This window comes from Actinomadura alba (assembly GCF_014323705.1).
Classification (GTDB): Bacteria; Actinomycetota; Actinomycetes; order Streptosporangiales; family Streptosporangiaceae; genus Actinomadura_C; species Actinomadura_C alba.
On record NZ_JABVEC010000038.1, the window covers coordinates 1 to 56,991 of the forward strand.

Annotated in this window: 54 protein-coding genes and 1 pseudogene; 21 read left to right on the plus strand and 34 right to left on the minus strand. The window is 69.0% G+C overall.

All coding sequences use genetic code 11. From position 1 onward, the window contains the following. From HKK74_RS32605 to HKK74_RS32615, 3 genes are all read left to right on the plus strand, one after another. The coding region (locus tag HKK74_RS32605; protein WP_222723014.1) for an ABC transporter permease at positions 1-1,788 on the plus strand (1,788 nt) is incomplete at its 5' end. Between the two features lie 24 nt (positions 1,789-1,812). Further along, positions 1,813-2,970 (plus strand): ABC transporter ATP-binding protein, encoded by a 1,158-nt coding sequence (locus HKK74_RS41680; RefSeq protein ID WP_187247251.1) that lies wholly within the window; start codon positions 1,813-1,815, stop codon positions 2,968-2,970. A 9-nt stretch (positions 2,971-2,979) separates the two neighbouring features. Then, positions 2,980-4,278, plus strand: a complete 1,299-nt coding sequence (locus tag HKK74_RS32615) for an MFS transporter (RefSeq protein WP_187247252.1) — start codon at positions 2,980-2,982, stop codon at positions 4,276-4,278. Between the two features lie 99 nt (positions 4,279-4,377). On the opposite strand, the gene HKK74_RS32620 is transcribed toward HKK74_RS32615, so the two are convergent. The 11 genes from HKK74_RS32620 to HKK74_RS32670 form a co-directional block, all read right to left on the minus strand. Beyond that, a complete protein-coding gene (locus HKK74_RS32620; protein ID WP_187247253.1) occupies positions 4,378-6,141 on the minus strand; it encodes a thiamine pyrophosphate-binding protein in 1,764 nt (587 codons plus the stop codon). Positions 6,142-6,205: 64 nt separating this feature from the next. Beyond that, on the minus strand, positions 6,206-7,723 hold the full coding sequence (locus HKK74_RS32625) for an aldehyde dehydrogenase family protein (RefSeq protein WP_187247254.1): 1,518 nt from the start codon (positions 7,721-7,723) through the stop codon (positions 6,206-6,208). Then, positions 7,720-9,606: a thiamine pyrophosphate-binding protein gene (locus tag HKK74_RS32630; protein ID WP_187247255.1), complete on the minus strand. Its 1,887-nt coding sequence runs from the start codon at positions 9,604-9,606 to the stop codon at positions 7,720-7,722. The genes HKK74_RS32625 and HKK74_RS32630 overlap by 4 nt, the downstream gene beginning before the upstream one ends. Further along, entirely contained in the window at positions 9,603-10,508 is a 906-nt protein-coding gene (locus HKK74_RS32635; RefSeq protein ID WP_187247256.1) for an AAA family ATPase, read from the minus strand. The genes HKK74_RS32630 and HKK74_RS32635 overlap by 4 nt, the downstream gene beginning before the upstream one ends. A 12-nt stretch (positions 10,509-10,520) precedes the next feature. Then, positions 10,521-11,588 carry a cupin domain-containing protein gene (locus HKK74_RS32640; RefSeq protein WP_187247257.1) on the minus strand — a complete coding sequence of 356 codons (1,068 nt, stop codon included), beginning with the start codon at positions 11,586-11,588 and terminating at the stop codon, positions 10,521-10,523. Positions 11,589-11,679: 91 nt separating this feature from the next. Further along, positions 11,680-12,219 (minus strand): methyltransferase family protein, encoded by a 540-nt coding sequence (locus HKK74_RS32645; RefSeq protein WP_187247258.1) that lies wholly within the window; start codon positions 12,217-12,219, stop codon positions 11,680-11,682. A 372-nt stretch (positions 12,220-12,591) separates the two neighbouring features. After that, entirely contained in the window at positions 12,592-13,113 is a 522-nt protein-coding gene (locus HKK74_RS32650; RefSeq protein WP_187247259.1) for a nuclear transport factor 2 family protein, read from the minus strand. Positions 13,114-13,242: 129 nt separating this feature from the next. Continuing rightward, entirely contained in the window at positions 13,243-13,842 is a 600-nt protein-coding gene (locus HKK74_RS32655) for a cadmium resistance transporter (protein ID WP_187247260.1), read from the minus strand. Positions 13,843-13,971: 129 nt separating this feature from the next. Continuing rightward, positions 13,972-15,360: a sensor histidine kinase gene (locus HKK74_RS32660; RefSeq protein WP_312882011.1), complete on the minus strand. Its 1,389-nt coding sequence runs from the start codon at positions 15,358-15,360 to the stop codon at positions 13,972-13,974. Between the two features lie 168 nt (positions 15,361-15,528). Continuing rightward, positions 15,529-16,185, minus strand: coding sequence for a response regulator (locus HKK74_RS32665; protein WP_425544354.1), 657 nt, complete (start codon positions 16,183-16,185; stop codon positions 15,529-15,531). Continuing rightward, complete coding sequence (locus HKK74_RS32670; RefSeq protein WP_222723016.1) at positions 16,182-17,402, minus strand: sensor histidine kinase; 1,221 nt, start codon at positions 17,400-17,402, stop codon at positions 16,182-16,184. The genes HKK74_RS32665 and HKK74_RS32670 overlap by 4 nt, the downstream gene beginning before the upstream one ends. A 169-nt stretch (positions 17,403-17,571) precedes the next feature. Between HKK74_RS32670 and HKK74_RS32675 the strand changes: the two genes are divergently transcribed. From HKK74_RS32675 to HKK74_RS32695, 5 genes are all read left to right on the plus strand, one after another. Next, entirely contained in the window at positions 17,572-18,108 is a 537-nt protein-coding gene (locus HKK74_RS32675; protein ID WP_187247261.1) for a YceI family protein, read from the plus strand. Then, positions 18,101-19,063: an ABC transporter ATP-binding protein gene (locus HKK74_RS32680; RefSeq protein WP_187247262.1), complete on the plus strand. Its 963-nt coding sequence runs from the start codon at positions 18,101-18,103 to the stop codon at positions 19,061-19,063. The genes HKK74_RS32675 and HKK74_RS32680 overlap by 8 nt, the downstream gene beginning before the upstream one ends. Next, positions 19,060-19,848, plus strand: coding sequence for an ABC transporter permease (locus HKK74_RS32685; RefSeq protein WP_222723017.1), 789 nt, complete (start codon positions 19,060-19,062; stop codon positions 19,846-19,848). Before HKK74_RS32680 ends, HKK74_RS32685 begins: the two co-directional genes overlap by 4 nt. A gap of 86 nt (positions 19,849-19,934) precedes the next feature. Then, positions 19,935-20,759 (plus strand): SAM-dependent methyltransferase, encoded by an 825-nt coding sequence (locus tag HKK74_RS32690; protein WP_187247263.1) that lies wholly within the window; start codon positions 19,935-19,937, stop codon positions 20,757-20,759. 189 nt (positions 20,760-20,948) lie between these two features. After that, entirely contained in the window at positions 20,949-22,160 is a 1,212-nt protein-coding gene (locus HKK74_RS32695; RefSeq protein WP_187247264.1) for a hypothetical protein, read from the plus strand. 64 nt (positions 22,161-22,224) lie between these two features. Here the strand turns inward: HKK74_RS32695 and HKK74_RS32700 are convergent, their stop codons facing one another. The 3 genes from HKK74_RS32700 to HKK74_RS32710 all read right to left on the minus strand — a co-directional run bounded on the left by HKK74_RS32700 (position 22,225) and on the right by HKK74_RS32710 (position 24,896). Further along, positions 22,225-23,211, minus strand: coding sequence for an NAD(P)-dependent alcohol dehydrogenase (locus HKK74_RS32700; RefSeq protein ID WP_187247265.1), 987 nt, complete (start codon positions 23,209-23,211; stop codon positions 22,225-22,227). Between the two features lie 308 nt (positions 23,212-23,519). Beyond that, positions 23,520-24,218 (minus strand): TetR/AcrR family transcriptional regulator C-terminal domain-containing protein, encoded by a 699-nt coding sequence (locus HKK74_RS32705; protein WP_222723018.1) that lies wholly within the window; start codon positions 24,216-24,218, stop codon positions 23,520-23,522. 99 nt (positions 24,219-24,317) lie between these two features. After that, positions 24,318-24,896: a helix-turn-helix domain-containing protein gene (locus tag HKK74_RS32710; RefSeq protein WP_187247266.1), complete on the minus strand. Its 579-nt coding sequence runs from the start codon at positions 24,894-24,896 to the stop codon at positions 24,318-24,320. A gap of 45 nt (positions 24,897-24,941) precedes the next feature. On the opposite strand from HKK74_RS32710, the gene HKK74_RS32715 reads away from it, so the two are divergent. Together HKK74_RS32715 and HKK74_RS32720 are read left to right on the plus strand one after the other, a co-directional pair. Next, positions 24,942-25,466 (plus strand): GNAT family N-acetyltransferase, encoded by a 525-nt coding sequence (locus HKK74_RS32715; protein WP_187247267.1) that lies wholly within the window; start codon positions 24,942-24,944, stop codon positions 25,464-25,466. Continuing rightward, positions 25,463-26,737, plus strand: coding sequence for an MFS transporter (locus tag HKK74_RS32720; RefSeq protein ID WP_187247268.1), 1,275 nt, complete (start codon positions 25,463-25,465; stop codon positions 26,735-26,737). The genes HKK74_RS32715 and HKK74_RS32720 overlap by 4 nt, the downstream gene beginning before the upstream one ends. 691 nt (positions 26,738-27,428) lie before the next feature. Here HKK74_RS32720 and HKK74_RS32725 read toward each other — a convergent pair. The 3 genes from HKK74_RS32725 to HKK74_RS32735 all read right to left on the minus strand — a co-directional run bounded on the left by HKK74_RS32725 (position 27,429) and on the right by HKK74_RS32735 (position 30,473). After that, complete coding sequence (locus tag HKK74_RS32725) at positions 27,429-28,247, minus strand: M23 family metallopeptidase (RefSeq protein ID WP_187247269.1); 819 nt, start codon at positions 28,245-28,247, stop codon at positions 27,429-27,431. Between the two features lie 310 nt (positions 28,248-28,557). After that, the gene (locus HKK74_RS42045; RefSeq protein WP_187247312.1) at positions 28,558-28,680 is read right to left on the minus strand and encodes a BTAD domain-containing putative transcriptional regulator; all 123 of its coding nucleotides are present in this window, start codon (positions 28,678-28,680) and stop codon (positions 28,558-28,560) included. A gap of 14 nt (positions 28,681-28,694) precedes the next feature. Beyond that, a complete protein-coding gene (locus HKK74_RS32735; RefSeq protein WP_187247270.1) occupies positions 28,695-30,473 on the minus strand; it encodes an LTA synthase family protein in 1,779 nt (592 codons plus the stop codon). Between the two features lie 242 nt (positions 30,474-30,715). On the opposite strand from HKK74_RS32735, the gene HKK74_RS32740 reads away from it, so the two are divergent. After that, entirely contained in the window at positions 30,716-31,435 is a 720-nt protein-coding gene (locus HKK74_RS32740; RefSeq protein ID WP_187247271.1) for a creatininase family protein, read from the plus strand. On the opposite strand, the gene ribA is transcribed toward HKK74_RS32740, so the two are convergent. Genes ribA through HKK74_RS32770 form a run of 6 tightly spaced genes read right to left on the minus strand, consistent with a single transcriptional unit; the run spans position 31,321 to position 36,490 of the window. Continuing rightward, entirely contained in the window at positions 31,321-32,079 is a 759-nt protein-coding gene (gene ribA / locus HKK74_RS32745) for a GTP cyclohydrolase II (protein ID WP_187247272.1), read from the minus strand. The genes HKK74_RS32740 and ribA overlap by 115 nt on opposite strands. A gap of 15 nt (positions 32,080-32,094) precedes the next feature. After that, complete coding sequence (locus HKK74_RS32750; protein ID WP_187247273.1) at positions 32,095-33,153, minus strand: lysylphosphatidylglycerol synthase transmembrane domain-containing protein; 1,059 nt, start codon at positions 33,151-33,153, stop codon at positions 32,095-32,097. Positions 33,154-33,156: 3 nt separating this feature from the next. Further along, on the minus strand, positions 33,157-33,984 hold the full coding sequence (locus HKK74_RS32755) for a class I SAM-dependent methyltransferase (protein WP_187247274.1): 828 nt from the start codon (positions 33,982-33,984) through the stop codon (positions 33,157-33,159). Next, positions 33,981-35,078 carry a glycosyltransferase family 4 protein gene (locus HKK74_RS32760; RefSeq protein ID WP_187247275.1) on the minus strand — a complete coding sequence of 366 codons (1,098 nt, stop codon included), beginning with the start codon at positions 35,076-35,078 and terminating at the stop codon, positions 33,981-33,983. The genes HKK74_RS32755 and HKK74_RS32760 overlap by 4 nt, the downstream gene beginning before the upstream one ends. Beyond that, the gene (locus HKK74_RS32765) at positions 35,075-35,473 is read right to left on the minus strand and encodes a 6-pyruvoyl trahydropterin synthase family protein (protein ID WP_187247276.1); all 399 of its coding nucleotides are present in this window, start codon (positions 35,471-35,473) and stop codon (positions 35,075-35,077) included. The genes HKK74_RS32760 and HKK74_RS32765 overlap by 4 nt, the downstream gene beginning before the upstream one ends. Positions 35,474-35,512: 39 nt before the next feature. Further along, positions 35,513-36,490: a zinc-dependent alcohol dehydrogenase gene (locus tag HKK74_RS32770; protein ID WP_187247277.1), complete on the minus strand. Its 978-nt coding sequence runs from the start codon at positions 36,488-36,490 to the stop codon at positions 35,513-35,515. 218 nt (positions 36,491-36,708) lie between these two features. On the opposite strand from HKK74_RS32770, the gene HKK74_RS32775 reads away from it, so the two are divergent. Further along, a complete protein-coding gene (locus HKK74_RS32775; protein WP_312882017.1) occupies positions 36,709-37,605 on the plus strand; it encodes a CDP-alcohol phosphatidyltransferase family protein in 897 nt (298 codons plus the stop codon). A 20-nt stretch (positions 37,606-37,625) separates the two neighbouring features. On the opposite strand, the pseudogene acnA reads toward HKK74_RS32775, so the two are convergent. Then, positions 37,626-37,979: pseudogene (acnA, locus tag HKK74_RS40485) on the minus strand (aconitate hydratase); the annotation flags it as partial. Between the two features lie 519 nt (positions 37,980-38,498). Between acnA and HKK74_RS32785 the strand changes: the two are divergent. From HKK74_RS32785 to HKK74_RS32800, 4 genes are all read left to right on the plus strand, one after another. Continuing rightward, positions 38,499-39,224, plus strand: a complete 726-nt coding sequence (locus HKK74_RS32785) for a GntR family transcriptional regulator (RefSeq protein ID WP_187247278.1) — start codon at positions 38,499-38,501, stop codon at positions 39,222-39,224. A gap of 17 nt (positions 39,225-39,241) precedes the next feature. Beyond that, the gene (locus HKK74_RS32790) at positions 39,242-40,411 is read left to right on the plus strand and encodes an MFS transporter (protein ID WP_187247279.1); all 1,170 of its coding nucleotides are present in this window, start codon (positions 39,242-39,244) and stop codon (positions 40,409-40,411) included. A gap of 138 nt (positions 40,412-40,549) precedes the next feature. Beyond that, positions 40,550-40,837: a helix-turn-helix transcriptional regulator gene (locus HKK74_RS32795; protein WP_187247280.1), complete on the plus strand. Its 288-nt coding sequence runs from the start codon at positions 40,550-40,552 to the stop codon at positions 40,835-40,837. Beyond that, complete coding sequence (locus tag HKK74_RS32800) at positions 40,837-41,418, plus strand: hypothetical protein (RefSeq protein ID WP_187247281.1); 582 nt, start codon at positions 40,837-40,839, stop codon at positions 41,416-41,418. Before HKK74_RS32795 ends, HKK74_RS32800 begins: the two co-directional genes overlap by 1 nt. Positions 41,419-41,567: 149 nt before the next feature. On the opposite strand, the gene HKK74_RS32805 is transcribed toward HKK74_RS32800, so the two are convergent. Both HKK74_RS32805 and HKK74_RS32810 read right to left on the minus strand, forming a co-directional pair. Next, on the minus strand, positions 41,568-41,840 hold the full coding sequence (locus tag HKK74_RS32805) for a hypothetical protein (RefSeq protein WP_187247282.1): 273 nt from the start codon (positions 41,838-41,840) through the stop codon (positions 41,568-41,570). 533 nt (positions 41,841-42,373) lie between these two features. Beyond that, entirely contained in the window at positions 42,374-42,667 is a 294-nt protein-coding gene (locus HKK74_RS32810) for a hypothetical protein (protein WP_187247283.1), read from the minus strand. 85 nt (positions 42,668-42,752) lie between these two features. Here HKK74_RS32810 and HKK74_RS40490 point away from each other — a divergent pair, with 85 nt between their 5' ends. Together HKK74_RS40490 and HKK74_RS32825 are read left to right on the plus strand one after the other, a co-directional pair. Continuing rightward, on the plus strand, positions 42,753-43,697 hold the full coding sequence (locus HKK74_RS40490) for a metalloregulator ArsR/SmtB family transcription factor (RefSeq protein WP_312882019.1): 945 nt from the start codon (positions 42,753-42,755) through the stop codon (positions 43,695-43,697). Then, positions 43,698-44,141, plus strand: coding sequence for an SRPBCC family protein (locus HKK74_RS32825; RefSeq protein WP_187247284.1), 444 nt, complete (start codon positions 43,698-43,700; stop codon positions 44,139-44,141). It abuts the gene before it with no gap. 292 nt (positions 44,142-44,433) lie between these two features. Here HKK74_RS32825 and HKK74_RS32830 read toward each other — a convergent pair whose 3' ends face one another. Continuing rightward, positions 44,434-45,636, minus strand: coding sequence for a cysteine desulfurase family protein (locus HKK74_RS32830; RefSeq protein ID WP_222723021.1), 1,203 nt, complete (start codon positions 45,634-45,636; stop codon positions 44,434-44,436). 163 nt (positions 45,637-45,799) lie between these two features. Continuing rightward, positions 45,800-46,870 carry a selenide, water dikinase SelD gene (gene selD, locus HKK74_RS32835; RefSeq protein ID WP_187247285.1) on the minus strand — a complete coding sequence of 357 codons (1,071 nt, stop codon included), beginning with the start codon at positions 46,868-46,870 and terminating at the stop codon, positions 45,800-45,802. 607 nt (positions 46,871-47,477) lie between these two features. On the opposite strand from selD, the gene senA reads away from it, so the two are divergent. Continuing rightward, a complete protein-coding gene (gene senA / locus HKK74_RS32840) occupies positions 47,478-48,767 on the plus strand; it encodes a selenoneine synthase SenA (protein WP_187247286.1) in 1,290 nt (429 codons plus the stop codon). Next, positions 48,764-49,726, plus strand: a complete 963-nt coding sequence (gene senB, locus HKK74_RS32845; protein ID WP_187247287.1) for a selenoneine biosynthesis selenosugar synthase SenB — start codon at positions 48,764-48,766, stop codon at positions 49,724-49,726. The genes senA and senB overlap by 4 nt, the downstream gene beginning before the upstream one ends. Positions 49,727-49,860: 134 nt before the next feature. Here senB and HKK74_RS32850 read toward each other — a convergent pair whose 3' ends face one another. The 6 genes from HKK74_RS32850 to HKK74_RS32870 all read right to left on the minus strand — a co-directional run bounded on the left by HKK74_RS32850 (position 49,861) and on the right by HKK74_RS32870 (position 55,364). Continuing rightward, the gene (locus HKK74_RS32850) at positions 49,861-51,066 is read right to left on the minus strand and encodes a ferritin-like domain-containing protein (protein WP_187247288.1); all 1,206 of its coding nucleotides are present in this window, start codon (positions 51,064-51,066) and stop codon (positions 49,861-49,863) included. Further along, positions 51,063-51,389 (minus strand): substrate-binding domain-containing protein, encoded by a 327-nt coding sequence (locus HKK74_RS39400; protein ID WP_222723022.1) that lies wholly within the window; start codon positions 51,387-51,389, stop codon positions 51,063-51,065. Before HKK74_RS39400 ends, HKK74_RS32850 begins: the two co-directional genes overlap by 4 nt. Before the next feature lie 23 nt (positions 51,390-51,412). Continuing rightward, positions 51,413-51,913 carry a phosphate/phosphite/phosphonate ABC transporter substrate-binding protein gene (locus HKK74_RS39405; protein ID WP_222723023.1) on the minus strand — a complete coding sequence of 167 codons (501 nt, stop codon included), beginning with the start codon at positions 51,911-51,913 and terminating at the stop codon, positions 51,413-51,415. Positions 51,914-51,922: 9 nt separating this feature from the next. Next, entirely contained in the window at positions 51,923-53,074 is a 1,152-nt protein-coding gene (locus tag HKK74_RS32860) for an acyl-CoA dehydrogenase family protein (RefSeq protein WP_187247289.1), read from the minus strand. Positions 53,075-53,578: 504 nt separating this feature from the next. Next, a complete protein-coding gene (locus HKK74_RS32865) occupies positions 53,579-54,406 on the minus strand; it encodes a class I SAM-dependent methyltransferase (protein ID WP_187247290.1) in 828 nt (275 codons plus the stop codon). A gap of 523 nt (positions 54,407-54,929) precedes the next feature. Continuing rightward, entirely contained in the window at positions 54,930-55,364 is a 435-nt protein-coding gene (locus HKK74_RS32870) for an SRPBCC family protein (protein ID WP_187247291.1), read from the minus strand. Between the two features lie 425 nt (positions 55,365-55,789). On the opposite strand from HKK74_RS32870, the gene HKK74_RS32875 reads away from it, so the two are divergent. Then, a complete protein-coding gene (locus HKK74_RS32875) occupies positions 55,790-56,269 on the plus strand; it encodes a VOC family protein (RefSeq protein ID WP_187247292.1) in 480 nt (159 codons plus the stop codon). The last annotated feature ends 722 nt before the right edge of the window (positions 56,270-56,991 follow it).

The following is a 56,991-nucleotide window of genomic DNA, read 5'->3' on the forward strand; positions in this document are numbered from 1 at the left end:
GGCGGCGCCGCGCGCCTGCACCCGATACACCGCACAGCGGTCCGGAAGTGGGGTGAGGGCATGACCACGGCATCGACTGCCGTGCCGGCCACCGACGCGGCGGCCGGCCGACGGCGCCGGTGGTGGCCGAAACCGAAACTGATCATCATCGTCGCCGTGGCCTGTGTGATCGGCTACCTGGCGCTGGTGCCGCTCTACTACCTGCTCTGGGGGACCTTCTTCGACGCCCAGGGCTTCACCCTGGACGGCTTCTCGCGTGCGTACGGCGACGACGAGATCGGCGCGCTGGTCGTGAACTCGCTGTGGTTCGCGATCGGGTCGGCCGTGCTGTCGCTGGTCGTCGGCACCGCCCTGGCCTACTTCAACGTCCGTACGAACGTTCCGTTCAAGGCGTTGTTCTTCGCCGCGTCGATCATTCCGTTGATCATCCCGGGCATCCTCTACACGATCTCGTGGATCTTCCTCGCCAGCCCGGACATCGGCCTGCTCAACAAGCTGCTGGAGCCGGTCTTCGGCCCGGGCGTCCTCGACGTCTTCACGGTCTGGGGGATGATCTGGGTCGAGGGCCTGCACCTGTCGCCGATCGTGTTCCTGCTCATGGTGGCGGCGTTCCGGTCGATGGACCCCTCGCTGGAGGAGTCCGCGCTGATGTGCGGGGCGAGCCGGTGGCGGGTCTTCCTGAAGATCACGGTGCCGCTGACCCGCCCGGCCATCGTCGCGGCCGTGCTGATCATGGTCGTCCGCAGCCTGGAGAGCTTCGAGGTCCCGGCGCTGCTCGGCCTGCAGAACGGGATCTACGTCTTCACCAGCCGCATCTACTTCGTCCTGCGAACCTATCCGCCGGACCTCGGCGCGGCCGGCTCGCTGGCGGTGGGCCTCCTGGTGCTCGCGATGATCGGTGTCGCGATCTCCAACATCGTCGGCAGGTCCGGGAAGAGCTTCCAGACCGTGACCGGCAAGGGCTTCCGGCCCCGTCCGATGGAGCTCGGCAAATGGCGGCCGGTCATCGGGGTCGCCATCGTCCTGTACTTCTTCTGCACGGTGGTCGGGCCGCTGCTCGTCCTTCTCTACACGTCGTTCCTGCCCTACTATCAGCCGCCGTCGCTCGCCGCGATCAAGTCGATGACCCTGGACAACTACCGCGAGCTGCTGGAGATGTCCCAGGCGATGACCGCGCTGAAGAACTCTCTCTTCCTCGGCATCGGCTCGGCCACCCTCGTCATGGCGGGGATGGCGATCGCCGCCTGGATCGTCGTCCGCTCCCGGATCCCCGGACGGCAGCTCGTCGACCAGTTCGCGTTCGTGCCGCTGGTGATCCCCGGGCTCGTCCTCGGGCTCGCGCTCTCGTTCGTCTACCTGCGCAGCCCGATTCCGATCTACGGGACGATCTTCATCCTGCTGATCGCCTACTGCACGCGGTACATGCCGTACGGCATGCGCTACGCGGTCACGTCGATGCACCAGATCTCCTCGGAGCTCGAGGAGTCCGCGCAGGTCAGTGGTGCCAGCTGGTGGCAGACGTTCCGGCGGGTGCTGCTGCCGCTGCTGTCACCGGGCCTCATGGCCGGATGGATCTACATTCTCGTCGTCTCGTTCCGGGAGCTGTCCAGCTCGATCCTGCTCTACAGCCCGGGCAACGAGGTCCTCTCCATCCTCATCTTCGAGCAGTACGAGAACGGCCAGTTCACCGTGTTGTCGGCGCTCGGCGTCGTCATGGTGCTCACCCTCGTCGTCCTCGTCAGCATCGCCTACAAGCTCGGCGCCAAGGTCGGGCTGCGGCAAGACTGAGCCAACGCCCAATCAGGAGGACAAGTGCTCCGCATAGACAACCTCGTCAAGACCTTCGACGGCGAGCGCCGCCGGCGCCACGCGCGCGGGTCGAAGACCGACAAGACCGAACCGGCCAGGGTGTTCGCCGTCAGCGACATCAGCTTCAACGTCGAGAACGGCGAGCTGTTCACCCTGCTCGGCCCGTCCGGCTGCGGCAAGACCACCACCCTTCGCTCGATCGCCGGCCTCGAGCGTCCCGACTCGGGGACCATCGAGGTGGGGGACCGGGTCCTGTTCTCCGGCGGTGCGGGGCGCAAACCGGTGAACGTCCCCGCCAACGAGCGGGGGCTGGGCATGGTCTTCCAGTCCTACGCCATCTGGCCGCACATGTCGGTGTTCGACAACGTCGCCTTCCCCCTGCAGGTGAAGAGCCGTAACGAACGGCTCGGCAAGAAACAGATCGCCGAACGGGTGATGCGCGTCCTGGACACCATGGAGCTGGCCGAGCTCGCCGACCGGCAGGCGACCAAGCTCTCCGGCGGGCAGCAGCAGCGGCTCGCCCTCGCCCGCGCGCTGGTCATCGAGCCCCCGCTGCTGCTGCTGGACGAGCCGCTGTCCAACCTCGACGCGAAGCTCCGCGAGTCCCTGCGTTACGAGCTCAAGCGGCTGCAGCGCGACCTCGGGATCACCTCGGTGTACGTCACGCATGACCAGACCGAGGCGCTGGTGCTCAGCACCTCGATCGCCGTCATGAAGAGCGGCGACGTCATGCAGCTCGGGCGTCCCAGGGAGATCTACGAGAACCCGAACTGCCGGTTCGTCGCCGAGTTCATCGGCACGTCGAACTTCATCGCGGGCAACGTGGTGTCCAAGGAGGGCGACCGTTACACCGTCAACACGGCGGACGGGTTGCTCGTACTCGACGCGGCCGCCGCGATCCCGATCGGCGGCGACGTCATCGTCTCGATCCGCCCTGAGGCCGTGGAGGTCAGCACGGGCTCCCGCGCGGGCGAGGTGCCGAACGAGTGGACGGGCACCGTGACGACCCGCGCGTTCCTCGGGGAGTCCGTCGACCATGTCGTCAGCGTCGGCCGCCACGAGATCCGCGCCCGGGGCAACCCGGCGGTGTCGATCAAGCCGGGGACCGAGGTCTACCTGCGCCTGGATCCCGGCAAGCTGGCTCTGGTACCGGTCGACTGAGGGGGGCGGATGAGCCTGCCCGCGGTCCTGCGCGACCGCGACTTCGGTCTCTACTGGGCCGGGGTCGTCTTCTCGCAGATCGGCACCCGCGGTACCGTGGCCGCCAACCTCTTTCACCTGTACCAGCTCACCGGCTCGATCGCCTACACGGGGCTGGTCGGGGCGGCCCAGGCGGTCGCGCTGCTGGTGCTCAGCCCGCTGGGCGGGGCACTCGCCGACCGGGTCGACCGGCGCCGGCTGCTCCAGGCGGCGCAGGCGGTGGCGCTGCTCGTGGCGGCGACGCTCGCCTGGCTGACGCTGACCGGCAACGCGCGTGCGTGGCACGTGGTCGTGTCCGTGGTGCTCACCACCGCCGCGGCCACGTTCGACCAGCCCGCCCGGCAGGCGCTCATCCCGGCGCTGGTGCCCAAGGGGCAGATCGCCCAGGCGATCGCCCTGCTCAACCCGTCACGGGAACTCGCGATCCTGGTCGGGCCGCTGATGGCCGGCGTGCTGATCACGCTCGCCGGCCCCGGCCTGATGTACGCCGTCGACGCGGTGACGTACGGGCTGCTCGTGGCGGTGCTCGCCATGCTCAGGGTGCCGGCGCTGCGCCCGCCGGAGGAGCGGCGGTCCGTGCTGGGGTCGATCGTCGAGGGAGCGCGGTACATCTCGCGCCGCCCGCTGATCTACAACCTGATGGCGCTGGACATCTCTGCGACGGTGTTCAGCGCCTACCGCGTTCTGTTGCCCGCGCTCGCGGTCGACGTGCTGAAGGTCGGCTCGACCGGGTACGGCGTGCTGTCGAGCGCACCGTCGGCCGGGGCGCTGCTCGCCACCTACTCCGTGTTCCGCACCGTCGAGCGCAGCCGCCGGCAGGGCCGGGTGCTCCTGTGGTCGACCGTGTTGTACGGGGTGGCCGCTCTGCTCCTGGCCCAGTCCCCGGTGTTCGTACTGGCGGTCCTCGCCGCCGGGCTGCTCGGCGCCTTCGACGCGATGGCGACCACGATCCGCCATGCCGCCGTACAGATCGACACCCCGGACGAACTGCGCGGGCGGGTCACCGCCTTCTACCAGATGTCATCTCGTGGCGGACCGGCCGTCGGCGACGTGGTCGTCGGCGCGTTCGCCGCGGTGGTGGGGCCGATGACGGCGCTCACCGTCGGAGCGCTGGGCCCGATCGTCGTGGGGGGCTCGTTCCTGCTGCGCGGCAACGTCGTTCGCGGCTACACCGGCGGGGTGGAGGAGGACGCCGATCCCGGCGCGCCTCCCAAGGCCGCGGGCCCGTCGTCCCCCGAGGTGACCGCCCGGCGGGGAAAGGACGGCTGACGCCCGCGCCGGCGGGCCGCGAGGGAGCGGCCGCCGGCGCGGACGTGCGCGAGGTGCCCGAGGTGCCCTGCGCGAGGTGCGCGAGGTGCGCGGACACCGCTATTTCGGCCGGCACACCACGTCGACCAGGGCCGGGCGGCCGGTCGCGAGTACGTGGTCCGCGGCCCGGCGCACCGCCTCCCGTACCCGCTGCGGGTCGGTCACCGGGCCTTCGGCCCACCAGTCGAAGCCACGGGCGATGGCCGCGAAGTCCGGCGCCGGCTCGTCGATCGCCATCCCGACGCTCGCCCGCTCCAGCGGGGTGCCCCGCTGCCGCGCCAGCCGTTCCTGATGCTCCCAGTCGTTGTAGTAGGCGCGATTGTTGAACATCACGACGAGCAGCGGCAGCTCGTACCGGCTCGCCACCCAGAGAGCGCCGACGTCGAACATCAGGTCGCCGTCGGGCTGCAGGTCCACCACGAGCCGGCCGGAGCCCTTGTGCGCGAGCGCCACCCCCAGCGAGATGCCGATCTGGGTCGCCGTGCCGAGCTGGCGGCCCGGGTGACGATGCGGGCGATCGAAGTCCCAGGTGCGCAGCGCCCACTCCGCGGCGGTGCCCGCTGTGAGCACCCAATCGTGGTCGCGGACGACCTCCCACACCTCGGCGGCGAGCCGGGAGGTCGACACGGGCGACAGGTCGGCCATCTCGTCGGCCGTGCGCCGCCAGCCGTCCCAGGTCGAGCGGTGCGTCGCGCGCAACCACTCCCGCCAGTGCTCCCGGTCCTCCCGGCGGTCGTGCGGCTCGTCGGCGAGGACGCGCCGGCACTCCTCCAGCAGCATGGGCAGGGCCACCTCGGTGTCCGCGGTGACCTGCAGGTCGGTCGCCGTGAGCTCGGCGTAGTCCTCACTCCAGGAGGAGATCCCGACATCGTTGAAACCGAGGTCCAGCACGGCGCACCCGGCGGCCAGCCGGGAGGTCATCCGCCGGGTCGTCGACTCCAGGCGCTGGGTCGCCTTGCCCATGTCCTTCACGTCGACGAAGAGCACGCAGTCCGCGTTCTCGATCGCCTCCGATCCGGTCACGTTGAGTTCGTGACGGTTCGGGAAGTTCAGCCGCCAGTGCGTGTCGACCGCTCCGACGCCGACCTCCTCGGCCAGCCGCACGAGGACGTCGAACGAGCCGGGGTGACGCCCGGGGTAGCCGAGGACCATCACCGGACGCCGCGCGGCGCAGAGCCGTTCGGCCAGCGTCCGCAGCGCGCCCGGTTCCGGCGCGTGCGGTGACGGTACGGCGGCGAGGCGGGGAACGTCGTCGACGGGTACGGGATCGGTGATCCGATCCTCCTGCAGCCCGGCGTCGAGCGCGACGTAGACCGGACCGCGTGGCTGCGCCATCGCGATCCGGTGGGCGCGCGAGAGGACCGTGGGCACCGAGGCCAGCGAGCGGGGCTCGTGATCCCATTTCGTATAAGCGCGCACCGCTTCGCCCTGGACGTTCGCTGAGTGGATCCAGTCGATGTTCGGTCGCCGCCGGGCGTGGTCGGCGGGACCGGATCCGCCGAGGACGAGGACCGGCGTCCGGTCGATGTAGGCGTAGTAGACCCCCATCGTGCCGTGCAGCAGCCCGACCAGGTCGTGCAGGATCACCGCCATCGGCTCGCCGGTCGCCTTGGCGTAGCCATGTGCGACGCCCATGGCGATCTTCTCGTGCGGGCATTCGATCATGGTGATCTCGTCGCCGCCGTAGTTCACCAGCGAGTCGTGCAGACCGCGAAAGGACGAGCCCGGATTGAGGGCCACGTACTTCAGTCCGAGCCGGCGCAGGACGTCGACCATGACGTCGGACCCCCACACCGGCTCGTCGTAGGGCGCGAAGTTCGTCACCAGAGCACCTCCATGTTCCGGGCGCGGGGCGTCGTACGGCCCGGCGCCGTCCGCCCGCGCGGGTTCAGCACAGGGTCACCGCGACGGTCTTCTCGCGGGTGAAGGACAGCAGGTCCTCGAGGCAGTTCTCCTTGCCGAGACCGCTGCTCTTCCAGCCGCCGAAGGGCGTTCCCGCGGGGCGGCGGCCCGTGCCGTTGACGTAGACGTAGCCGGCCTCGAGCGCGGCGGCGGTCCGGTGCGCCGCGGTCACGTCCCGGGTCCACACGTTGGCCGTCAGGCCGAGCGGTGTCGCGTTGGCGCGGCGTACGACCTCGTCGACGTCACGCCAGGTGAGCACCGACATGACCGGGCCGAAGACCTCCTCGCGCACCACCGTCATGCCGTCGTCGAGGCCGGTCAGCACGGTCGGCTCGACGAAGAAGCCCCGGGCCCTCCCGGCCGGGCGGCCGCCGCCGTACGCGACCGTCGCCCCCTCCCGGCGGGCGGTGTCGAGGTGGCCAAGAACGCGTTCGTAGTGCGCGCGGAACGCGAGCGGTCCGACCTCGGTGCGATCGTCCATCGGGTCGCCGACCCGAAGCTCGGACAGGCGGCCGACGAGCTCTTCGAGGAACCGGTCCGCGATCTCGGCGTGCACGAAGATCCGGGAGGTGGACCCGCAGGACTGCCCGGTACAGCGGGCGATGTTCATCCCGGTGACGGCGGCGCGCGCCGCCGCGGCCACGTCGACGTCGGGGAAGACGATGATCGGGTTCTTGCCGCCGAGTTCGAGCGTGACGTGCTTGACGGCGTCGGCGGCGCCGCGGAGCACGGCGCGACCGGAGGGGACCGATCCGGTGAACGCGACACGGTGCACCTCGGGGTGGGCCACCAGTGCCGCACCGGCGGTGGGACCACGGCCGGTGACGACGTTGAGCACCCCGGCGGGCAGCACGTCGGCCCCGATGCGGGCCAGCTCGAGGGCCGACAGCGACGTCTGCTCACCGGGCTTGAGTACGACGGTGTTCCCGGCGGCCAGCGGGGCCGCGATCTTGCCGGCGGCGAACTTGAACGGGTGGTTGAACGGCACGATCCGGCCCACCACGCCGTACGGCTCGCGGGTGGTGTAGACGACGGTGTCCGGGGCCGGCGGGGCGGTGCTGCCGCGCGTCTCCGAGGCGATGCCCGCGTAGTAGAGGATCTGGGAGACGGCTCCCGTGAGGTCGCCGCGCATCCCCGCCAAGGGCAGGCCGGCATCGCGGACGTCCAGCCGCGCCAGGTCCTCCGCCTCGGCCTCGACCCGGGCCGCGAGTTCCCGCAGCAGCGCCGCGCGCCGGGCCCAGCCGAGGTCGCGCCACGCTCCGCGCGCCTCCTGTGCCGCCGCCACGGCGGCGGCCACGTCCTCGGAGTCGCCGTCCGGGAAGGTGGCGATGAGCTCCTCGCTGGTGGGATCGACCGCCTCGATGCGGCCGCCGGCCGCGGCGTCGACCCAGGACCCGCCGATGTGCATCATCCGGTGCCGTACGGGGTGCCGGCCGGCGGCCTCGCCCGTCCCGACCTCTCCGCTCATCTCAGCGTCTCCCTCGCTCTTCACCCGGCTGCTCATCTCGGTGCCACCCTCGCGTGGACGACCGCGGTCGCCCCGTCCCGCGCGGCGTGAACGGCGCGGCGCAACGCCGGGCCCAGATCGTCGGGAGCCTCGACCGGCCCTTCGGCCCAGCAGCCGTAGGACCGGGCCAGCGTGGCGATGTCGACGGCCGGATCGGCGATGCGCATGCCGATCCAGCGGTTCTCGACCGGCCGGCCGCGCTCGCGCGCCACCTGCGCCTGATGCGGCTCGTCGTTGTAGAACGAGCCGTTGTCGTTGACGACGATCAGGGCCGGCACCTGGTAGTGAGCGGCGGTCCAGAGCGCGCCGGAGGCCATCAGCAGGTCCCCGTCCCCGATGATCCCGACGCCGAGCCGGCCGCCGTCCCGGGCGGCCAGCGCACCGCCGACCAGGGCACCCGGCCCGTAGCCGACGCCGCCGCCACCGGAGTGCCCGAGGTAGTGGCCGGCCCCGGCCAGCTGCCACAGACCCTCGGGCCAGGTCCGGGTGTTGCGCAGGCAGAGCAGGTGATCGACCTCCCGTACGGCTTCCCACGTCTCGGCCACCAGACGGGCCGGCGAGATCGGACGGTCGGCGAAGCGCGCGGCGGCGCGGTCGCGCTGCCGCCGCCGCAGGCCCGCGGCGCGGGCGACGACGGCGTCGCGGCGGGCCGCCGCCGCGCGCCGGTCGACCCGGTCGGCCAGCGCGTCGTGCAGCAGCCGCAGGCCGAGCAGCGGGTCGCTGAGCAACTGGACGTCGCGGGGGAGCGGCGCGGCGAACGCGTTGCTCCACGAGCGAAGGCCCAGGTCCCCATGGGAGAGATCGATGACGACCGGGCCATCGGCAACGCCCGCCGGAGCCCGCTGTCGCGGCGCGCCGGCCGGTCCGCGGCCGTCCCCGGAACCGGCGGGCCCTTGGCCGCTGCCGGAAGCGGCACGCCCGCGGCCGTCCCCGGCAGCGGGACGCAGCACGGCGGCGAGGTCGACCACGTCGACGGCGAGCACGACGTCCGCCTCGTCGATGACGCTCCGGTCGCCGGTGCAGTTCTGCGGATGGGCGGTCGGCAGCGCCGACCAGTTCCGGTCGTCGTGGTAGGCGGCACCGAGCACCTCGACCAGCGCCGCGAGGGGCGCCGTCGTGGCCGGGTCGAGGGCGACGCGGCCAGCCAGGACGACCGGGCGCTTGGCCTCGGCGAGCACCGTCGCGGCGTGTTCCAGCACGGCGGGGTCGGGGCCGAAGGCGGGAGCCGGTGCGAACCGGGACAGGTCGGGTGGCGGTACCGGCCGGTCGAGCCGTTCCTCCTGTACACCGGCGTCGAGCGAGACGTACGCCGGCCCGCGCGGGGCGGACAGCGCCCGCTGCCGGGCACGCACGATGTCGGCCGCGAACGCGGCCGGGGTGGCGGGCTCGGCGTCCCAGACCACGAAGTCACGTACCGACTGGGCCTGGGTCGTCGCGGAGTGGATCCAGTCCACCGGTCGGCGCCGAGCCGGGTCGGCCGGGCCGCTCCCGCCGAGCAGCAGCAACGGCGCCCGGTCGCACCACGCGTTGTAGACGGCCATCGAGGCGTGCATGAGCCCGACCAGGTCGTGCACGGCCGCCACGCCGAGCCGCCCGGTCGCCTTGGCCCAGCCGTGCGCGACCGCGACCGCGATCTCCTCGTGCAGGCACAGCAGGAGCTGCGGTCCGTCGTTGCGACCGTGGTTGACGATCGAGTCGTGCAGTCCACGGAACGAGGAGCCCGGATTCATCGGCAGGTACGGCACGTCGAGCGCGTGCAGCACGTCGACGACCACGTCGCTGCCCCACGCGGCGGGCTCGCGCCCCCCGGGGAGCCCGGCGGGCCGCTCCACCGCGCGGTGGCCGGCGGCGGCCGGCCCACGTTCGAGCTCCGCCGTCATCGCGCACCCACCGGTGCAGCGAACCCGGCAGCCTCGTCCACCGCGGCGAACAGATCCTCGGCCGTGAGCCGCGTGGGGTCCTCGGCCAGCACGGGGCACCGCGCCACGGCGGCGAGGATCACCTTCCGGGCCCGGCGGCCGTCGAAATCCGCGCACCGGCCGGCGAGTTCCGCGTGCAGTACGCCGTCCTCGGCGAGGGGCCGCACCGCCGGCCACAGTGTGGCGAGCTCGGTCAGCGACGACCCGATGATCCTGGCGAGAACCTCCTCACCCGGCAGGCCGAGTTCGAGCACGAGGTCCGCTCGGGACAGGAACGCCTCGTCCACGGCGGCGGTGAAGTTGGTGGTCGCCAGCAGCAGGACGTGCGGGCAGGCGGCACGCAGCGCGTCGAGGCCGGCGAGCACGGCGTCGGTGGCCCGGTGCACGTCCACCGGGTTGGTCTCGAACGACGCCGTGGCACGGCGCACGGCGAGCGCCTCGACCTCGTCGACGATGACGACGGTGTGCGGCCGGCGCGCGGCGAGTTCGGGCAGCGTCTCGGTGAACAGCCGGCGTACGGCGCGCTGGCTCTCTCCGAGCATCTCGCTCGGGAAGGCGTGCGGGTCGACCTCGGCGAGCGTCGTCGCCCCCCGCCCTGCGACCGCCGTCGCGGCGGCCTGGGCGAGGCCCTGGCACAGGGTGGTCTTGCCGGTGCCCGGCGGCCCGGAGAGCACGACCAGGCCGTGCGGCGGGCCCGACAGCGACCGCAGCGCCCGGCCGTGCCGGAGCACGAGGACCGCCGTGCCGAGCAGGCGTTCCTTCGTGCCCGGCGGCACGATGATCGAGTCCCAGGGCCCGTCGTGATGGCCGGCGGGCAGGACGTGGATGCCGCTGATCCCCTCCGGCAGGTGTGTCACGGTCACTCCGGTCACCCGTCAGGGCCAGGTCGGGCGCCTGAGCGCCGGCCACTGGACGGTCGTCGGATCTTCGGCCTGCTTGTCGCGGATGTGCGGGGGCGGCTCCTCGAAGAGCACCAGGGGGTCGCACAGCGCTCGCATGGTCTCGAGCAGGCTGTCGAACATGTGGATCCGCACGACCTTGGCGGTCTTCTCCGGGTCGTCGTTGAAGTGCCGGTGCCAGAGGAAGTGGTCGACGACGATCAGATCGCCCTTCTTCCAGGGGTGCACCGTGCCGCCCTCGGGCTCGGTGCCCAGGTAGGTGTGGCCGGACCCCTCCACCACGTAGAGCCAGGCCTCGCCGGGATGCCGGTGCATCGACTGGCCCCGGCCGGGGGCGATCTCGAACATGGCCATCGTGATGCCGGACGCCTGGTAGCCGATGGCGCGGTCGAGCAGGAAGGTGGTCCGGGTGCCCCGGGGCGTGTTGACCAGCTCGAGGTCGTCCCAGCTGGTGTGCAGCCGTCCCGCGCGCCGTGACCGCTGCTCGCGGCCGAGGCGGCGGACCCTGCGGGCGTACGGGTCGTCACCGTCGAGGTGCTGCGTGTACGCCGGGCGGCCGGGGAGTTCGGAGTGGGGTGTGTCGCCGGCGTCCTCGAGGACGGACATGCCCATCGTCTCGAGCATCGGCTCGCTGGAGAAGGTCAGGTAGCGCGCGGTCTCGGTGCCCTCGTTGCCGGAGCGGTGCCAGGCCCAGGCCGGGAGGTGCAGCGCGTCGCCGGGGCCCCACTCGATCCGCTGCCCGTCGATCTCGGTCCAGCCCCAGCCCGCGACGACGAACACCATCGCGTCCCACGAGTGCCGGTGGACGGTCGTCGTCGTTCCCGGATCGAACTCGTGCACAAGGGCGTCCATGGTGCGGGTGGGACGGTCGCCGTCGGCTCCGACGTAGACCCCGACGCGGCCGCCGCGCTCGGTCGGGTGTGTCGTGACGTCCTCGAGGGCCACGATGTCCCGGTGGTTCCGGCGCCAGTCCTCGATGAACTTGGCGCGCCTGCTCTTCTGGACCTGGTAGTGGCTGACGCCTGTGGTCGTCCGGGTCGTCACGAGCATACCTCCAATGGACTTACCATTAGACATACCTTGTCAGATAGAGGTGGGCCGCACAAGAGCACGGCTGCCCGCGCCCACCGCCGGGCTACGCATCCTCGCCGCAGGTGCCAGGTCGGGGAGCGGGCGGCCGGTCGTCCCGCACCGGACCGCCTTCCGGCCGGCCGTGCCGGTCACCAGTGGGCGGCCGGGGGACCCACCGCGGCGTCCGCGCGCAGTAGTCGTCATAGGCCGGGCCGAACTGCTCGCGCAGCCGCTTCTCGTCCTGGCGGACCCGGTCGGCGAACCACCTCAGGTGCCAGCCCAGCAGGCCGGCCGCCACCGGTGACCCGGACGAGAGCGCGAGCCCGGTCAGGAAGACGAGGTGCCCTCCGTACATCGGGTTGCGCGTCCAGCGGTACGGCCCGTCCTCGACGAGACGCTCCGGCATCCCCTGGGACATGCCGGGCGGCCCGCCCGACCTCGGCAGTCGGTACGCTCCGGCGAGCCGGTAGGCGGCGTAACCGGCGGCCATCAAGGGCAGGCCGCTGCCACGTACGCGCCGGCGGCTCAGGGCCTGCTCGACGCCCACCACCAGCGGCCAGATCACGAACGTCCGGGTGGACGTGGACGACAAGGACATCCGCATGTGGGTCTCCGGAAAGGCTGAGACGGCGGTCCCCCCCCCGCGGGGCGAGTGAGGGACACCGCGAACCTGGCGATGTCGTAGATCAGCTTCTCCGGGTACATCGCGCTGATCTGTCCGCCCGGCTCGGGCAGTGAATCCATGACGCTCACCGACAACCCACGGAAGCCGGCGCAGTGGGCGCCGTAGAGCCCTACCGGGCCCGGCACCAATGATCAGCACATCGGCATTGGGTGCCTGCCGCAGTTGCGCGTCCATGCACTCCCTCGCGGATCTAGAGCATCATGGTTAATGGTATAATCTTTTTACCAAGAACCGCAATGGCGTGCCGGTCGTACCGCTTCGCCGTCATCGGCAGGCCACCCGCCGGGGACCTCAACTCCCGGTCGGCGGGACGTTCCCCCAGTACTCGTGCAGCGCGCTGATCCGCTCGCCGCTCACCTCCACGATGATCGTCTCCCAGTTCAGGTATCCGGCCGTCGACGGCGAGCCACCACGGGACTCGTACTCGTAAAGAACCCGGCGGCCCATGGTCGTCACGCCCGTGCGCTCGCCGATCACGCGGTTGCCGTTGTCGGCGTGGAACCTCGCCCATTCCGCGACCGCCCGCCGCCCGGCCTCGCCCTCGTGACGCCCTCGCCACTCGCCTTCGGGGAACCAGAAGGAGAAGCGCGGGGTCAGGACGGCCAGGAACGGATCCCACTCGCCGGTGCGCCACCCGTGGTCGAAGCGGTCCATGGCTCGGTCGGCCGTCCTCCGCACACCGCCGGAGCCGGTCGCCGAGGCGTGCCCCGGGGTGGCGAGCACGGCGGCACCGGCCAGGCCGCCGACGGCGGCACCGAGCAGCGCCCGCCGCGACCCGGCGTCGGGCCGGCGCGCGGCAGGACGATCGGTCATCAGTGGTTTCGCTCTGTAGATCATGAGACCCGAATAGACCATGAGAGACCGAAAGACCGGATAAGCGACGAGGACCGTCGACGGGCACCCCCGGGCACGTCGTTCGGATGCCTCGCCGCCGGTGGTCGGCTACCCGCCGAAGGCGCCGCCTTCGACGAGGATGAGCAGGCCGATGGCGATCAGCACCAGCGGCAGCAGGACGTGCCCCCATCGGCTCAGCGCCTCGGCGATGATCGGACGGGTGGCGAAGAACCGTCCGGCGAGGCACCAGACCGCCACCAGCGCGAGGAAGACCACGGCGTACACGCTCATCGCACCGGCGCCGGCGGCGGCGAAGACCGGTACGTAGACACCGATGTTGTCGCCGCCATTGGCGAAGGTGACCGCGGCGACCTCCAGCAGGCGCGGTCCGCTCCGGCGGGTCCGGTCCGGGTCGTCGTCGCCGCTCCGGCGGGTCTTCCACGCCTGCCAGGCGGCCTTCAACCCAAGGGCGAGTGGGAGCAGGCCGAGGTAGGGGACGGCGGGCTCAGGCAGGAAGGTGGCACCGTACGCGGCGGGTACGGCGACCGCCAGGATCCCGGCGAAGCCGAGGTACTGCCCGGCCGTGATCCGGACGGCTGAACCGCGGTGCCCCGCGCCCTGGGCGAAGAACAGCGAAAGGATGAGGATGTCGTCGATGTTGGTGACGGCGAACAGCCCGGCCGCCTGCCCGATGATGCCCAGGTTCACGAAGGGGTGATCTTCCTCTCGGGGGTGAGGAGCCGGAACGCGTGACTCCCTTCCTACCGTGGGCCCGTGCGGGGGTGATGCCGCTCATGGCCTGGTCTCTTCTCAGTGGGGGGGCAGGCGTCCGGGCGATCAGGGGCTCTGTGGCGCGGTGTCGGTGCCGGTCGCGGACGGCGGCGGTGGCTCCCATCGGGGCAGCCGCAGGATGAAGCGGGCTCCGCGCTCGCTGTCCTCGACGGTCAGGGTGCCGCCGTGCACCTCGGCGATCTGGCGGGCGATCGCGAGTCCCAGCCCGCTGCCGCCGGCGTCTCGGTCGCGGGCGGTGTCCAGCCGGACGAAGCGCGTGAAGACCACCTCGCGCGCCTCGGCGGGGATTCCGGCGCCGTCGTCGGTCACCTCCACGACCGCTTCGCAACCATCGCCTCGCACGGTGATCGTGATCTGTGAGGTGGCATGGCGTTCGGCGTTGTCCACCAGGTTGGAGAGCAGGCGGGTGATCTGTGTCCGGTCGAACCGTGCGAGTACGCCCGGCTGGAGGTTCCTGACGACCTCCACCGCGTGGGTACGGCGGTTCAGTTCGGTCTCCACTATCCCGGTCAGGTCGGTCGGGTCGCGGGGGAGGGCCGCTCCCGCGTCCAGGCGGGCGAGGAGCAGCAGGTCGGTCACGAGTTCCTGCAGGCGATCGGTGGCGGCGAGCACGGCCTGCCCGATCTGCGGCCAGTCGGTGTCGTCGGGGTACATCAGCGCCTCCTCCATCTGGGCGCGGATGGCGGTGAGCGGGCTGCGGACCTCGTGTGAGGCGTCGGAGGTGAAACGTCGTAGTTGCGAGTAGGCGGCCTCGAGCCGGGCGAGGGTGCTGTTCACGCTCGTGGCCAGGACCCCGATCTCGTCCTGGCTCCCGGGCACCGGGACCCGCCGGTGGATGTCGCTGGCCGTGATCTCGTCCATCTCGGCCCGGATTGCCTCGACCGGCGCCAGGGTCCGGCCGACCGCCCGGTAGACGCCCATGGTCATCATCGCGGTGATCAGCAGGGCAACGGCCACCAAGAAGATCACAAGGGGACCGTCGGCGTACCAGGGGACCACGGGAAGCGCGATGTAGACCGTCCAGTTCCCGTCGGGCTGGTACATCTTGTAGGCCACGACCGTTCTGCAGTCCCGGAGACCGATGGGGGGACACAGCGTCCGCTCGGCGCGGACCCGGTCGCCGGTCGGCTGGAAGGCGGCCATCGGCGGCTTGCCGGTGATCTGCGGGGTCGCCGTGACGACCTGTCCTCGCGGGTTCAGGACCTGGATCGCCTCGTCCCCGTTCGGGGCGAGTTTGATCGGGAACGAGCGTTGCTCGATGTGGTTCCGCATTCGGTCGACGGCCTCGGTGACCAGTCGCTGCCTGTCGTGGGTCTCCCTGTAATGGACGTCGACCACCACCAGCACACCGATGATGGTGCAGACCAGCGCGGCGAAGATGCCGGTCACCAGCGTGATCCGGACCCGTAGAGACGATCGAATGGAGACGGGCACCCGACCCCCTGAGGGTGAAGTGATCATCTCTTTAAAGCATGGACCCGAACCAGCCCCCACCAATCCCACAATGGGGCAAAAATCCGTCGTTCTCGCATTAACTCGCTCGCACGTGCCGCGGCACGTGCGCGCTCTCTGGGCATCGCCGTTAGCTCGAACGGCGATGAACTAGGAACCGACGACGCCCGCGTCGTGCGCGATCAGCCCGGCCTGGGTGCGATTCACGCAGCCCAGCTTGTCCAGCATCCGCGACACATAGCCCTTGATCGTGGCTTCCGACAGGTAAAGTCGCGCCGCGATCTGCGCGTTCGACAGGCCCTCGCCGACGCCGGTGAGCACCTCGACCTCCCGCTCGGTCAGCGACGCGACGAGCTTCCGCGCGCGGTCGCGAGCCGGCAGGCTGTCGGTCGATGCCGCGATCAGCCGGCGGGCGGCGACGGGCGACAGCACGGTGTTCCCCTCGGCGGCCACCTGCACGAGACCGATCAGATCCTCCGGTGGGGTGGACTTGACCAGGAACCCGGCCGCGCCGGCCCGCAGCGCTCGCAGCACGTACTGATCGGCGTCGAACGTCGTGAGCACCACGACGACCGGTGGGTCGGCGAGCTCACTGATGCGCTCGATCGCGGTGAGCCCGTCCATTCTCGGCATTCGCAGGTCCATGAGCACCACGTCCGGCCGGCAGCGCACGACCGCGTCGACGCCGGCGGCCCCGTCGTACGCCTGGCCGACGACCTCGATGTCGGCGGCCGAACCCAGAATCGTACGCAGATGCGCGCACACCATCGGCTCGTCGTCCACGACGACCACCCGCACCACGGTCACGCCACCGATTCCGCGGTGGGCACGTAGGCGGGCAGCGTCGCCTCGACGCGGAATCCGCCGTCCGGCGCGCGCCCGGCGCGCAGTGTGCCGTGCACGAGCTCGATGCGCTGCCGGAGGTTGACGATGCCCAGGCCGGAGCCGGTGTCGGCCAGGCCGCTGGGTCGGCCCGTCGGCGGCGTGTTGCGGATCGTGAGCCGTACCTGCGTCTTGTCGTAATGGACCCGCACGGTCACCCGCGCGCCGGGCGCGTGCTTGCGCACGTTCGTCAGCGCCTCTCGTACGATGCGGTACGCCGTGCGCCCGACCAGCGGTGAGGCGAGCGCCGGGTCACCGTCCTCGACCAGTTCGGCCGGTGTCCCCACCGCGGTCGACTCCGCTATCAGCGTGGCGAGACCCGATACCGAAGGCGTCTCATCTCCCTCCGGCACCGTGCGCAGGATGCCGACCAGGTCCCGCAGCTCCTCCAGCGCCTGGCAGCCCGCAGCCCGCAGTTCCTCCGCCGCCTGCCGGGTCGCCTCATCGGGCGCGGTCACCCGCATCGCGCCGGCCTGCAAGACCATCAGGCTCACCCGGTGGGTCACGATGTCGTGCATCTCGCCGGCCAGCCGCGCCCGTTCGTCGGCACGGGCCTGCTCGGCGAGCAGGAAGCGTTCGCGCTCGGCCCGCTCGACGCGTTCGGTCAGCATCCGCACCATCCGCCTGCGGGCGTCGCAGTACAGGGCCAGGAGCGGCCCGAGGGTCGTGCGGGACAGCCCGATCGTGATGATCATGAGTGACGGCTGCCACGGGCGCGCGACGATGATCGCCAAGACGGCGATGGCGATGTACGCCGTCCGCCGGTTCCTCCGGTAGAAGATCGGCCCGTACGCCGCCAGCGCCGTCGCGAAGGGTGCCCACACATTGCCGGCATGCGCGGGCGTCAGCGCGCCCGCCGGCCAGATCAACAGCGTCACCGCGAGCGTGAACGCGCCCAGGACGGCGACGACCGTCAGCGGTGCCCGGCGGCGGGCGGCCAAGGAGAGACAGGCGGCCGCCTGCACGCCCAGCATGACCCAGGCGAGCGTGCCGGGGTGGGCCGGCCACCACGTCGCACCGGCCAGCGTCGCCGCGGTATCGATCACCACGAAGAAGATCGCGATCGCCACGTCCATCGCGAACCAATGCCGACGATGCCACGGCCCGTCGGTCGTGCCGCACACGGCCGGTCCGTCAGTCATGGCGCATACGGTATGTCATCCTCGCGCGCGCAGGGCGTGCGCGAAACGTTCGGCCGGGGCGACAACCTACGAAAGTCGTATGCCCGGGCGTTACGGGCATCCCATCGTCGTTTCAGGACCAGACCGCTCGCCCTGCCGGACTGCACCCCGGTGACCGTGCAATGGGTGCATGCGAACGAACCGAGATCATGCTGAGACGGCACCCCGGCTGGGCCGTTACGAGGTCGACGCCGGCCACTCGACCGTCACGTTCCGGACCCGGCACCTGTACGGCCTCGCGCCGGTTCGCGGCACCTTCGCGATCCGGACCGGGACGATCGACATCACCGAGCCGCTCGCCGACTCGGGCGTCCACGTGGAGATCGAGACGGCGAGCTTCCACACCGGAAATCGGCAGCGGGACGCCCAGGTGCGCTCGGCGCGCTTCCTCGATGCCGGCCGGTACCCCGTCATGACCTTCGTTTCCGGACGCCTGGACGGTTCCACCCTCACCGGCACGTTGACCGTACGCGATGTCGCCCGGCCGGTCAGCCTGTCGATCGAGAGCTCCGTCGTGGCGCCGCGGTCGTTCACTTTGCGCGCCACGACGCGCATCGACCGGACCGAGTTCGGGGTGACCGCGTCCCGCGGGCTGACCGGACGTTACCTCGACGTGTCACTGGAGGTCCGATGCGTGAGCGACGTCGGCGGGCTCACGCATGCCTGACGCGGTCGTGGTGGAGGGGCTGAGCAAGAGGTACGGCGCGGTGGAGGCCGTGCGCGGGGTGAGCTTCACCGTCGGGCACGGAGAGATTTTCGCGTTGCTCGGTCCGAACGGCGCCGGCAAGACCACCACGCTGGAGATCCTCGAGGGGTTCCGCACGCGTGACGCCGGACGGGTCGAGGTGCTCGGCCGCGACCCCGGCGACCGGGCGGAGGGGCGGGCGCTGCGCGAGCGGATCGGGCTGGTGCTGCAGGACATCGCGGTCGAACCGTATCTGACGGTGCGCGAGACGATCGCACGCGATGCGGGCTACTACCCGTCGCCCCGGGACGTCGACGAGGTCATCCGCTTGGTCGGCCTCGCAGGGCAGGAGAGGCGGAAGGTCAAGGCCTTGTCCGGCGGTCAGAAGCGGCGCCTGGACCTGGCGCTGGGGGTGATAGGTGACCCGAGCCTGCTGTTCCTCGACGAGCCGACGACCGGGTTCGACCCAAGCGCGCGCCGCAGCGCGTGGCAGAACGTGCGCGACCTGCGCGACGCGGGGACCACCATCGTGCTCACCACGCACTACATGGACGAAGCGCAGGCGCTGGCCGACCGGGTGGCGGTGATCTCCGACGGCGAGATCGTGGCCGAGGGGACACCGTCCACCATCGGCGGACGCGACATCGCCCGGGCCCGGATCCGGTTCGCCCTGCCGGACGGCTGCTCGGTCGCCGAACTGCCGGTTGCCGGACTGCCGGTCGATGCCGTGCCGGCCGAGGCCGTGCCGGGCGACGGTCTGGTGACCGTGGAGACGAGAAAGCCGACGGAAGCGCTGCACGAGCTGACCGGCTGGGCCCTGCGGCACGGCATGGTGCTCGACCGGCTCACGGTCGACCGGCCGAGCCTCGAGGACGTCTACCTGCGCCTGACCGAGCACGGCGCACCGGAACACAACACGCGAAGGAGTACGCGGTGAGCACCGCCACCCACCGGGCCTGGCACCGTGACCTCGCCCTGTTGTGGCACCAGATCCGGTACGAGCAGCTGTCGTTCTGGCGCAACCCGCAGAGCGCGTTCTTCACGTTCGTGTTCCCGGTCGTGATCATCACGATCTTCGGTGCGATGTTCGCCGGAGGTGATGAGGACTCGTACTTCTACGGCCTGTCGGCCCTGGAGTACTACGTGCCCACGATCGCAGCCGTGTCCGTGCTGGGCTCCTGTTACAGCCAGCTCGCGATCGTGCTCGCGATGCGGCGTCAGAACGGGATCCTCAAGCGGGTGCGGGCGACGCCGCTGCCGGCATGGATGTACTTCCTCGGGCTTCTGGCGCACTGCGTGGTGGTCAGTGTCGTGGACGTCGCCCTCATCGTCGGTGTCGGCGGCCTCTTCGGAGTGCCATTCCCCTCTCCCGCCCAGCTGCCCGCGATCGCCGTGACCCTTGTGCTCGGAGCGGCCGCTTTCTGCGCGCTGGGCGTCGCGGTGGCCTCCCTGATCCGCAATTCCGAGGCCGCGCCATCGGTCGTACAGGTCATCCTGTTCCCGCTCGTTTTCATCTCCGGCACGTACTTCCCGATTCACTCCGGCGTGCTGAACCGCATCTCCGGCGCGCTTCCGGTACGGCCGTTTAACGAGGCCCTTCTCGGGCCCTTCGCCCAGCACACCGGTTTCGACTGGCGCAACCTCGGTGTGCTGCTCGCCTGGGGGGCTGTCGGGGCAATGGTCGCCGTGCGTCGGTTCCGCTGGGATCCCCGACCGGAATGAGAAGTTCCGACTCGGCCCCGCCGTTCCGGGAGGCACTCTAAGATCACCCGTGTGACGTCCGGTACGGCTGTGACAAGGGGACCGAGATGACAGATGATCTTCAGCGTTCTGTGTCGGCCGGGCAGAGGTCTCCCGCGATCGATGTCGAGACTCCGCACGCGGCGCGGATCTGGAATTACTGGATGGGCGGTAAGGACAACTACGCCGCTGATCGTGCGGCCGGGGATGCTGTGGCGCAGGTGTATCCGGAAATCGTGACGATGGCGCGGGAGTCGCGTCATTTTCTGATCCGGGCTGTGCGGTATCTGGCGGCCGAGGCAGGGGTCCGGCAGTTCCTGGACATCGGCACCGGTCTGCCGACGATGCAGAACACCCATGAGGTCGCCCAGCAGGTCGCACCGGACTCCAAGATCGTTTATGTCGACAACGATCCGCTGGTGCTGTTGCACGCTCGTGCTCTGCTGGTCAATACCACCCCTGAGGGGGTGACCACTTATGTGGACGCCGACTACCACGATCCAGAGCAGATCGTCGCCGACGCGGCGAACGTGCTGAACCTGAACCTGCCGGTCGCGGTCATGTTCATGGGCGTGCTCGGCTACGAGCCCGATTTCGAGCGGATCCGCTCGATTCTGGGCACCGTGATGGCCGCGGTCCCCTCCGGCAGCCACCTGGTGGCCTGGGACGGCACCGACACCGGCGAGGCCGTGGTCGAGGGCGGTGAGAAGCTCGTGGAGAGCGGCGGCGTCCCCTACGTGCTCCGCAGCCCCGAACAGCTCGCCCGGTTCTTCGACGGCCTCGAGATGGTCGAGCCCGGCCTGGTGCCCATCCCCGAGTGGCGGCGCGAGATCGCCGGCATCGGTGCGGCGGAGCGCTTGGACGCCTACGGCGCCGTCGCCCGCAAACCCTGAGACGCCGTCAAGTTGGCGGAGCTCCGGGAGCGGCTCGTCGCGGCGGCCCGCGAGATGGCGGACCGGCTGCGGTGATCACTTGTGTGGTGCCCACCCCGCCGGTGTGAGCGTCACATTCCCTGGCCGGAAGCTGACAGCGTGTCCTGCCCTCTGGCCACAGGCCCCGTACCGGTGGAACCTCGGAACGTGATGAGCAGCGAGCGCGAGCCGGACCGGGCGCAGGCGGTGGCGGTCGATTTCCAGCCGGTGAAGTTCACCTCGTCCTGGCGCGAGGAGGCACTGGCCCGGATCTGTGAGTTGCGCGCTCTGACCGGCTCCTTGCGGTTCCGTGAGGGACTGGACGCCGAGGCCGCCAAGCTCCTCACCGATGCCGAGACCGAACTCGCGCACGCGCACCAAGCCGCGCAACGGCGGCGGATCGGCGGGGCGCTGACCGGCGCCGCGGTGCAGCGGGTGCACGCTCATCTCGACGCGGCCGAGGTGCTCGTGCTGCGGGCGGCTCCGCTCGGGTACGTACGTGGCCAGACGGCGGCCCTCGTCGTCTACATCCGACGTCACCTGCTGCCCAGCGATCCGCGCTGCCAAAGCGCGGAAAAGGTGCTCGAGGCGGAGGGCATCGGCGTGCGGGCGACCGACGTCCCCGCCGGCGGGGACGCGACGCCCCGTACCGCCGTCGGCACCCGACGCGGGCGCGGTTCCGCGGCCGCCGCCCCGGCCGGCGCCCGGCAGATGTCGCCGGTCGACCGGGAACGGCTGGTCGCCGCGGTGCAGGGCTCGATGGCCGAGGCCCGCAACGAGCAGATGCGGGTGCGGAGCTTCCGCAACCTCCTGCTGATCTTCGCGGGCGTGCTCCTCGTGCTGGCGACGGGTGTCTGCGTGATCGGAGTGGCGGCGCCGGAGAAGCTCCCGGTGTGCTTCCATCCGGTGCAGGTCGCACAGTCCCAGGCCCAAACGCGAAGGATCGTCTGCCCTACGCGGGAGTCCGCGCTCCCGGCGCAGGCGGACGTCGATGACGTGGTCGCCGACACGGTGGACCCATGGGACGTCCCGCTGATCGAGTTCCTCGGACTCCTCGCCGCGGCCGTCGCCACGGCCACCGCGCTCCGCAAGGTCCGCGGCACGAGCACGCCGTACAGCCTGCCCGCCGCGCTCGCACTTCTGAAGCTGCCGCTCGGGGCGCTGACCGCGCTGCTCGGCCTGATCCTGATGCGCGGCAACTTCGTCCCGGGGCTGAGCGCGCTCGACAGCTCGGCCCAGATCATCGGCTGGGCCGTGGTCTTCGGGTACGCACAGCAGGCGTTCACACAGGTCGTCGACCGCAAAGCACAGGACCTGCTGGAGGACGTCGGTGGTGCCGAGCAGCGAGAGAAACCGGCGGCCGCCGCGCCGCAACGCCAATGACCCGGCATCCGGCCCGGCGCCACGTCGACCGCGCCACGGGAGTCCTCGAGGCGTTGGCACGGTCTCAGACCGTGATGACGACCTTTCCCGGGACGTGACCCGCTTCCTGGTATTCGACGGCCGCCGGGATCTCGTCGAATGCGAAACGCCGGTCGATGACCGGAGTGATCCTGCCGTCCTCAATGAGCCGCGTCAGCGTCATCAGGTTCTGTTTTTTCTCCTTGCATCGGACCACGTCCGCCATGGCCAGTCTCTGGGACACGAACGGCGACGCCGCGAGCGACGCGAACACGTGACCTGCGGGTTGTAGCCATCGACCGGCCGGCCCACCGACGGCGACGTAGGTCCCTTTGCGTGTCAGCACCCGCCGGCATGCCGATCCCGATCGGCTTCCCGCGACGTCGAGCAGAAGTTCGTAGCGCCGGCCATTCCGCGTGAAGTCCGCTGTGGTGTAGTCGATGACCTCGGTTGCGCCGAGCGATCGGACCAGGTCCACGTTGCGCGTGCTGCAGACGCCGGTGACCTCCGCGCCGAACGCCCGGGCGATCTGGACGGCGAACGTACCCACGCCTCCCGAAGCCCCGTTGATGAGGACCTTCTGCCCCGGCTGGATTCGTCCCTGGTCGCGCAGGCCCAGCAGGGCGGTGTTGGCCGCCAGCGGTACCGCCGCCGCCTGCTCGAACGAGAGGTTCTTCGGTTTCGGTGCCAGTTCGTCTTCCCCGACGCACACGTACTCGGCGAATCCGCCGTGCTCGAGTTGCGCGAACACCTCGTCGCCGGGACGGAACCCCGTCACGTTCTTGCCGACCGCCTCCACCTCACCCGCCATGTCGGAGCCCAGGATGCCGAACCTCGGCTTGCGCAGCCCGGGGCCGCCCGGCATCAGCCGCGCGATGTACGGCTCGCCTCTCATGTGGTGCCAGTCATAGGGCTGTACGGAGGTGGCGCGCACCCGCACCAGCACCTCGTCGTCGCCGGGCACGGGCTTGTCGATGTCGGTGAGATCCAGGACCTCGGGTGAGCCGTACGAGCGCAGGACGAACGCCTTCATCACATTCCCCTGATCCATCGCGGGTGGCCGGTGTGCATGTGGCAGATGCGGACGAGGTCATTCGCATGATCACCGCACTGCGGACGGAGCCGGTGATTCGGTCGTGGATACATGGGGCCTCTTCCTCCCTCGCGGAACGCTCTTCGCTTTCGTACGCCGTAAGTCGTACGTCGTAAGGTAATCGTACGGCGTAAGGCAGTCAAGGGATGGTGGTGACCAGGTCGTTGCGCGGGTGGTTCAGCAGTCGCCGGTCGTGCCGGCGGGCCCGTTCGTCGTCGCGCGCGATGGACGATCGGAAACGGGGGAGGTCAGGCCGTCTCGCGTATCCTGTCGAGACCGTCGAGGATCAGATCGAGCCCGAACTCGAACTCGAACTGGTCGTCGCACCAACCCAACGTGGAATCGGGGTCGTCATGGGCGACCTCCATCATCATGCCGACGAGGTGGGGGAGTCGGTCGGCCATCTCGAGCATGGCCGCGCCTCCCTCGTCACCGGCTCCGTCGCTCGGATCGAACAACTCATGGGTGAAACCCAGGGCCCGGCTCCCCAGGGCATGCAGCGCGTGGTGCGCCAGGTCGTTCGAGAAGCCACCGTCTCGCATGAGCCCGACCAGTGCATCGATGTACTGCACCACCGCCGGGCTCAGGTTGGTGCGCGTGTCGAAGACGCCAGGCGCCCAGGGGTGGCGAAGGAGGACCTCGCGAGCGGACAGGATCCTCTGGCGCACGGCCTTCTTCCAGTCGGGTCCCTTGGAGGGCGCATCGATCTGGTCGACGACGTCATTGATCTCCGTGGCGATGACATCGGCGATGCCGTCCAGGACCTCTTCCTTGTTGGCCACGTGGTAGTAGAGGGACATCGCCTCGGCCCCGAGCTCTTCCGCGAGCCGGCGCATCGTCAGCGACTCGATGCCACCTTGGTCGGCGACGTCGACCGCGGCCCGTAGCACCCGCTCTCTGCTCAACGGGATTCGGGGCTCGGGTTTCCGCTCGTTTCGGGCGGTCACTTACATCAACCCTCCTCAGCGCCATATCGTACAAGGTAAGTCTGGGCGCAGCGCCGCTGGCCGGCTGAGGTTGATCATGCTTCGTCCGGGCGCCGATCCTCAGGCGGGCGGCCGGGCTGTGCGGGGGCGCATGATGAGCGCGGCGACGTAATACGTGCACGGCCCACGGCCGGGATTGGCGTAGGCGTGGGTGACGTCGGCGGCGAAGTACGCCGAGTCTCCCTTTTTCAAGTCGACGGACCTGTCCGCGATGGTCAGCCGGAGCGTCCCGGACTCGACGACGACGTACTCGTGGGAGCCCGGGGCGTACGCCGGGTACCGGCCGGCGTCGCAGTCCGGCGGCAGGGTGGAGCGGATCCATTCGAAGTTCACGCCGGGCACGACCGGTGTGAGGATCACCCTCCGCCACCCGCCGGGTTCATCGACGCTGTCCTGGTCGGCGGCGCGGCGCACGATGATGCGGTTGTCGTCGGGTTGGGCCACGAGGTGGGAAAGTGAGACGCCGAGCCCGTCCGCGATGCGGGCGAGCACCAGGACCGTTGGTGCCTTCTGACCGCGCTCGACCGAAGAGAGCATGCTCACGCTCACGTCCGCCACCTCGGCCAGCCGCTGAAGCGTCAAGGACTGATCGCGCCGCAATGCGTGGATCCGCCTGCCCAGTGCTTCGAGATCCAACATTCCTCTATAATGCCACTTATTTTCGCTATAGAGAAATGAGCGTTCGTGCCGGTCTCAGAAGCCACGATCCGCCCGGCGACCTCCGCAGACCTCGGGGCCGTGGCAGACGTCTACGCCCACTACGTCACCCACACCGTGATCACGTTCGAGGAGACCCCGCCGACGGTCGCCGACTGGCAGCGGAGGTTCGACCACTTCGCCGGTCAGGAGCTCCCCTTCCTGGTCGCCGAGGTGTCCGGCGAGGTCGCCGGGTATGCCCATGCCCGCCCCTGGCGTTCCAAGCCGGCCTACCGGTACACCCTGGAGGACACGATCTACCTGTCACCTGATCGGGTCGGCCGGGGAGTGGGCAGCGCCCTGCTGGGCGCGTTGCTGACCCGGTGTGCCCAGGCCGGTGCACGGCAGATGATCGCTGTCATCGCCGACACCGGAAGCGACACGTCGGCCGTTCTCCACCGTCGCTTCGGCTTCAACCATGTGGGCCGGCTCACGAGTGTCGGGTACAAGCACGGCCGCTGGATCGACACGCTGCTGATGCAGCGAGTCCTGACCGCGGGCCAGAACGGATGAGCCGGGACGAGGGGAGCGTCCAGGCGCCCGCGCCGGCAGCCGCCGGACAAGCGAGGCGGGCCCTTGCCGCCCTGTGCGTCACCGAGATCACCAGCTGGGGAATCCTCTACTACTCCTTCCAGGTGGCGCTGACCGAAGTGACGCACGACACGGGTTGGTCGGCAACGGCGGCGATGGGCGCGTTCTCGTTAGGTCTGCTCACCAGTGCGGCGGCCGGTGTGCCGGTCGGCCGGCTTCTGGATCGGCACGGCCCTCGCAAGGTGATGACCACCGGGTCGGTGCTGGGGACCGGCGCACTCGTGGCGGTGGCCGCCGCGCCGAGCCTTCCGTGGTTCGCGCTCGCATGGGTGCTGACCGGGCTGGCCCAGTCGATGCTGCTCTACCCGCCGGCCTTCGCCGCCCTCACCCGCTGGTACGGCCCTGACCGGATGCGGGCTCTGACCACCCTGTCACTGGTCGCCGGGCTGGCCAGCACCGTGTACGCGCCGTTGACCGCCCTGCTCGTCACCCACCTGGGCTGGCGGGCGACCTACCTGGTGCTGGCCGTGCTCCTGGGCGCGGTGACCTTCCCACTGCACATCTTCTGCTTGATCCCGCCCTGGCCCACGGCGTCCGTGCGATCGCGAGCACAGTCCACCGCCCGCGTCCGCGACGTGGTGCCCAGCCGAGCGTTCCTGCTCTTGGCCGCCGCGATGTGCCTGGCCGGTTTCGGGCTCTACGCCGCCACCACCAACCTGGTGCCCCTTTTCATCAGCCGTGGAATCAGCACCACCACCGCCGCAATCGCTCTCGGCCTCTGTGGCGCCGGGCAACTACTCGGGCGCCTCGCCTACCCCGTCCTGACCCGAAAGACGAGTCCCCGGGCTCGTACCACGGCCATACTGGCCGCCGGTGCCGTCAGCATCGCGGCGCTCGCCGCGATCCCCGGCCCCCTCCCGCTGCTGATCGCGGCGACCGTTGTCGCGGGTGCCGTCCGTGGGGCGTACACGCTGATCCAGGCCACCGCCGTCAGCGATCGCTGGGGCATCCACCATTTCGCCACCCTCAATGCGATCGCCATCGCCCCGGCCGGCATCGCCATCGCGCTCGCCCCGGCGTCCGGGGCGCTGTTCGCCGCCCATCTCGACGGCTACCCCGCCGCCTTCTCACTTCTAGCCGTCGTCGCCGTCATTGGCGCCGGGCTCGCGACCGGCACGGCAGCCGGACATCCGGACGATCGGGCACCGGACCACCCTGAAGGTGCGCTCGCTCGCGGAAAAGCGTCATCATGACCGCCGGCGACGGAGATCGCAGTACGGAAAGTGGGTGCCCGGTCATACGTCGTTGTACGGAACCGGCCATCGGTGCAGCCGGACCGGCAGGGATGTGGTGGCCGGCAGTCGGCCGGATGGCCAGATCCGCCCCGACGAACTTGTCCACAGCTCGCCCTCAGTTGCATCGGCAGGACTCTCGCCGTCCAAGAGGGAGGCGAAGGCCTCGGCCCACTCCGCTTCGATGAGGACCTGGCGATGCGCACCCTCGGGCCGGCAACCGGCCGAGTGGAAGTCGCGGGAGAGCAGATCGTCTCTCGCACTCCACGAGCTTTGCGTCGTGTGGTGAGGCTGTACCTCTTCCTTCGCAAGGCCGACCGCTTGCGCCCGCCTACGGAACCGACGGCAGGAAGAGCGCGGTGACCGTGGCGATGGTGCGGCTGGTCGTGAACGTGGCCGTGCCTGCTCGAAGCCTTCCGGATGTACGTGAGCCGGGTGGCGAGTATCGCAGGGCATCCTGACAGCCCTGCGAACGCCCACGCGCGCTCCCGATCCGCCGCGCGAACAAAGATCGCCACGTCGGAACCCGGGTTCCGACGTGGGGATGTGTGGTGGGCGATATTAAAATCGGATTTCTACCGTGTCAAAGTAGTTCCGAACATGGGCTGACCTGCGGCGCTTTGACGTACCGCAGGTCAGTGCCGCGCAACGGTCAGCAGTTCGGTATGACGGTGCCGTTGTTGTCCCTGGCCTCGTCATTGCCCCATCTCGACAGGTAGTAGGCGGACACGTAGGCCCCCCTGCCGTTCTTGCCGGGATAGGTCACATCGAGGTCGGTCTTCAGCCACCAGTGGTTGTACTGCGAGCCGACGCGGACTTCGGCGCCCCAGACCTTGCAGTACACGTAGTTGGTGCCGGCGTAGAGCACGCCCTGAGGGTCGTTCGTGTTCGCGTTCCGGTAGCCGGTCGCGTTGGCGAACGTGTCGACCCAGTACTTTGCGGTGCCGCAGCCGTTGTCGCTGGTGAGGTACCTCTGGTTGTACGAGCCCGGGTACGGCGCGAGCGACTGGCCGTTGATCACAATGGTCTGCCCGGCTCCGTTGTAGAGCTGCTCGTAGTGGATGTGCGCGCCGGTGCTGTTGCCGGTCGAGCCTGTCGCCCCGATCGACCGGCCCTGTGCTACGTAAGACCCGTTGCCGACACCGAATGAGGCGAGGTGGAAGTAGTACGTCTTCCAGCCGCCGCCATGGTCGATGACGACGTAGTTTCCGGCGCCGCCGGCCTGGTAGTAGTTGTAGGCGGTGCCCGGCGCGGAGGCCAGCACCGGCGTGCCGGCGGTCGAGCCGCCGTCGGCACGGACGAAATCCAGTGCGAGCCGTACCTCCGCCGAATGGTGGCTGTAGGTCCATCTCTGCCCACAGGGGTACGGCGCCTTGAAGTTCGGCGCCGCGACAGCGGGTTGCGCCGGTTGTGCGACGAAGAATCCCACGACCAGGGCGAGCGCGGTCAGCGCCGCGCGCATGCGGGCCATCGGCTTCCTTTCTCTCGGTCCGGAAGTCGGGAAGCACCGCGCCGTCGTCGCCTATGGCTTCGTCGTTTTCTCACCGTGAGAGGCAATAGTTTGATTGCCATCTGGCCGCACGGCGAGTTCGGGGTCGCCGACGTTCTTTTCGAGGAAAGATCGGCGATGAGCACGGATACCGTGAACAGCGCAGTCAGGAAGGCGGGTGGGGTGGTTTCCCGGCCGTTCATGGCCCAATGTTCCCGTCACTTGACGCGAATTGCGGCAGGTAAGATTGACAATTATGTCAAAGTCATGCGGGCTGAACTTGCCATTGCCCTTAGCGGATTTCCGCCTGCAGTGTCTGGAGTTCTTCACCTGGGTCGATGCCCAGTTCCTCGGCCAGATGCCGGCGTGCAGTGCGATAAGCCTCCAGTGCCGGCAAAGGGCAGCCGCCGTCCATCACCGGCGCCGAGGTCAGCGGACTGCAGATCGACTTCCATGAGAAAGTGGCGAACTTGCGGATGATGTCCTTCCGGCCGGGGACCGAGTGGGGCCGGCCTGCGAACCGAAGGCGGTCAGGAACCGGTCGCGGAACGCGCTCATCCGCCAGACCGGGGCCTTCGGGCCGGGCTTCAGACCGTCCTGCCAGCCCCACCCGGAGATCCGGTCCAGAACGCTCCGGTCCCGGGCGACGATCGTGATCGGCGCATCGTGGCCGGCGCCGTGCCCGGTGACGATCGGGGCGGCCTGATGGTCGCCGAGAAAGATGAGCACGAGATCGTCGTTGCCGTAGGTCTCCAGGTAGGAGATGAGGGTGTTCAGCGAGTACTCGATGGAACCCCGGTAGGCGGCGCGTACCCGGGCGGGGTCGCGCCACACGCCGTCGGGCTGGGAGCCGGTCGCGGGCATGCCGTCGAAGACCGAACCGTCACCGACGTCCTTCCAGTCGATGAGCCGGGGGGTGGGCGCCCAGGGCGCGTGACTCGTGACCATGGGGATCTCCGCCATCACCCGGGCGCGACGCGGCGTCGCGCGCTCGAAACGTTGGAAGGCCGACAGGGTGTACTGGTCGGGCGGGGTGCCCCAGTTGAAGCGCGGGCCAAGATATCCGAGGTTCCAGCGGTCGTAGACCCGGTCGTAGCCGAAGAACTCGCCCTCCGGCCAGGCACGGGTGATGCCCGGCATGACGCCGACCGTCCGCCAGCCCGCGCGGCGGAAGGCGCCGTTGAGGGTCAGGCGGTCGCTCTTGACGAGGTTCTGGTAGCGCTGCTGGTTGTCGACCCACAGGCCGGAGAGAAGCGTGCCGTGGGCCAGCCAGCTGCCGCCGCCGGACGTCGGTGAGGTGAGGAAGGCGCTCCGGGAGTCGAATCCGGCCGCGCGCAGCCGCCGGTTCCCGGCGTCGAGCACCGCACCGACCTGCGGTGCGAACCGCGGATTCTCGACCGCGTCGCGCCCGTAGCTCTCGACGAAGGCGAGGACGACGTCCTTGCCGCGCAGCGCGGTCAGTAGTTCGTTGCCGGGAGTGTCGCGGAAGGCGTCGACGGCGGCTTCCGCGGCGAACACCTTGCGGTCATGCAGGCTCGTGCGTACCTGGAGCGAGCGGTCGAAGGCGACGACGGCGACCGGCGAGCCTGGGACGATCTGCGCGCCGAGCACCGCGCAGGTGAGCCAGGCGACCCCGAGCACCGCGGCAGCGCGGGCCGCGGTGGTGTTGTGCCGGACCACGAGGCGGCTCAGGCGCAGGAGTGACAGCGCCATGAGGACGAGCACGGCGCAGGCGAGGACGGCGGCCGCGACCGTTGAACCGATCGCGCCGACCCGGCCGACCGACGTCGTGAGGAACTCCATGGCGTTCGCGGCAAGAGGCCAGTCGAACACGAGGTCGAACGGCCGGCCGAGAACCGCGTAGAAGCCGATGTCGACAACCTTCACGATGGCCAGAAGGCCGAAGCCCACTCCGAGAAAGGCCGCCGCCACCCGCCTCGCGCCCCCCGGCAGCACGAGGACCAGGGCGACACCAAGAATTCCCTCCAAGGGGATGCGCACGAACGCCCCAGGCGTGAGACGACCGACCTCGTTCGGAGCGATGAGGGCGAACAGCACGAGCAGGCAGGCGAGGGCGGTGATCACCCGCGCCGTGACCGTCCGCCGCACTCGGGGGCCGTCAGCGTGGTCGCCCGTGGGGTCGCCCTCCACGGCCGTCCCGTTCTGAGCCGGCGACCGAAGAAAACGTCTGATGAACGACACGGCCACAACGCCCTTCCTCCATGCGCAGCCCGGTGATGGTGGTCACTGCGGCGAACGCCGGCCCGGGCCGCGGAGAAGCGCCGGCCGCCGACTGTACATACGGGCCGCTGCCTGCGGCGGTTCAAGGGTGGCGGACCGTACTCGGCACGTCGGCCACCGTCGGTCGCGAGTTGTCGGAGGTGGCAGACTTCCGTGACGACCTCACCGTCGCACTCCCGTTGGGACCAGGAACCCGGAAAGGACCGGCAATGACCGCGTTCGAGGGATCGCTTCTTCCGCTGAGCACCACGGCCGAGGAACGGGACCGGGGTGCGCGGGTGGCGGTGCTGCCGATCGGCAGTTTCGAGCAGCACGGCGCCTTCCTGCCGCTGGCGACCGACACGGTGATCGCGGTCACGATCACGAGGGCGATCAGCGCCGTCTACCCGGTCCTGCACCTGCCACCGATCACGATCTCCTGCTCCCACGAGCACGCGGCCTGGACCGGGACGGTGAGCATCTCCGCCACCACGTTGTCCGCGGTCGTACGCGACGTCGCGGACTCGCTGCACCGGTCCGGCGTTGACAGGCTCGTGCTGGTCAACGGGCACGGCGGAAACTACGTACTGTCCAACGTGGTTCAGGAGGCCGGGCCGGCCGGCCGCCGCATGGCGCTCTTCCCTTCGGTGGAGGCCTGGGCGAAGGCGCGAAGCGCGGCGGGGATCGTGACGTCGGCCGATGACGACATGCACGCGGGGGAGCTGGAGACCAGCCTGCTGCTGCACGCGCACCCGGACCTGGTACGCCCGGGATACGCCTCGAGTGATCATCTCGCTGCCGACCGGGAACATCTGCTCACCCTCGGCATGGCCGCCTATACCGAATCCGGTGTGGTGGGCCGTCCCTCGTTGGCATCGGCGGAGAAGGGCCGGGACGCGCTCGCGAGTCTGGTCGGGTCGTTCGGCGAGACGCTGTCGGTACTGGGCTGACCGAGGACGTCGTCCAGGTGCGGGAGGCTGTGGCCGAGCCGTTCCTGTTTGGTGCGCAGGTAGCGCAGGTTCTCCTCGTTCGGCCGGATCAGCAACGGGACCTGTTCGCTGACCTGGACGCCGTAACGCCGCAGTGCCTCCAGCTTCCGCGGGTTGTTCGACAGCAACCGCACCGAGCGTACGCCGAGGTCGTGCAGGATCTCCGCGGCTACGCGGTAGTCCCGCGCGTCGACCGGCAGCCCCAGCGCGAGATTCGCCTCGACGGTGTCGAGGCCCTCGTCCTGTAGCCGCATGGCCTTCAGCTTCGACAGCAGCCCGATGCCCCGCCCTTCGTGTCCCTGCAGGTAGACGAGCACGCCTGCACCTTCCGCGACGATCGTCCGTAGAGCCGCCGACAGCTGGTCACCGCACTCGCAATGGGTGGAGCCGAAGACGTCGCCGGTCAGGCATTCGGAATGCACTCGGGTGATCACGTCCTGCCCGGTGACGTCGCCGTGCACCAGCGCCACTTGTTCGCGGGCGTTCCCGCAGTCCAGATACCCGATCGCACGGAGCTCCCCGTACGAGGTGGACAGCCGGGTGTTCACCACGCGCTCGATGGTCGACTGCGCCGGAACGTCCAGCGCCACATCAGCTTTCGACATGCACCTTCCTTTTCCTCATCCTGCGTGCGTATCGGCCGACCACAAGAGTGGTGTGTGCCGTTCCGGCCGGTGTGCACTGTTGCCGTACGGCCTTGGTCCGCGCTGATGGTGCGCGATTCGGTGGGACGCCGGACGTTCGGACCGCGTCCACGCGAGGTGCGGACGCAACAGCACCGCGGCACCGGGCAGGCTCGCGACCAGCGCGAGCACCCCGTACACCACGGCGGTCGTAAGGCCCTGCGCGGCGCCCAGCCCGGCCGCGCCGAACGCCAGCGCCGCCACGCCTTCGCGCGGTCCCCAACCGCCGACGTTCACCGGCAACACCATGGCCAGCAGTGTCAGCACCATCAGCGGCAGCAACCCGGTGACCGGCGCGGCCGATCCCGCCGCACGGGCGGCGACCAGGAAGAGGGCGAGGTGCCCGGCGAAGGTCATCAGCGACAGGAGCACGACACCCGGCCAGACGTCGCGGGCGAGCAGGCCGCGCCGGAGGTCATCGAGGGAGACGGCGGACGCGCGGCGCCATTTCGAGCCGCTTCGCGCCCAGCGCTTCGGGGCCATGACCGCGACGGCCGTCACGGCGATCGCAAGCACCACCACCACAGCCCCGGTGACGGTGACGACGTCGCGGTAGGGCGCCGGGACCACGGTCGGCCGGGCCAGCAGCACCGGCACCGCGACGGCGACGACCACCACCTGACCCGCGACCCGCTCGAGGACCACCGCCCGGACGCCGCGGCCGACATCGCCCTCCTGCCGTCCGTGCCGCACCGCACGGTGGACGTCGCCGAGGACGCCCGCGGGCAGCACCGCGTTGAGGAACAGCGCCCCGTAGTAGTCCGCGACGCCCTTCCGCAGGGGCAGCCGGAGGCCGAGCCGCTGTGCCACGAGGCGCCAGCGCCAGGCGCTGAACACCGTCGTGGCCAGGCCTATCGCGAGTGCGGCCGACACCTCGCGGACGTCGATGACGCGCAGCCCGTCCAGGAACGCCCGGGTGCCGAGCCGCCACAGGAGCACGCCGATGATGCCCACGCCGATGAGCAGCCGCAGCCAAGCCCAGACCACACCCTTCACGGATCACCCACCGGCCGGGAGCGCGAGCAGGTCTTCGTGGCCGATCACGACCCGCAGCACGGCCGCCGCGCAGGCGTCCAGCCGCCGGCGCAGGTAGGCGTCCGCCAGGGGAGCGAGGTCCGGTCGCTGCTCGGCAGCGGCCGCGACCCAGCCCTGGAGCCATTGCGCGGTGAGCGCGGCCTGCTCCGGGCCGAGCCGCCAAGGGCTGGAACGGCGGTGCACCGCCGCGCCGTACCGCTCGAAGGCCGTCGCGGCGGCGTCGACCGCGTCCGGGCCGAGCAGCCGGCGGCCACCCGTGTCACGACGTTGGTGGTCGTCGAACGCGGCGGCGAACTCGGCGTCGAGCGGGTCGGCCGGGGCGAACTCGACGCGCCCGATCACGGAGAGCGCCAGAAGCGCCGGGCATCCGGCCTCCGCGCACGCTGCGGCCAGTCCGGCCACCTCGTCGGCGGTGAGCAGGTCCAGTAGCGCGGAGGCGGTCACCAGCGACGTGCCGGCGAGATCGGTCGCACGGAGGCCGGTGATGTCACCCTGCTCGAGCACGACCATGACCGAGCCGCCGTCGGGAGCCGTACCGGACAGGCCGGTGGCGGCCCGGGCGAGCAGGCCGGGATCACGGTCGTGCAGGATCCAGCGTTGCGGGCCGGGCAGCCGGCCGGCCAGCCAGCGCCCCATCGAGCCGGTGCCACAGCCGAGGTCCCGGATGACCAGCGGGCCCTCCAGGGACGGGAGCAGCAGGTCGGCGAGCTCGGCCGAGCGGGCGGCGGCATCCGCGTCCTCACGCAGTTCCAGCCACTCCGGGGCGTACGAGGTCGCTCCGGGCCCACTCACCGCAGGCTCCAGGACATCCGCTGCAGACGGCCCAGCACGTCCGCCCATTGCCGTGCCGTGGTGTCCCAGCCGTCCAGGGCACCACGGCGAAGGTGTGCCGACGCCCTGAGGCGGCGGCGCAGTCCGGGGTCGGCGGACCAGCGTCGCAACGCCCCGGCGAGTGCCGTCGGGTCCCCGGGCGGCACCAGGATCCCCGGCACGCTCCCGTCCGACGCCCTCCCGAGCGTTTCCGGCACTCCGTCCACGGCCGTGGCCAGCACCGGGATTCCGCGCGCCAGCGCCTCGGTCACGACCATGCCGTACGGCTCGGCGCGCGACGGCAGCACCGCCAGGTCGGCCGCGGCGTAGCCGCCTTCCAGATCCTCGCCGGTCCGCGGGCCGGCGAGCGTGATCCGGTCGCCGAGGCCGCGCCGTTCGATCAGCCCGCGCAGCCGCTCGGCGTACGCGGGGTCCCGGCGCACCGGGCCGACGCATTCGCAGCTCCAGGGCAGGTCGACGATGGCGGCCAGCGCCTCGACGAGCAGGTCCTGCCCCTTGCGCGGAGTCACGGCGGCTACGCACACAAGCCGCGATCGGCCATCCGTGCCGGGGGCGAGCGGGGCGGGATCGGTGCCGGGCGGCACGACATGGACCCGGTCCGCGGCGAGCCCGTGGTGCGCGACGAGCCGGCGCGCGGTCCACGCGCTGGTCGCCACGACCGCGCCGGCCGCCTGCAGGGTCTCTCGCTCGCGGGCGTCCAACTCCGCCGCCGAGGCGGGAGCCGACCCGGTCTCACTGGCCAGGGGCAGATGCACCAGCACCGCGAGCCGTAGCCGGCGCGCCTGCGGGACGACGACCTCCGGCACTCCGCAGGCGACCAGCCCGTCGAGCACCGTGACGGTGCCCTCGGGGAGCTCCGCCAGGACGCGGGTCAGCCGGTCACGGGCGGAGGTGTCCGGCCGCGGCCAGGTCCCCGCGACGGCGACCTCGCGCACGGGCCGTCCCGCCGCCGCCAGGGCCTGGCAGGTACGGCGGTCGTAGGTGTTGCCGCCGCTCGGCACCGTCACGTCGTCGACGTCGCCCGGCAGGACGAACGTCGGCGCCGGGGCGCTCACAGCGGTCGCTCGTAACTCGCCCAGGCGATATGGGACTCACGCAGGGTGACGCAGATATCGGCCAGTCCGCGGGCGCCCTCACCGAGCTCACCCGCGTGCACCCGCTCGGCCAGCCGGTCGGCGACGACCTTGGCCAGGAACTCGGTCGAGGTGTTGACGCCCGCGAACGCGGGATCGTCGTCGAGATTGCGGTAGTTCAGCGCGTCGAGCACCCCCCGAAGCTCGCGGGTGGCCAGTCCGATGTCGACGACGATGTTGTCCGCGTCCAGCTCGTGACGCCGGAACGTGGCGTCCACCACGAACGTCGCTCCGTGCAGTCGTTGCGCAGGCCCGAAGACCTCTCCGCGGAAGCTGTGCGCGACCATGACGTGATCACGGACGGTCAGACTGAACACTCGACCTCCACGCTCGAATACCTGATTGATGTCGATCTGCTACGAGCCGTACACGACCCGGTGGCACAAGGTGGGCAGCTCACCGCCGGCCAGGCGAGGCAGTACCTCGGGCAGCTCCTCGAACCGGCACTCACTGGTGATCAGCGCGTCATACGCGGGATCGGCGAGCAACTCCAGGGCCAGCGCCAGCCGATCGGCGTAGTCACGGCGCCCGCGCCGGGCCGAGGCCACCGCCCCCACCTGGCTGCTGCGCACGACCAGGCGCCGGGAGTGGAACGCCTCCCCCAGGGGCAGACTCACCCGCCGATCGCCGTACCAGCTCAGTTCAAGCACCACGCCCTCTTGTACGAGCAGTTCGAGCGATCGGTTCAATCCCGCCTCGGTCGCGCTCGCGTGCACGACCAGGTCGCACTCGCCCGCGGCCTGTTCGGGCGTGGCGAAATCGACCCCGAGCGCCGCGGCGACCGAGGCCCGCGCCGGATCGGTGTCGACCAGTTGCAGCCGTACCGCCGGGAACCCCGCCAGTACCTTGGCGACACAACACCCGACCATGCCCGCCCCGACCACCGCGATCCGGTCGCCGAGCAGCGGAGCCGCGTCCCACACCGCGTTCACCGCGGTCTCCACGGTTCCGGCCAGCACCGCTCGCGTGGCGGGTACGGACGCGGGCACCGGGGTCACCGCGGCGGCCGGCACGACGTACCGGGTCTGGTGCGGGTAGAGGCAGAACACGGTCCGGCCGCGCAGCCCGGGCGGCCCCTCCTCGACCACGCCGACGTTGAGGTAGCCGTACTTGACCGGGCCGGGGAAATCACCCTCCTGGAACGGTGCCCGCATGGCCTCGTACTGGCTCACCGGCACACCGCCGCGGAAGACCAGCGCCTCGGTGCCCCGGCTCACCCCGGAGTAGAGCGTGCGCACCAGCACCTCGCCCGCGCCGGGCGACGGCAGGTCGGCGGGCACGATCTCGCCCTCGCCGGGCGAACGGAGCCAGAACGCGCGGTCCGAACTCTCCATCGGCAACCCCTCCCAACGCCGGCGGTCACATCAAGTCCGAGTGAACGCACCGAAACCTACGCGACGATCAAGGACGACACTCGCTTAGAGCGACAGAAGTGATGAAAAGAGCGGATTCGCGGGACTGGGGCGGGATTGAACCGATCACCCGAGCCGCTCGTACAAGAGAGCGTGATAACTGAACTGAGCTGGTACGACGACCATCGGTGGGTGAGCGGGTGAGCCTGCCACGGGGTGAGACGATCCACTCCAGCAGCTTGATCGTGCGCCGCAGGCAGGTGGGGACGGTGGCTCCGGCCCGACTCGGACGCCCCCGCACGCCCGGCGTGCCGGTCCGATCGCCCTACCCGCACCGGTTCCCCTCGGCACCTGCCGGCGGGGTGGTCGCCCAGCTGATCCTGCTCGCCCTGCTGACCGCGACCACCGGCCTCGGCCCCGCGGGCTGGGTCGCCGGAGTCGTGTACGCCGTGGCCGTCGGCATTACCCTCAGGTCCGCCCTGCGCCGCCGCGGTCGGCGCTCGCTCGGCCCGGCCGACCACGTCACCCTGACCAGGGCCACGCTCACCGGATGTGTGACCGCACTCGTCGTGGACACCGTGCGCGCACCGGCCCCGATCGGCCTGCTGGTCACCATCACCGCGGTGGCACTGATCCTGGACGCCGTCGACGGCCAGGTCGCCCGGCGCACCGGGACCGTGTCCTCACTGGGCGCGCGGTTCGACATGGAGGTCGATGCCTTTCTGATCCTGGTACTCAGCGTTTTCGTCGCCACGTCCCTCGGCGCTTGGGTGCTCGTGATCGGAGCCATGCGGTACGCCTTCGTAGTGGCGAGCCGGCCGCTGCCGTGGCTGAAGGCCCCACTGCCGCCGCGCATGACCCGCAAAACCGTCGCCGCGCTGCAGGGGATCATCCTGATGGTGGTCGCCGCCGACGTGCTGCCGCGCCCGGTCGGGGCGGTCGCGACCGGACTGGCCCTGGCGGTGCTCGTGTGGTCGTTCGGCCGCGACATCATGTGGCTCTACCGGCACCGCGACGCGACACGAGTGGAACCACGCCCGCGCGGCGTCCGCCTGCAGCCGACCGATGTTCTGTACCGCGTGGACATCAGCGCGTGACGGGCCAGGGCGAGGGTGCGTCAGTGGATCCGGGGGCGAAGGCGCTCAGGTGAGGGCAGGAGGCCGCGCAGGACGTAGGGCATGATGCCGCCGTGCCGGTAGTAGTCGATTTCGCGTGGCGTGTCGAGGCGGACCCTGGCTTCGAAGGTGAGGGTGTTCGCTTCGATGGTGAGGGTGTCGGGGAGCTCGCGGTTGTTGATGGTGGTCAGTCCGTGGATGGCGTAGGTTTCCTCGCCGGTGAGGCCGAGGGTGTCGGCGTCTTGTCCGGGGAGGAACTGCAGGGGGAGGACGCCCATGCCGACGAGGTTGGAGCGGTGGATGCGTTCGAAGCCGACGGCGAGGATGGCACGGACGCCGAGGAGGGTGGGCCCTTTGTCGAGGTTGTTCGCCGAGATCTTCTTGACCCACGGGTACTTCTTCTGGAAGTCCCGGAAGATCGGTGCCCAGTTCTCCTGGTCGGTGTTGGAGTAGATGTTCAGCGTGCCGCCCTCGCCCTTGGAGGTCTCGATGACCTGGGCGTAGTCGGCGGGGTAGTACGACGGGGCCTGGCCCGTCGCCACCGCGTTCGGCGGCGGGGCGTCCTCGCCGCCGCACGCACTCAGCGAAAGGGCCGCCACCACCGTCAATCCGGTGGCCAACACTCCGAACTGCGAACGTCTGCGGCCTGTGCGCCGGCTGGACACTCCAGACATGGGCACTCCTCCTCGGTCCATGATGGCGCTCACTTGCTTCGTTATAAGCTATAACGTCAAGACAGAGCTGATGTATTTCGTAATTTTCTTGAAATATCCGCAGCTCACGGTGCGTCTCTGGCATGCACCTCGCAACGCGCGTGAGCACGGCGAGCCGGGGCGCTGTAGGTTATAACTGTCAGCGAAGACGATGGGGGCGTTGTGGGTGAGCCGGCGGGACTGTTCGCGACCAAGGCCGAGTACGCGTACCTGCGGGTGCGCGAGCTGATCTTGTCCGGGTATCTGGAACCCGGCGGAGTGATCGCGCAGAACAAACTGGCCACCGAGATCGGGATCAGCACCACCCCGCTGCGGGAGGCGCTGCGCAGGCTCATGAGCGACGGCCTGGTCGCCCTAGACGCCCACCGCAACGCCCGCGTCGCCCCCCTCACCGCCGAAGAGGCCCGCGACCTGCTGGAAATGCGGCGGTCCCTGGACCCGATGGCCGCGGCCCTGGCCGCCGAACGGCGCACCAAGGACGACATCCGCGACCTGCGAGCCTCGATCGAGGACCTGGCCCCGCTGCCCGGCGACCCCACCATCGAGCAGCTCGTCGCACACCGGCGCTTCCACGCTGCGATCTACCGCGCCTCCCACAACGACCTGCTCATCGAGACTCTCGACGGGCTGTGGGACAAGGCCGACCGGTACCGGATGCTCGCCCTCAAGGCCGACCGCGGTCAGGCCGACCGCGACCAGAAGGCCCACGAGCACGACCAGCTACTGGAGTGCGTGCTCAGCGGGGACGCCGAAGGCGCCGCCACAGTGATGCGCGGCCACATCGACACCAGCCTCGGCGCCCAGGCCGCCAGGAGACTCCGCGAACCCGCCGGCTCCGAGCTCGCCGACCTGCAGGCTCCCGCCGACCTCCCGGCTCCCGGCGCCTGACGGCGGGTCCCACGTACATGACCAGGCCCACCCGCCTGACCTGGGTGCTGCTGACCCACTCGGTGGTCACCCAACTCATCACCTTCGTGCTCCGGCCGACCATGTCCTACCGGGCACTGGACCTCCACGTGCCCGCCGCGGGCCTCGGCGTTCTGGCCGCCAGCTTCGCCTTCGCCCCCCTCCTGCTGGCGCTGCCCGCCGGGCAGCTCACCGACCGGCTCGGCGAACGGCGCGTCATCATCGCCGGGGCACTGTGCGTGGCCGCCTCCAGCCTCGCCTTCGTCCTGTTCGGCCACCACAGCGCCGGACTGGTCTGCGCGAGCGTCCTGCTCGGCACCGGCCACCTCGGCTGCGTCGTCGGCCAGCAGGCCTTGGTCGCCAACACCTCCGCACCCGGCGGCTACGACACCGCCTTCGGCCACTACACCTTTGCCGCGTCCCTCGGCCAGGCCCTCGGACCCGCCCTCATCCTGCTGTTCGGCGGCAACCAGAAGATCCCCGACACCGGCCAGATCTTCGCCTGGTCACTGGGTGGAACCGTCCTCCTCGTCCTGCTGTCCGCCGCGCTCCCCAAGACCCGCAGAGCTGCCGCCCCAACGGCGGCGCAGGCGGACGGGCTGCGGCCGCTCCTACGGCTGCCCGGACTGCTACGCGCCCTCACCACCAGCTGCATCGTCCTGGCAGCCGTCGACATCAGCTTGGCCTACCTGCCGGCCCTCGGCGCCGAACGCAATCTGGCCTCCGGCACCATAGGCCTGCTCCTCACCGTCCGCGGCACCGCCTCGATGGTCTCCCGCTTCTTCCTCGGCCGCCTCGCCGCGCGCCTCGGCCGACGCCGCCTCCTGGTCGCCGGCACCCTGGCCGCCGGAGCCGCCATGGCCGCCCTGCCCCTGGACCTGTCGCTGGGCTACCTGATCGTCCTGCTGGTCATCGTCGGCTTCGGGCTCGGCGTTGGCCAGCCCCTCACGATGTCCTGGCTCGCGGAATCCGCCCCACCCGGACTCCGCGGCCGCGCCATGTCGCTGCGCCTGGTCGGCAACCGCACCGGCCAGATCCTCCTGCCCAGCGCCGCCGGCCTCCTTGCCGCCGGCCTGGGTGCCGGAGGGGTCCTGTACGCCACCGCCTTCACCCTCGGCTGGGCCGCCTTCTCCGCACGCAACCTGCCCGTCGACGCCGCACCCACCTAGATCAACGAACCCATTGGGGGACCACGAACGTCATCACCGCCATGTCGACCAGCTGCTCGCGCATCCGGTCGCCATAGAGAGAACGCCGTAGGTGTTGACGCACTTGCCTAGACATTGTGAATACGCAATACTTCAGCTGTGACGGACAAGGCTGCGCGAGGCGAACGCAAGCGAACGTCTCTGTACAACCGGCTTTCAGTGCTCCGTGCCGAGCGCGGCGTGTCCCGGGCCGAGCTGGCCGCCGCCGTCGGCGTGAACCCGCAGACCATCGGCTTCCTGGAGCGCGGCGACTACGGCCCCTCCGCCGAACTGGCGCTGAAGATCTGTGAGTTCTTCGAGCTCCCGTTCGAGGCGGTGTTCTCGCTACGCCCCTTCACACCGATGTCCAGACAGCTCTACCGCCCCGTAGACCCCGGAGGACAGTGATGACCCGCTCGAACGACAGGGCTCCAAAGGTCCGGATGCAGCACCACCGTGAGATCCTCGCGGCCGCCAAGGAAGCAACCCCCGAGCAGCGCCGGGAGATACTGGAGGCCGTCCGCCGGGACGCACGGGTGCAACGGCGAGCGCGGCCCGTCCCGCGGTGGCTCGCACGCCGCGCGAATCGGCGTGCGCTCGCCCTCATCGCCGCGGCCCCCTTCGCCTGCGGAGTGACCAGCGCCTTCATGACGCCTGAGGCTCTTGCCACCTCCTTGGTGCAACTCGCCGGCGCGGTGGGCCTGCTGGCGGGCCTGCTGCTACTGCGACGGGTGACCAAGGAGCTGACCGAGATCCCCGACGCTGACCTCGACGAACGGGAACTGGGGGAGCGCAACGAGGCTCTCAGGATCGCCTACCTGGCACTTGTCGGCTGCCTGGTCCTCGTCGGCCTCATCGCCATCACCGACGGTCCCGTGCTCGACATGGCCGATTGGAAGCCGCTGTTCTTCGGAACCTTCGGCACCGCCGTCCTGCTGCCCTCGGCCGCCGCAGCCTGGAAATGGCGCGACCTCGACGACGAGGCATGAGAACCGCTTTCTCCGGTGCTGCCCCCCGAACAGGGGCCCGCACCTCCCGGTGCTGGACCCCCGTCCCTGGGCACGTGCGATGCGGGGAGCGGCCAGATCACCTCCGCCCGTTCGCCGCCGTCACCTCTGCCACTCCTGTCGCCGCGCTATCAGTCGAAGTCATCGAAGTCATCGAAGTCGTCGCAGTCGTCGAAGTCATCGAAGTCGTCGCCGAAGTCGTCGCAGCAGCAGTTGAAGCGCTCGAAGCAGCGGTGGTGGCCCCGGCGGCCCCGGTTGCCCCAAGAGGGCAGGTTGACGCTTTGTGCGCTGACCGTGGCGGTGGACGCCGCGGCCGCAGGGGCGGCCGCACCCAATGTGAGGGCCGACGCACCGGCGAAGAGTAGACCGGAGATGGCGAGCGACACGCGCTTCTGAATTCCCACAGAACTACCTCCTTGGAGAATTCGAGCCATGAAGGCTGGAATTCGTGCCTGCGCGGCACGGGGCCAGCGGTAATCGGGCGACATCGACCGTCACACCGCCCGGACAATAGGTACTAATTGAATCTATCGCCCAGATAGCCACATACTGCGCCTTCCGCTAACGCCATCCCCTGGACAAATACCCCCAAAACGCGACATGTCCATACTTGGCGTTGCTCCAAGACAGTCGCGAACGAGCCTTTGGATACAGCGGGCATAAGAAAGCGATCCCGCGCCGTATGGCGCAAGACCCCTTTGGTACCAGGGCCTACGGGCGGCGATAAGATCGCCGCGGCCTGACGGGCACGGCCACTGCCAGCGGTATCGATGCCGCTCGGTCGGTCCAGTCGCCATCGCCCAAGTCATCACTGTCCAGCTATAGAGAGGCTTCTGGGTGATCACTACTCAACGGTAGAATTTCTATACGTTTAGAATCTCCTGGATTGGATCGATCTGCTTCCAACAGAGTGGTTGTCGGTCCCGAAAGCGAAAGTTCAGGTGCCGTACGGTTTAATGTCGGCACGTGTGAATCCAGGGGTGCGCCGCAACGAGGTGTCGGCAATAACCGGTCGGGCAAACTGGTGAGTCGGGGAGATCACGTTGCCGGGTCGTTTACTCAAGTGCGAGGCCGGTGGGGATTTCGTCGGGATGCAGGTCGGGGTGGCTGGGGCACGGTCGCCTGTCCGGCCGGCCAGCAGCCCGGCGTCGTCTACGTCGTCAAAGCCGACGCCGACACCCTCGGCAAGTCCGCCACCCGGCAGCCCGTCCGAGAACAGGCATGCCGCCATCCTTGACCACCTGGCAACGGTCCGGCGCCACCGAGCCAGAGCCGCCGGCGGGGGAGTGGCCTCCCCAGCGTGCGGAGACCGTCTCGTGCGCCTGGCCACGTCGGCATCCGTCGTGCTGCTGGCGCTGATCGCGGCCACCGTCTCCTATCGACACATGCATGAACTCGCTCTCATGCATGGCTCTCGACACTCTGGACAGGAGCATATCGTAAGGCTAGGCTTACCGTTCGTGGTGACTTACCAAGCGGGGGATGGATGGGAGGTGTTGGGGGATCGCACCAGGCGTGCCATCGTCGAATGCCTGGCCGAGCGACCGCAGGCGGTCGGCGAGCTTGCCGCAGAGTTGCCGGTCAGCCGACCCGCGGTGTCCCAGCATCTGAAGGTGCTGAAGGACGCGGGACTGGTCACCGAGCGCGCAGTCGGCACCCGCCGGATCTATCGGCTCAACCCGGTCGGTATGAGCGCATTGCACGACCAGCTCGAAACCTTCTGGAACCGAGCCCTGGCCGGCTACAACGACGTCGTCGAACAACCGACAGGAGATGTCATGACCCAAGCAGCGACCACGGTGGTTCGCGGGCAGGTCATCGTTGAGGCACCAATCGACCGAGCCTTCACCGTGTTCACCGAGCGGTTCGGCGATTTCAAACCCCCAGAGCACAACCTGCTCGGTGTGGCGATCGCCGAGACCGTCTTCGAACCGAAGGTCGGTGGTCACATCTACGATCGCGGTGTCGACGGCAGCGAATGCCGATGGGCACGCGTTCTTGCCTACGAGCCGCCGGACCGTGTTGTGTTCAGCTGGGACATCAGCCCCCAGTGGCAGATCGAGACTGATCCGGACAACACCAGCGAGGTCGAAGTCCGGTTCGTCGCCGAGACCCCGCAGCGTACTCGGGTAGAGCTGGAGCACCGCAATATCGACCGTCACGGCCCCGGCTGGCAGGCCGTCGGCGATGGCGTCGGCGACGACGCCGGATGGCCGCTGTACCTGGCTCGGTACGCCGCACTGTTCATCGAGGGCAGCTGAATGCCGTCGATCGTCACAAGTACCGAGGTGAACCGGTGCGCGGAGGACGTGTTCGCCTACGCCACTGACCCGACCCGCTTTCCCGAGTGGCAGAAGGGCGTCGTCGCCGGTTATATGGACGAGCCGGGCACCCCCAGCGTGGGCGCGCGATGCCTGACCACCCGGCGCATCGGCTTCGTCAAACGTTCGATCACGGCCGAAGTCGCGCACATCGACCCACCCAAGACCTGGGGTGTCTGCGGTATGGACGGACCAGTCCGGGCCCGCGTCGACGTCACCGTCGAGTCCCTGACCGCCGATCGATCCCGCCTGACCATCGCCATCGACTTCGAAGGCCACGGCATCGGGAAGGTCCTCGTCCCGCTCGTCATCCGCCGCGAGGCTCGCAAGGAGATGCCGACCAACCTTGCGACGCTGAAGCAGCGCCTCGAGCGCCAGACCTAGTCTCGCGGTTCATTTGCGGCGGTCCCCGGATTTTGATCGGGAAGGCGAAAGTGCCTTCTGAACCGGGACGATGTGGCTTGTCTGCCAAGGCCTCCGCCGCTCGCCAGGAAGGCACCTTCCGCGTGCACGCCGCCGGGTCGCGTCGAAGCTTGCCGTCTCGGCTGACGGCACCCGGATCATCGTCCGCCGCGAACACTCCCACACCGCCACTCAGCCATGGCCACCGATACCAGCGGCGGCCGAAATCGCCAGTCCACGGCCATCAGAACAGCTCGGGCATCCGAAGCGAAGCTCATCGGGTTTCGATCGTCTTGGACAGGAGGCGCTTGGCTGCTTCGGCGATCAGATTTGAGGCTTCGGTCACGTCGTCGCGCGTGGTCCATCGGCCGAGGGACAGTCGCAGGGCCGAAAGGGCGCGATCGGCGGGCTGGCCCATGGCGGAGAGCACAGGTGAGGGCTCCGGGGCACCCGAATGGCAGGCCGAGCCGGTGGCGGCGGCGATTTCGGGGATCATGGTGAGAAGGTCTTGGCCTTGCAGCCCCTTGATGCCGATGTTGAGAGTGTTGGGCAGCCGGTGGTCCGGGTGGCCGTTGAGGTGCAGCCGTTCAGGCAATCTCGCTTCGAGGTTGTCGTATAGAAGATCGCGTAGGCGGCTGAGCCGCCGCTGGGAGCCTGCGAGGTCGATTCGGGCTAGCTCGGCGGCTGTGCCGAGGGCGACGGTTAGGGCGACGTTCTCGGTGCCGGCTCGGAGGCCGCGTTCTTGGCCGCCGCCTGGGACGATGGGTTCCAGAGGGACGTCGGGGCGTACATAGAGGGCACCGATGCCCTTGGGCGCGTACAACTTGTGGCCTGCGATCGAGAGCAGGTCGACATCGTTGACGCTCACCGGGATCTTGCCTACGGCCTGGGCGGCGTCGGTATGGAAGAGAGCCCCATGGTCATGGGCTATGCGGGCGAGTTCGCTGACGGGTTGCAGCACGCCGGTCTCGTTGTTCGCCGTCATGATCGACACTAGGGCCGTACGAGTGGTGATGGCGTCGGCGAGGTCGCGCGGGTCGACTCGGCCTTCGCGATCGACGGGCAAGAAGGAGACCTCCGTGCCGTACCTGCGTTGCAGGGCTCGGCAGCATTCCAGTACCGCTGGATGCTCGGTGACCTGAGTGATCACGTGCGCATCGGCGGGATGCCGGGCGAGGGCGACTCCATGGATCGCGAGGGCGTCGGCTTCGGAACCTCCGGAGGTGAAGACGATCTCCGAGGCATCGGCGCCGATCAGCTGTGCGAGTTGCGTGCGGGCTTGGGCGAGGGCCCGGAGGGGTTCGTCGGCGTACCAATGGCTGCTCGCGGGATTGCCGAAGTGCGTGGTGAGGAAGGGCAGGGCTGCCTCGGTGACGCGCGGGTCGACCGGTGTGGGCCCGTTGTAGTCGAGATAGATCGGACCGCTGTCGAGGCCGTGGCTCACCGGGTTCTCCAGAAGGTTGGAATCTCGTACCAAGAAAGTCTGGGTAGCTGACCGGCGTCTCGACACTGCCCTCCTGCGGTCCGCCAATATCGGGAGGGTGCAACATGGTGAGTTGCCTACACATCGAACTGGTGCCCGTATGGAGAGGTGCTTCGTGGGCGTCACTCCTCACCGACCATGAAGCACTCGGTCGAGGTCAGGAGGCGGTTCTCCGCACGTTGATGGCGCCGGCCGGCCCGGCGGCCGTGCGGCCGATCACCGCGGCCGTCAGCCCACGCCGCTGGAGGGCGGCGAGCAGTTCGGTGTCCTCCTGGGGAACCGACAGCAGCAGGCCCCCGGAGGTCTGAGCATCGTGCAGCAGCGTCGAAAGGGCCGAGGTCACGTCGCCGTCCACGGTGACGGCGTCTTTGAGCCGTTCGATGTTGGCGCGGGTCCCCCCGGAAACGAAACCGGCGTCGACGAGGTCGATCGCCCCCGGTAGCAGCGGTACCCGGTCGGCGAAGACGGTGGCGGCGACGCCGCTGGCCCGCAGCATGCGGTGCAGGTGGCCGAGCAGGCTGAACCCGGTCACGTCGGTGGCGGCCCGGACGCCGGCGGCCAGTGCCAGTTCGCTGGCGCCGGCATTGAGAAGCGTCATGCAGTCCACCGCGGCTTGGATGGTGGACTCGTCCGCGGCCCCGTTCTTCAGTGCCGTCGCGACCACGCCGGTGCCAATGGGTTTGGTCAGGACCAGCTGTTGGCCCTCCGCGATCTGGTCGATGGCGAAGAGGTGATCGGGATGGGCCATGCCGACAACGGCCATGCCGTACTTGGGCACCGCGTCGTCGACGGTGTGACCGCCGACGACCGGACACCCGGCCTCGGTGGCCACGTCGGCGCCTCCGCGAAGGACGTCGCCGAGCAACTCGATCGGCAAGTCGCTGCCCGGCCACGCGGCCAGGTTGACCGCGATGAGCGGGCGGCCGCCCATGGCGTACACGTCGGACAGCGCGTTGGCTGCCGCGATCCGGCCCCAGTCATAGGCGTCGTCGACGATCGGCGTGAAGAAGTCCGTGGTGAGCACGAGCGCGCGTTCGTCGTCCAGACGCAGAACCGCCGCGTCGTCGCCCTCGAGCGCGCCGATCAGGAGATCGCCTGAGGCCGGCTGCAGGCCGGGCGTGAGGGATGAGAGGAGGTTTTCGAGCTTGGACATCGGCAGCTTGCATGCGCAGCCTGCGCCAGGAGAGAGGGATGTCAGGCGGGCGGCCTTGGCGGCTGGAACGCTCATCCAATTCCTCCGCAATTCTATGGAGTTCTATTTATCTGGACGTTAGCAGGTGCCCGGCTGTGGGGGAAGGAGAAGCCACCGGGGGGAGTACGGCGGCGTAGACGGCGAGCACGATGCCGCCGAGCCATGCTGCCAGGGAAAATGCATGTCCCATTTGTGGCCTGAGCGAGGGATCGCTCCGCGGCTCCGGGCAGGTAATCGGCCACGTTCTTGACCCCTGGAATGCGGGCGCTGATGGTCGTCGAGGACGACCATGTAGATGAGGATCAGCCGATGGAGGTCATGCTCCTGCCGACGCGCCTGCGCAACAGAGCATCCATCGCTCTCCCGGGAGTCAACACCGTCGATATCGCTGATTCGCGGTTGCTGCATGAGGGTGAAACAGGAGGATGCTCCAGCGGCTGGCCGAGCGCAAGGGACTGGACTGGCTCCGCATGACGATGGGACCCAAACAGGGACGAAGGCGTCTGGGTGATCGACCGTGACTTGGAGCTCGCCGTCTCTTCTATGCCTACGCGCTGTGTGCACTCGGACGCTGGCTGAAGGTGGCCGATCGGGCATGAAATAACCGGGTATGGGATACGGGAGCAATCCCTTGGGAGGCGGCATGCGGGCAAACGCTGCAGAAGCCGAAGACCTGGCCGGCTGGGTGACCGACGGGTGCGAACGGGCCATTCAGCTGGTCGCGGACCTGGACGACGAGCAGATGGTGGGACCGATGCTCCCCACCGTGAATCCGCTGATCTGGGAGATCGGGCACCTGGCTTGGTTCCAGGAGAAGTTCGTGCTGCGGGATGCCTGCGGGCACAAGCCGATCCTCTCCTACACGGACTCGATCTATGACTCTGGCGCCATCCCTCACGACACTCGTTGGCGGCTGGTCCTCCCTTCGCGTGAAGAGAGCATCGCGTACATGCGCTTGGTCGCGGAGCGGGTCGCCGAGGAGGTCCGCAGGCTGGATGCCACCGACGTCGTGCGGCATTTTGCCCGCTACACCGTTCACCACTACGACACCCATACCGAGGCGTTCACCTACACCCGCCAGGGCTTGGGTTACGCCCCGCCAGAACTGCCTGGTCTCACCGATGCCGAGGCACCCGAGGGAGCCGGCGGGCTTCAAGGAGACGTTGAAGTCTCTGGAGGAAGGTTCCTGCTCGGGGCATGGCATGGTGATCAGTTCGTGTACGACAACGAGAAGTGGGCCCACGAGGTCGAGGTGGCTCCGTTCACCATCGCGAAGGCTCTGGTGACGCAAGCAGAGTTCGCCACCTTCGTCGAAGCGGGTGGCTACGCCGACCCTCGATGGTGGTCGGACGGCGGCGAGTGGCTCTCCGTGACGGCGGCAGCCCACCCTCTCTACTGGCGCGGCGAGCCCGGGAACTGGCAGCGCCGGCACTTCGACCGCTGGCTTGACCTGGAGCCCGACCTTCCCGTGAGTCATGTCTGCTGGTGGGAAGCCGACGCCTATTGCCGCTGGGCCGGGCGGCGACTGCCCACTGAGGCCGAGTGGGAGTACGCGGCGACCGGTGGCTCCCGGAGCAAGTCGAGCTACCCGTGGGGAGACGGGCCCGCCGGACCCAAGAACGCGGCGACTGACTGGCGCGGACTAGGCCCGGTCGACGTTGGCACCTGCGAGGCGGGAGAGAGCCCAGTGGGATGCCGTCACATGATCGGCAACGTCTGGGAGTGGACCGCGAGCACCTTCGTCGCCTATCCCAACTTCGAGCGCGACTCCTATTACGAGAACTCCGAGCAGTTCTTCGGTAGCAGGAAGGTCCTGCGCGGCGGATCCTGGGCCACTCGCGGCCGGTACGTGCGATCCACCATGCGCAACTACTTCCCCCCGGAGCGTCGTGATGTGCTCGGCGGCTTCCGTACGTGCGCGGCGGACGGATGATCCTCCTGGTCACGCCGACCGCGCTGAACAGCGATCACGGGAACGGAGTCTCGGCGCGGCGCTGGGCGGCGATCCTGAGAGAGCTCGGCCACGAGGTGTACGTCACCCAGGAGTACCGCGGTGGTGTCTATTCGGCGCTCGTCGCGTTGCACGCCCGTAAGAGCGCGGACTCGGTGCGCGCGTTCAATGCCGACCATCCGCGGGCCCCGATCGTGGTCGCGCTGACCGGAACGGATCTCTATCCCGATCTGGACACCACGGGAGTCGACCCGGACGTCCTGGCGCTGGCCGAGCGGCTGATCGTCCTGCAGCCGCACGGTCTGCGCCAGCTCCCCCCGGCAATCGCCGACCGGGGCCGAGTGATCATTCAGTCGATGTCGGCCATCCAGGCGCAGCCGCCGCTCGCCGATCGGTTCGAGGTGGTCTTCCTCGCGCATCTGCGGCCGGTCAAGGATCCACTGCTGCTCGCCCAAGCGGTGCGGCTGCTGCCGGCGAATTCAAAGATCTTCATCAGCCATGCCGGTGCACCCCGGGACGCCGGACTGGCCGCTGAGGCGGCGACCGAGACCAACCGCAATCCTCGGTACGAATGGCTGGGGCCGATCCCGCGCGGGGGAGCCCTGGCGTTGCTCGCCCGCAGCCGTTTGCTGGCGCTCACCTCGCTTCACGAGGGCGGGGCCAACGTCGTGTCCGAGGCGCTCGCTGCGGGAGTGCCGGTGATCTCCTCTGCGATACCAGGTTCGTTCGGCCTGCTGGGTGAAGACTATCCGGGGTATTTCCCGGTCGGTGATGCAGCGGCGCTGGCCGAGATTCTCGACGCCGTGGAAGAGAATCGCGGAGATTATTACACATCGCTCAAGGAACACTGCGTGCGACTTGGCTCCCTTGTCGACCCCGCGCACGAGAAGCGCGCATTCGCCGTTCTTCTCAAGGAGCTGGGACTGCCGGTGATCGATTAGCAGGTGATCGGTGAGAATCAGCCGCGCGTTCGAACATTGTGCGCCCGCCCCTGGCGACGCGCTCACGGCCGACGTGTGGCCACGAGCAAGGGCCCGTGAGCTGACGACTCAACGGGCCCTGCGTCGTGCATCGACTACATGAAGTTGCGCGTATGAAGAGCGGAGAGGTCGGCGGCCTCGTCCGCGGGAAACCCGAGGTTGATAAGGCGGTGCTGGCGCCCCTCGTCCATGTCCTTCTGGAGCTTCTGCACCTCTTCGAAACCGCGGCCGATGGCCTCCGGCGTCCACTCGCCGGCGACGAGCGTGACCAACGCGTCGAACACGTCCTGGTTCAGCCCGGTGGAATTGCTGAGCGCTTGGTGGCGTCGTTCCACCGCGGCTCGCAGCTGACTCCGTAGAGAGGGGTCGACCTTGCTCTGATGCTGCAGGTGCGCGACGCCGAATGCGACGTGCCGGGCCTCGTCTTGCCGGGCCAGACGCGTGACCTGCCTGGTGATCGGATCGGGTGCGTGCCGGTCCAGGAAGGTCAGCAGGTTGAGGAAACTGCCCTCGCCGAGCACCGAGAGCAGGAAGGACGCCAGAGAGAAGTCAGGTTCCGTGACCAGGGTGGCCAGCGATTCGCGGCCGCTCACAGAGGAGGTCCCCATCTCTCCGCCCGTCAGGAGGGCACGCCGGGTGAAGACCTCCACATGGCGAGCCTCGTCCGCTGCCTGGACCGCGAGCAACTGGAGAACCTCGCGGAAATGCGGGTGGATGCGGCTGAGCAGCTTGGCCGGGACGACCAAGGCGGCCTGCTCGTTCTCAACCAGATAGGTCATGATCTGGACGACCGCCAGCTCGATCTCCGCGGGCAGGCTGACCTCCGCGCGCCAGTCGATGGCGGTCTCGGGGTCCCACTGGGCAGATGCGGCGTGAGCGTACAGAGACGGTGCTATGTCGGCCCAGACGTAGTCGCGGTCGGCCAGATCGAAACCGAGGTCGGGCGCACCGGGCTCGATGAGGGCTCCGCGTGCCGCAAGCCCCCAGTGCGGCTCGGCCTTGGCCTGGATCCCCCGGGGATACGGGCCGCCGGCGCGCTCGGCGCCCGTCCACCGGTCAATGTCGGTGCGGCCCCGACTGACCCAGGCACGGACCGGATCGTCCCGGTCCTCGGGGAGCCGGATGCCATGGCCCTGGGTTCGGCACCAGGCCTCCAAGTGGATGTTGAGCGCAGGGTCAGTGCCCATCACCCCGAGCTCGGCGCCCGGCTGCATGTCGAGCAATGCTCGCTGCACCAGCAGGTGGGCGCCTCGCTCGAAGCTGAGCTCGTCGAGTTCGATGAGCGGAGTGGGCCTGGTCATGGCTTGTACTCAGCGACGGTGATGACCCCCTCGGCGTCGTAGAATCCGGCCTCGTCGATAGCGGTTTCAAGGGGCGCGTATCCGTTCGTGCGCCCGGGACGCCAGACAGTGAGCCCCTCCAGATCGAACAGCGGACGGACCTGCGGGTCGGCATACGACATCGACAGCAGAAGGTCTCCGAACTGCTGCGCGAGGTCCGGCGGAACCGCGTCGGTGAGAGTGAGATTGCAGTGATCGAACATGGGGGTCTGGGCGATCATCCTGGTGCTCCCGGCGGGGAGCGTGCCCTCGCGGCCGAACAGCAGATGGTTCGAGTCGATCATGCATGCCGCCGCCACGTCGCCCGCTATAAGGGCGCGTGCGGCGTCCCGTTCGCCACCGATGTGTCGCCGTGAAGACCGACGCCCACGTCGAAGCGGCGGATGGTCACTTCCTCGCCGGGCCGCAGGCCCTTGGCCCGAAGCAGAGAGCACGGGATGAGAGTGGCCTGTGGTGAGTCCACCGCGCCCACGGCGATGGTCTCGCCCTTCAGGTCTGCGACGGCCTTGAAGGGCGACCCATCGCGGACCACGATGACCGAGGTGAGATCTTGGTCGGTGTCGCGCATAACGAGCGGGGTCAGCCGTCGCCCCTGCGATGTGGCCAGGCGGTGAGCCCGGATCCACGCCAGCGGAGAGTTCCATGCGGCGCCGATGTGACCTTCGATGAGGTCCTCTACCTGGCGCTCGTAGTTCGAATAGAGGACGAAGTCGAAGTCGAAGTCGTGTTCCGTCAGCCACGACCGGAAGCCTCCCCAGATCGTGACGACCTTGGGATCGTACGCGACGGCACCCATCATGAGGGTCATGCGTTTCTCCTAGAACAGGGCCATGCCGAGGGTGGCTCGGCCTACAAAGTCCTGGAGAGCGTCTGTGGTCGGCGCCATGACACGTGCGGCGAGGGAGTCGCGGAATGACCGATCTACTCCGAATTCCTTGCGGAAGGCTGATCCACCGCACAGCTGCATTACACCGTCCGAGACCTCTGAGGCGGCTTCTCCGGCCACCGCTTTCACCTGCAATACGCGCAGAGTGGCATCGGCGCGCTCGGTTTCCAGCGCGGTGAGGGTGTCGTTCAGGAACGCACGGACTTCGTCCGTGCGGGTCCGGAGCCGGGCGAAGCGCGCCCGATGGGTCGGCTGCTCGGCCAGTGACTGATCGAGGTGGTCGAGCCGCGTCCGCAGGAGGTGCGCCGCGGCCTTGGAGACAAGCGCCTCCATGAGCCCGAGAGAGAACGCGGCGTTGAGGATCAGGAAATGCGGGAGCGCGGATTGCAGCGCGATGTCGAGGCCGGCCCCATCCCCGCCGAGCATCGCCGTCCCGTTGACAGTGACCCCGTCGCCGGTGACGGGGTTCGAGGCGTTGCCGCGCAGGCCCAGGCCGTCGAAGGGCCCCGTGACGGTGAGGCCGGCCGCAGTGCTGGGCACCAGCCAGAGCGTCATCGGGCCGTCTCCTGCGAGGGGCCGGCTGGACCAGACGTAACTGTCCGCCTCGCCCGAAGAGGTCACCCAGCTCTTCTTGGCGTCCAGCCGTACCAGGCCGTCACCTTGTGAGATGGCCGAACTCATCGGAGCCCAAAAGTGACTGCGCGAGCCGGCTTCGGAGAAGGCCAGCGTGCTGAGGTGTTCGTCGCGTGCGATCGCGCGCCTGACGTCGTCGCTTCCGTGGGCCTCGATCACCGCTGTTGCGGCGTAGTGCATGAGCAGAACCATTGCCGTCGAGCCGCAGGCGCTGCTGAGCCTTTCGACGACGGAGGCGGCCGCTCGCATGCCTTGACCTCTGCCGCCGACCTCCTCCGCGCTGATGAGCCCCAGCAGGCCGACCTTGGTCATGGCGTCGATGTTCAGACGTGGAAACGCTCCGGTTCGATCGATCTCCGCCGCCTGCGGTGCGACGGTGGTCTCGATCACTGTGTCGACTGCATTCTGGTAATCGTACGGCACTGATCTACTCTCCCTTGTGTTGATCATGTGCGACCACCTGGAATGAACGCGTGCGCTTGGGAGCTATGCGTAACCGTAGTGTTGCATCGCATAGTGACTCTGGCAACACCGTGGATTTTTCTGGCGTGATTTAATACCTGCAAGTAAGGACGAGAGGAAAGGTGAACTGCTCATAGTTCGCACGACTGCAGCATTTCGTGCGAACGATCGAACCGGCGATATTCTTTCAGCTCGGCCGGTTTTTCTCCTCCCTGGCGGACATACGGCCCGCGAAGCGTGGATTCCGGGGTCAGAGAACCGATTCGATGCGACTCGACGGCTAGGTCGACGGGTGAAGGCTGATCCAAAGTGAGGCCTCCGCAACGCTGGCGTCTCTCTGGAACGGGGTGGTCAGGCAAACCGGCTCTTTGCGCTCGGGCGCCGACGGCCGCGTCCCCGGCGGCCGCGCGATTCACCGACGCCAGGTTACGCACCGCGCCCGAGCGAGTGCTGGTCACCACCGGGGTATCCCATCACCATGGCGCACCCCATTCATCTGCGCACGATTACGGCGAGCCAGGCCTGCGCCTGGGTCACGCCGTGGATCAGGTTGAGGTCGAAGGTATCGGCGGTGAGGGATTCGACGGACCACCCGTCGCTGAACTCCGCGCGCAGTTCTTCCGCACGGAACCGGCGTGGACCCCAGTCGCCCGGCTGCCGGTCACTGAAGCACATGAGGTAGCAAGTGCCACCAGGCCGCAGCACGGCCGCAAGGCCCGCGACGTACTTGGCCCTGTCCTCATCGTCGAATACATGGAAAACGCCGCTGTCGATCACAATGTCGGCGGTGCGGGCTTGACGCGGCAAATCGAGTGCGTCGGCGATCTCGAATCGCGCGTTCAAACCGCGCTCGGCTGCCTTCGCGCGGGCATGCGCGATCGCGGTCGGCGCGAGGTCGATGCCGGTAGCGTCCGCGCCGCGGCTCGCCGCGAGCAGTACGTGCTCACCGGTGCCGCAGCCCGCGTCGAGGACGCGGCCGGCAAATCGGCCCGCGTCCGCCAGCCGCACGAGGGCCGGCTGCGGCCGGCCGATGTCCCACGGCGGCGGAGCCTCCCCGGTATAGCTGTCGTCCCATGCCTCTTTCATGTCGCGAGCAGCGACAACGGAGGCCTCCTCGCCTTCGGGGATCACTACCACCAGCAGGTGGCGGCCCGCGAATGTGAGGCCGTAGAGCAGGGTCGTGCCTTCCTGGCCGGGAGCAGACCAGTAAGGCCGCTCGAGGACCGCCTCCCGCACTTCGTCCACGCTCACGCCGTGGAGGCCGACATGGTCATCTGACCAGTTGCTGGTCCGGACTGCCTTGAACAGAGCATGCGGCATCAGTGTTCTCCTTCGGGTTAACCATCCGACCAGCGGAGGATTGATAAAAAATTCTATAGCGCCATCTATGGCTGTGTCAGGATTCAAGAATGGATCGCGGTTAGTAGTATATGATTTTAAAGTGAAATGCTTCAAGATGTAGGAGCTGGCAGCCGCACTGGATCGGCTCCTTCGGCGGTTCGGCCCCGGCCGACCGGGGCCGGTTCTGGCCACCCGGGGACAGCCCATAACCTCGCGCCATGATGAAGTCCGGCGCCGGGGAACCATCGTCACCAACCCCGGCGGAGCTGGAGGGCGCCGTCGTCCCCGCGGTCGACGACTCGCCCCGATCCGGGCCGCGGCCGCAATCGGATGGCCTACTGGGCCAGTGGTTCCGAAGCGGTCGGCGGGGCGAACGCGCTGCGGGCAGGCCGTCGACCGCGAGCATCTGCAGCAGCGTGACGCTGTCGTCAGGTCGCGCGAGCTCAACTGTCGATTCTGGAGACGGGTACACGTGCGACGCCCATGGCCAAGGACGTGGGGTTCACCCCTCGACCCGGCGCTTGAGGTCCTTGAGCCCGGTATCCACGATCATCTTCTCGGTCTTGCGTTTCATGATCCCGATGCGCAGCAATGACGCCTCCACCGCCAGTTCGTACGTCACCTCAGTGCCGCCGTCCCGGTCCGCCAGGCGGTACGACCCGGACATGCTCGAGATCATCTTGCCGGGTTCGGATATGTCCCAGCGGACCGCGTCGTCGCCCTCCCATTCGTAGGCCAGCACATAGGTGTCCGTCATGGGGCCAGCCGAGAGGTTGAAGCGCACCCGCTCGGCCCGATACCCGTCGCCAGCGGAGACGACCTCGGCGGCCTTGATGCCCTCAGCCCAGGTCGGATAGGCCGGGAAGTCGGCGATGGCCGCCATGACCTTGGACTTACCGGCATTGATCGTGATGCTGGAACTCGTTCGGTCGGTCATGACGCTTCCCTTCGTCTGTCAGAGTCGCGGGGCACCATCTTCGCCCATGCCACCGGTGCCGTCCCGAGGCTGTTCAACTGGCACGCCGGGTCCAGGTGATGTGCAGGGCGTTGTCCGCGTCGCCAGGTTCGTAGGCCGCCACCATGTCGCTGATTGGATTTAGGGCTCCACCGCGGTCACTCGGTCGGTGGACATGCCGTCCGCATAGAGCACCCGCTGCCGTCGGTGGTGCTCTCTGTCCCAACATGACCAGCGGAACCACCCGCAAGCTGAATGGTGCCAGTGGCCGCAATACGTTGAACGAGGAGTGTTCTGACGGCCAGTAAGTGACGGTTGACGCTTTCGAAAGCGTCCGCTAACGTTCGGTGGGTCCGCTCAGCGGCCTCAGCCACGTCTCTGATCGCCCTCACCTGGAGGACCGACTCATGGCGACCAAGCCCAGCCCGATCCCAGATACATATCGGCGCATTACGCCTGCCCTTGTCGTTCGAGGTGCCGCGAAGGCCATCGAGTTCTACTCCGAGGTGTTCGAAGCGACCGAGCGTTACCGCTTCCCGGGCCCCGGCGGGACGATCTCGCACGCCGAGATCCAGATCGGGGACTCGGTCGTCATCGTCGAGGACGAGTTCCCGGAAAGGGGCACCAAGGCGCCGCCAGCAGACGGTCTCGACGGCACCCCGGTCTTCCAATACATCTACGTCGAGAACGTCGACGCGGTCTTCGAGCGAGCCGCGAAGCTCGGCGCGACGGTCAAGCGTCCGCCCCAGGACCAGTTCTACGGCGATCGGGACGGCTACATCATCGACCCGTTCGGGCATGGCTGGACCATCAGCTCGCACATAGAGGACGTGCCGCCGGACGAGCTCATGCGCCGGATGTCAGAAATGATGGGTGGCCAGGAGTAAGGTCGGCCCAGTTAATTGGCCGCTCGGCGTGTCATCGGCAAGGTAGTTGCCGTCTCCCGCGTCGTGGGGCCTGAGTCGTCCGTCCGTCGCGAGTACGTGAGCCGCAGGCGGATCATCGTGACAACGATTTCAACGACTCCGCAGGCGCTTACGCGTAGCTCCGATGTCGATCGCCTCCCAAGCCCCCAAGCCGGGCGAGGCGGGACTCGGCGTAGGCGCCCGCAGTCCATCAATGGCGGGTATGTATCCGCGTTCAGTGGGGCCGGAAAAGGACTGGTCGTCGACTCGCTCGCGCCGGGCGGTGCCTGTGCCAAGCAGGCGACCGACCCTGCCCACACGGGTGAGGGGAGTCGGATTCGGCCGGCGGGGGTCAACCATACTCGCGGCAGCCGGGCAGCGCCGGTTCACCCAAACTCGAAACTGCGGCCACAGTAGACGCAGGCGTCACATGACTCCCTTATGCTTGCCAATTCCTGACGGCCGTGACAATCTGTCATGCCTGTACATCGGAGCACGAAGAAGCTCCCGGATGGCCGACAGAAAAGAGGCCTTATGTCAAGGCTTGTGACGCCCAGGGTGGAAACTTGAAGTGGAACAAGAGTCGTAGGATGCCACGCACTCGTAGATCAATCCCCTGATCCCTTCGGTGGATAATTTCAACTTCAAATGTCCGCAATTTGTCGGCGAATTCGGAGTGCATGATGAGGCTGTCGCCTGGGTTG

Excerpts from the sequence above, each read along its gene's own strand:
- HKK74_RS32615 (WP_187247252.1), top strand. The coding sequence starts at position 2,980 with ATGAGCCTGCCCGCGGTCCTGCGCGACCGCGACTTCGGTCTCTACTGG.
- HKK74_RS32625 (WP_187247254.1), bottom strand. The coding sequence starts at position 7,723 with ATGAGCAGCCGGGTGAAGAGCGAGGGAGACGCTGAGATGAGCGGAGAG.
- HKK74_RS32630 (WP_187247255.1), bottom strand. The coding sequence starts at position 9,606 with ATGACGGCGGAGCTCGAACGTGGGCCGGCCGCCGCCGGCCACCGCGCG.
- HKK74_RS32645 (WP_187247258.1), bottom strand. The coding sequence starts at position 12,219 with ATGCGGATGTCCTTGTCGTCCACGTCCACCCGGACGTTCGTGATCTGG.
- HKK74_RS32650 (WP_187247259.1), bottom strand. The coding sequence starts at position 13,113 with ATGACCGATCGTCCTGCCGCGCGCCGGCCCGACGCCGGGTCGCGGCGG.
- HKK74_RS32670 (WP_222723016.1), bottom strand. The coding sequence starts at position 17,402 with ATGACTGACGGACCGGCCGTGTGCGGCACGACCGACGGGCCGTGGCAT.
- HKK74_RS32675 (WP_187247261.1), top strand. The coding sequence starts at position 17,572 with ATGCGAACGAACCGAGATCATGCTGAGACGGCACCCCGGCTGGGCCGT.
- HKK74_RS32680 (WP_187247262.1), top strand. The coding sequence starts at position 18,101 with ATGCCTGACGCGGTCGTGGTGGAGGGGCTGAGCAAGAGGTACGGCGCG.
- HKK74_RS32690 (WP_187247263.1), top strand. The coding sequence starts at position 19,935 with ATGACAGATGATCTTCAGCGTTCTGTGTCGGCCGGGCAGAGGTCTCCC.
- HKK74_RS32695 (WP_187247264.1), top strand. The coding sequence starts at position 20,949 with ATGAGCAGCGAGCGCGAGCCGGACCGGGCGCAGGCGGTGGCGGTCGAT.
- HKK74_RS32700 (WP_187247265.1), bottom strand. The coding sequence starts at position 23,211 with ATGAAGGCGTTCGTCCTGCGCTCGTACGGCTCACCCGAGGTCCTGGAT.
- HKK74_RS32710 (WP_187247266.1), bottom strand. The coding sequence starts at position 24,896 with ATGTTGGATCTCGAAGCACTGGGCAGGCGGATCCACGCATTGCGGCGC.
- HKK74_RS32720 (WP_187247268.1), top strand. The coding sequence starts at position 25,463 with ATGAGCCGGGACGAGGGGAGCGTCCAGGCGCCCGCGCCGGCAGCCGCC.
- HKK74_RS32725 (WP_187247269.1), bottom strand. The coding sequence starts at position 28,247 with ATGGCCCGCATGCGCGCGGCGCTGACCGCGCTCGCCCTGGTCGTGGGA.
- HKK74_RS42045 (WP_187247312.1), bottom strand. The coding sequence starts at position 28,680 with ATGGACGGCGGCTGCCCTTTGCCGGCACTGGAGGCTTATCGCACTGCA.
- HKK74_RS32740 (WP_187247271.1), top strand. The coding sequence starts at position 30,716 with ATGACCGCGTTCGAGGGATCGCTTCTTCCGCTGAGCACCACGGCCGAG.
- ribA (WP_187247272.1), bottom strand. The coding sequence starts at position 32,079 with ATGTCGAAAGCTGATGTGGCGCTGGACGTTCCGGCGCAGTCGACCATC.
- HKK74_RS32770 (WP_187247277.1), bottom strand. The coding sequence starts at position 36,490 with ATGGAGAGTTCGGACCGCGCGTTCTGGCTCCGTTCGCCCGGCGAGGGC.
- HKK74_RS32790 (WP_187247279.1), top strand. The coding sequence starts at position 39,242 with ATGACCAGGCCCACCCGCCTGACCTGGGTGCTGCTGACCCACTCGGTG.
- HKK74_RS32800 (WP_187247281.1), top strand. The coding sequence starts at position 40,837 with ATGACCCGCTCGAACGACAGGGCTCCAAAGGTCCGGATGCAGCACCAC.
- HKK74_RS32810 (WP_187247283.1), bottom strand. The coding sequence starts at position 42,667 with ATGGCGGCATGCCTGTTCTCGGACGGGCTGCCGGGTGGCGGACTTGCC.
- HKK74_RS32825 (WP_187247284.1), top strand. The coding sequence starts at position 43,698 with ATGCCGTCGATCGTCACAAGTACCGAGGTGAACCGGTGCGCGGAGGAC.
- selD (WP_187247285.1), bottom strand. The coding sequence starts at position 46,870 with ATGAGCGTTCCAGCCGCCAAGGCCGCCCGCCTGACATCCCTCTCTCCT.
- senA (WP_187247286.1), top strand. The coding sequence starts at position 47,478 with ATGCGGGCAAACGCTGCAGAAGCCGAAGACCTGGCCGGCTGGGTGACC.
- senB (WP_187247287.1), top strand. The coding sequence starts at position 48,764 with ATGATCCTCCTGGTCACGCCGACCGCGCTGAACAGCGATCACGGGAAC.
- HKK74_RS32850 (WP_187247288.1), bottom strand. The coding sequence starts at position 51,066 with ATGACCAGGCCCACTCCGCTCATCGAACTCGACGAGCTCAGCTTCGAG.
- HKK74_RS39400 (WP_222723022.1), bottom strand. The coding sequence starts at position 51,389 with ATGATCGACTCGAACCATCTGCTGTTCGGCCGCGAGGGCACGCTCCCC.
- HKK74_RS39405 (WP_222723023.1), bottom strand. The coding sequence starts at position 51,913 with ATGACCCTCATGATGGGTGCCGTCGCGTACGATCCCAAGGTCGTCACG.
- HKK74_RS32860 (WP_187247289.1), bottom strand. The coding sequence starts at position 53,074 with ATGATCAACACAAGGGAGAGTAGATCAGTGCCGTACGATTACCAGAAT.
- HKK74_RS32865 (WP_187247290.1), bottom strand. The coding sequence starts at position 54,406 with ATGCCGCATGCTCTGTTCAAGGCAGTCCGGACCAGCAACTGGTCAGAT.
- HKK74_RS32870 (WP_187247291.1), bottom strand. The coding sequence starts at position 55,364 with ATGACCGACCGAACGAGTTCCAGCATCACGATCAATGCCGGTAAGTCC.
- HKK74_RS32875 (WP_187247292.1), top strand. The coding sequence starts at position 55,790 with ATGGCGACCAAGCCCAGCCCGATCCCAGATACATATCGGCGCATTACG.